Source organism: Bacillus massiliigorillae (assembly GCF_000380245.2).
Lineage (GTDB): Bacteria > Bacillota > Bacilli > Bacillales > DSM-1321 > Bacillus_AD > Bacillus_AD massiliigorillae.
Genome location: NZ_HG428741.1, coordinates 1,458,989 through 1,516,659, shown reverse-complemented (window position 1 = coordinate 1,516,659; position 57,671 = coordinate 1,458,989). Strand labels below are relative to the sequence as shown.

Annotated in this window: 52 protein-coding genes and 2 pseudogenes (1 of these 54 cut by a window edge); 9 read left to right on the top strand and 45 right to left on the bottom strand. The window is 33.3% G+C overall.

What is annotated here, in order from left to right:
• From TX86_RS07045 to TX86_RS06980, 14 genes are all read right to left on the bottom strand, one after another.
• Positions 1 to 394 carry the 5' portion of an enoyl-CoA hydratase-related protein gene (locus tag TX86_RS07045; RefSeq protein WP_042347518.1) on the bottom strand. 383 nt of this gene lie to the left of the window's left edge, so the window shows 394 of its 777 coding nt (coding positions 1-394); the start codon lies at positions 392 to 394; its stop codon lies beyond the left edge, outside the window.
• Positions 395 to 399: 5 nt separating this feature from the next.
• Complete coding sequence (locus tag TX86_RS07040; protein WP_042347515.1) at positions 400 to 1,605, bottom strand: acetyl-CoA C-acyltransferase; 1,206 nt, start codon at positions 1,603 to 1,605, stop codon at positions 400 to 402.
• On the bottom strand, positions 1,602 to 2,477 hold the full coding sequence (locus TX86_RS07035) for a 3-hydroxyacyl-CoA dehydrogenase (protein WP_042347513.1): 876 nt from the start codon (positions 2,475 to 2,477) through the stop codon (positions 1,602 to 1,604). Before TX86_RS07035 ends, TX86_RS07040 begins: the two co-directional genes overlap by 4 nt.
• A 166-nt stretch (positions 2,478 to 2,643) precedes the next feature.
• Positions 2,644 to 4,161: an aldehyde dehydrogenase family protein gene (locus tag TX86_RS07030; RefSeq protein WP_042347511.1), complete on the bottom strand. Its 1,518-nt coding sequence runs from the start codon at positions 4,159 to 4,161 to the stop codon at positions 2,644 to 2,646.
• 19 nt (positions 4,162 to 4,180) lie between these two features.
• Complete coding sequence (locus tag TX86_RS07025; RefSeq protein ID WP_042347509.1) at positions 4,181 to 4,954, bottom strand: enoyl-CoA hydratase-related protein; 774 nt, start codon at positions 4,952 to 4,954, stop codon at positions 4,181 to 4,183.
• Positions 4,955 to 4,966: 12 nt separating this feature from the next.
• Positions 4,967 to 5,737, bottom strand: coding sequence for an enoyl-CoA hydratase/isomerase family protein (locus tag TX86_RS07020; RefSeq protein WP_042347507.1), 771 nt, complete (start codon positions 5,735 to 5,737; stop codon positions 4,967 to 4,969).
• Complete coding sequence (locus tag TX86_RS07015; RefSeq protein ID WP_042347505.1) at positions 5,737 to 6,039, bottom strand: EthD family reductase; 303 nt, start codon at positions 6,037 to 6,039, stop codon at positions 5,737 to 5,739. Before TX86_RS07015 ends, TX86_RS07020 begins: the two co-directional genes overlap by 1 nt.
• A 15-nt stretch (positions 6,040 to 6,054) precedes the next feature.
• A complete protein-coding gene (gene paaD / locus TX86_RS07010) occupies positions 6,055 to 6,555 on the bottom strand; it encodes a 1,2-phenylacetyl-CoA epoxidase subunit PaaD (RefSeq protein ID WP_042347503.1) in 501 nt (166 codons plus the stop codon).
• Positions 6,556 to 6,578: 23 nt separating this feature from the next.
• Positions 6,579 to 7,388 (bottom strand): 1,2-phenylacetyl-CoA epoxidase subunit PaaC, encoded by an 810-nt coding sequence (paaC, locus tag TX86_RS07005; protein WP_195892870.1) that lies wholly within the window; start codon positions 7,386 to 7,388, stop codon positions 6,579 to 6,581.
• Positions 7,385 to 7,738 (bottom strand): 1,2-phenylacetyl-CoA epoxidase subunit PaaB, encoded by a 354-nt coding sequence (paaB, locus tag TX86_RS07000; protein ID WP_042347500.1) that lies wholly within the window; start codon positions 7,736 to 7,738, stop codon positions 7,385 to 7,387. Before paaB ends, paaC begins: the two co-directional genes overlap by 4 nt.
• A gap of 21 nt (positions 7,739 to 7,759) precedes the next feature.
• Positions 7,760 to 8,713 (bottom strand): 1,2-phenylacetyl-CoA epoxidase subunit PaaA, encoded by a 954-nt coding sequence (gene paaA, locus TX86_RS06995; RefSeq protein ID WP_042347498.1) that lies wholly within the window; start codon positions 8,711 to 8,713, stop codon positions 7,760 to 7,762.
• Positions 8,714 to 8,799: 86 nt separating this feature from the next.
• Positions 8,800 to 10,125 (bottom strand): phenylacetate--CoA ligase family protein, encoded by a 1,326-nt coding sequence (locus TX86_RS06990; RefSeq protein WP_042347497.1) that lies wholly within the window; start codon positions 10,123 to 10,125, stop codon positions 8,800 to 8,802.
• A 607-nt stretch (positions 10,126 to 10,732) separates the two neighbouring features.
• Positions 10,733 to 12,067 carry a D-arabinono-1,4-lactone oxidase gene (locus tag TX86_RS06985; protein WP_042347496.1) on the bottom strand — a complete coding sequence of 445 codons (1,335 nt, stop codon included), beginning with the start codon at positions 12,065 to 12,067 and terminating at the stop codon, positions 10,733 to 10,735.
• Positions 12,064 to 13,218 (bottom strand): amino acid deaminase/aldolase, encoded by a 1,155-nt coding sequence (locus TX86_RS06980; protein WP_042350267.1) that lies wholly within the window; start codon positions 13,216 to 13,218, stop codon positions 12,064 to 12,066. Before TX86_RS06980 ends, TX86_RS06985 begins: the two co-directional genes overlap by 4 nt.
• A gap of 302 nt (positions 13,219 to 13,520) precedes the next feature.
• On the opposite strand from TX86_RS06980, the gene TX86_RS26620 reads away from it, so the two are divergent.
• Entirely contained in the window at positions 13,521 to 13,688 is a 168-nt protein-coding gene (locus TX86_RS26620) for a hypothetical protein (RefSeq protein WP_154663067.1), read from the top strand.
• A 338-nt stretch (positions 13,689 to 14,026) separates the two neighbouring features.
• On the opposite strand, the gene TX86_RS06975 is transcribed toward TX86_RS26620, so the two are convergent.
• The 6 genes from TX86_RS06975 to TX86_RS06950 form a co-directional block, all read right to left on the bottom strand.
• On the bottom strand, positions 14,027 to 14,608 hold the full coding sequence (locus TX86_RS06975; protein ID WP_052343568.1) for a protoglobin domain-containing protein: 582 nt from the start codon (positions 14,606 to 14,608) through the stop codon (positions 14,027 to 14,029).
• A gap of 135 nt (positions 14,609 to 14,743) precedes the next feature.
• Positions 14,744 to 15,112, bottom strand: a complete 369-nt coding sequence (locus tag TX86_RS06970) for a hypothetical protein (protein WP_042347495.1) — start codon at positions 15,110 to 15,112, stop codon at positions 14,744 to 14,746.
• A gap of 178 nt (positions 15,113 to 15,290) precedes the next feature.
• Entirely contained in the window at positions 15,291 to 16,061 is a 771-nt protein-coding gene (locus TX86_RS06965) for an ABC transporter permease (protein ID WP_042347494.1), read from the bottom strand.
• On the bottom strand, positions 16,051 to 16,938 hold the full coding sequence (locus TX86_RS06960) for an ATP-binding cassette domain-containing protein (protein WP_042347493.1): 888 nt from the start codon (positions 16,936 to 16,938) through the stop codon (positions 16,051 to 16,053). Before TX86_RS06960 ends, TX86_RS06965 begins: the two co-directional genes overlap by 11 nt.
• Before the next feature lie 256 nt (positions 16,939 to 17,194).
• A complete protein-coding gene (locus tag TX86_RS06955; RefSeq protein ID WP_042347492.1) occupies positions 17,195 to 18,754 on the bottom strand; it encodes a HAMP domain-containing sensor histidine kinase in 1,560 nt (519 codons plus the stop codon).
• Between the two features lie 2 nt (positions 18,755 to 18,756).
• A complete protein-coding gene (locus TX86_RS06950; protein WP_042347491.1) occupies positions 18,757 to 19,419 on the bottom strand; it encodes a response regulator transcription factor in 663 nt (220 codons plus the stop codon).
• A gap of 297 nt (positions 19,420 to 19,716) precedes the next feature.
• Here TX86_RS06950 and bla point away from each other — a divergent pair, with 297 nt between their 5' ends.
• Together bla and TX86_RS06940 are read left to right on the top strand one after the other, a co-directional pair.
• On the top strand, positions 19,717 to 20,502 hold the full coding sequence (gene bla / locus TX86_RS06945) for a subclass B1 metallo-beta-lactamase (RefSeq protein ID WP_042347489.1): 786 nt from the start codon (positions 19,717 to 19,719) through the stop codon (positions 20,500 to 20,502).
• A gap of 546 nt (positions 20,503 to 21,048) precedes the next feature.
• Entirely contained in the window at positions 21,049 to 23,028 is a 1,980-nt protein-coding gene (locus tag TX86_RS06940) for an S-layer homology domain-containing protein (RefSeq protein ID WP_042347487.1), read from the top strand.
• A 722-nt stretch (positions 23,029 to 23,750) separates the two neighbouring features.
• Here the strand turns inward: TX86_RS06940 and TX86_RS27760 are convergent.
• From TX86_RS27760 to TX86_RS06880, 12 genes and pseudogenes are all read right to left on the bottom strand, one after another.
• Positions 23,751 to 24,344 (bottom strand): methyl-accepting chemotaxis protein, encoded by a 594-nt coding sequence (locus TX86_RS27760; protein ID WP_439096844.1) that lies wholly within the window; start codon positions 24,342 to 24,344, stop codon positions 23,751 to 23,753.
• 168 nt (positions 24,345 to 24,512) lie between these two features.
• Positions 24,513 to 25,037: pseudogene (locus TX86_RS27755) on the bottom strand (protoglobin domain-containing protein); the annotation flags it as partial.
• A 776-nt stretch (positions 25,038 to 25,813) separates the two neighbouring features.
• Entirely contained in the window at positions 25,814 to 26,584 is a 771-nt protein-coding gene (locus TX86_RS06930) for a glycoside hydrolase family 16 protein (protein WP_052343567.1), read from the bottom strand.
• Positions 26,585 to 27,366: 782 nt separating this feature from the next.
• Positions 27,367 to 27,633: pseudogene (locus tag TX86_RS06925) on the bottom strand (peptidylprolyl isomerase); the annotation flags it as partial.
• Between the two features lie 399 nt (positions 27,634 to 28,032).
• Entirely contained in the window at positions 28,033 to 28,530 is a 498-nt protein-coding gene (locus tag TX86_RS06915) for a hypothetical protein (RefSeq protein ID WP_042347482.1), read from the bottom strand.
• Between the two features lie 232 nt (positions 28,531 to 28,762).
• Entirely contained in the window at positions 28,763 to 29,206 is a 444-nt protein-coding gene (locus tag TX86_RS06910; RefSeq protein WP_042347480.1) for a peptidylprolyl isomerase, read from the bottom strand.
• 430 nt (positions 29,207 to 29,636) lie between these two features.
• Positions 29,637 to 30,584: an MBL fold metallo-hydrolase gene (locus TX86_RS06905; RefSeq protein WP_042347478.1), complete on the bottom strand. Its 948-nt coding sequence runs from the start codon at positions 30,582 to 30,584 to the stop codon at positions 29,637 to 29,639.
• A gap of 224 nt (positions 30,585 to 30,808) precedes the next feature.
• Complete coding sequence (locus TX86_RS06900) at positions 30,809 to 31,705, bottom strand: peptidylprolyl isomerase (protein WP_230203586.1); 897 nt, start codon at positions 31,703 to 31,705, stop codon at positions 30,809 to 30,811.
• A gap of 209 nt (positions 31,706 to 31,914) precedes the next feature.
• Positions 31,915 to 33,330, bottom strand: coding sequence for a sensor histidine kinase (locus tag TX86_RS06895; RefSeq protein ID WP_042347476.1), 1,416 nt, complete (start codon positions 33,328 to 33,330; stop codon positions 31,915 to 31,917).
• On the bottom strand, positions 33,320 to 34,030 hold the full coding sequence (locus tag TX86_RS06890; protein WP_042350259.1) for a response regulator transcription factor: 711 nt from the start codon (positions 34,028 to 34,030) through the stop codon (positions 33,320 to 33,322). The genes TX86_RS06895 and TX86_RS06890 overlap by 11 nt, the downstream gene beginning before the upstream one ends.
• Positions 34,031 to 34,190: 160 nt before the next feature.
• Positions 34,191 to 36,167: a peptidoglycan D,D-transpeptidase FtsI family protein gene (locus TX86_RS06885; protein WP_042347474.1), complete on the bottom strand. Its 1,977-nt coding sequence runs from the start codon at positions 36,165 to 36,167 to the stop codon at positions 34,191 to 34,193.
• A gap of 8 nt (positions 36,168 to 36,175) precedes the next feature.
• On the bottom strand, positions 36,176 to 37,573 hold the full coding sequence (locus TX86_RS06880; RefSeq protein WP_081707590.1) for a S1C family serine protease: 1,398 nt from the start codon (positions 37,571 to 37,573) through the stop codon (positions 36,176 to 36,178).
• A gap of 268 nt (positions 37,574 to 37,841) precedes the next feature.
• On the opposite strand from TX86_RS06880, the gene TX86_RS06875 reads away from it, so the two are divergent.
• Positions 37,842 to 38,411, top strand: a complete 570-nt coding sequence (locus tag TX86_RS06875) for a TetR/AcrR family transcriptional regulator (RefSeq protein ID WP_042347473.1) — start codon at positions 37,842 to 37,844, stop codon at positions 38,409 to 38,411.
• A 143-nt stretch (positions 38,412 to 38,554) separates the two neighbouring features.
• On the top strand, positions 38,555 to 39,940 hold the full coding sequence (locus tag TX86_RS06870; protein ID WP_042350257.1) for a DHA2 family efflux MFS transporter permease subunit: 1,386 nt from the start codon (positions 38,555 to 38,557) through the stop codon (positions 39,938 to 39,940).
• A gap of 258 nt (positions 39,941 to 40,198) precedes the next feature.
• Here TX86_RS06870 and TX86_RS06865 read toward each other — a convergent pair whose 3' ends face one another.
• A complete protein-coding gene (locus tag TX86_RS06865; RefSeq protein WP_042347471.1) occupies positions 40,199 to 40,738 on the bottom strand; it encodes a helix-turn-helix domain-containing protein in 540 nt (179 codons plus the stop codon).
• Positions 40,739 to 41,060: 322 nt separating this feature from the next.
• Here TX86_RS06865 and TX86_RS06860 point away from each other — a divergent pair, with 322 nt between their 5' ends.
• Both TX86_RS06860 and TX86_RS06855 read left to right on the top strand, forming a co-directional pair.
• Positions 41,061 to 41,840 carry a DODA-type extradiol aromatic ring-opening family dioxygenase gene (locus tag TX86_RS06860; RefSeq protein WP_042347469.1) on the top strand — a complete coding sequence of 260 codons (780 nt, stop codon included), beginning with the start codon at positions 41,061 to 41,063 and terminating at the stop codon, positions 41,838 to 41,840.
• Between the two features lie 39 nt (positions 41,841 to 41,879).
• Positions 41,880 to 42,305 (top strand): DoxX family protein, encoded by a 426-nt coding sequence (locus TX86_RS06855; protein ID WP_042347467.1) that lies wholly within the window; start codon positions 41,880 to 41,882, stop codon positions 42,303 to 42,305.
• Between the two features lie 123 nt (positions 42,306 to 42,428).
• On the opposite strand, the gene TX86_RS06850 is transcribed toward TX86_RS06855, so the two are convergent.
• The 4 genes from TX86_RS06850 to TX86_RS06835 all read right to left on the bottom strand — a co-directional run bounded on the left by TX86_RS06850 (position 42,429) and on the right by TX86_RS06835 (position 46,767).
• Positions 42,429 to 44,135, bottom strand: coding sequence for a DUF2339 domain-containing protein (locus TX86_RS06850; protein WP_042347465.1), 1,707 nt, complete (start codon positions 44,133 to 44,135; stop codon positions 42,429 to 42,431).
• Between the two features lie 199 nt (positions 44,136 to 44,334).
• Complete coding sequence (locus TX86_RS06845; RefSeq protein ID WP_042350255.1) at positions 44,335 to 45,561, bottom strand: cation:proton antiporter; 1,227 nt, start codon at positions 45,559 to 45,561, stop codon at positions 44,335 to 44,337.
• 2 nt (positions 45,562 to 45,563) lie between these two features.
• On the bottom strand, positions 45,564 to 46,061 hold the full coding sequence (locus TX86_RS06840) for a cation:proton antiporter regulatory subunit (RefSeq protein WP_042347463.1): 498 nt from the start codon (positions 46,059 to 46,061) through the stop codon (positions 45,564 to 45,566).
• Between the two features lie 139 nt (positions 46,062 to 46,200).
• The gene (locus tag TX86_RS06835; protein ID WP_042347461.1) at positions 46,201 to 46,767 is read right to left on the bottom strand and encodes a tyrosine-type recombinase/integrase; all 567 of its coding nucleotides are present in this window, start codon (positions 46,765 to 46,767) and stop codon (positions 46,201 to 46,203) included.
• Between the two features lie 170 nt (positions 46,768 to 46,937).
• On the opposite strand from TX86_RS06835, the gene TX86_RS06830 reads away from it, so the two are divergent.
• Entirely contained in the window at positions 46,938 to 47,879 is a 942-nt protein-coding gene (locus TX86_RS06830) for an ADP-ribosylglycohydrolase family protein (protein WP_052343566.1), read from the top strand.
• 129 nt (positions 47,880 to 48,008) lie between these two features.
• On the opposite strand, the gene rpoD is transcribed toward TX86_RS06830, so the two are convergent.
• The 8 genes from rpoD to TX86_RS06790 form a co-directional block, all read right to left on the bottom strand.
• Positions 48,009 to 49,121 carry an RNA polymerase sigma factor RpoD gene (gene rpoD, locus TX86_RS06825; RefSeq protein WP_042347459.1) on the bottom strand — a complete coding sequence of 371 codons (1,113 nt, stop codon included), beginning with the start codon at positions 49,119 to 49,121 and terminating at the stop codon, positions 48,009 to 48,011.
• 325 nt (positions 49,122 to 49,446) lie between these two features.
• A complete protein-coding gene (locus TX86_RS06820; RefSeq protein ID WP_230203585.1) occupies positions 49,447 to 50,064 on the bottom strand; it encodes a TetR/AcrR family transcriptional regulator in 618 nt (205 codons plus the stop codon).
• 177 nt (positions 50,065 to 50,241) lie between these two features.
• Positions 50,242 to 50,736 carry an acyl-CoA thioesterase gene (locus tag TX86_RS06815; RefSeq protein WP_081707589.1) on the bottom strand — a complete coding sequence of 165 codons (495 nt, stop codon included), beginning with the start codon at positions 50,734 to 50,736 and terminating at the stop codon, positions 50,242 to 50,244.
• A gap of 209 nt (positions 50,737 to 50,945) precedes the next feature.
• Entirely contained in the window at positions 50,946 to 51,431 is a 486-nt protein-coding gene (locus TX86_RS06810; protein ID WP_042347457.1) for an acyl-CoA thioesterase, read from the bottom strand.
• 340 nt (positions 51,432 to 51,771) lie between these two features.
• The gene (locus tag TX86_RS06805; protein ID WP_042347456.1) at positions 51,772 to 52,833 is read right to left on the bottom strand and encodes an ABC transporter substrate-binding protein; all 1,062 of its coding nucleotides are present in this window, start codon (positions 52,831 to 52,833) and stop codon (positions 51,772 to 51,774) included.
• Between the two features lie 21 nt (positions 52,834 to 52,854).
• The gene (locus TX86_RS06800) at positions 52,855 to 53,640 is read right to left on the bottom strand and encodes an ABC transporter permease (protein ID WP_042347455.1); all 786 of its coding nucleotides are present in this window, start codon (positions 53,638 to 53,640) and stop codon (positions 52,855 to 52,857) included.
• A 3-nt stretch (positions 53,641 to 53,643) separates the two neighbouring features.
• Positions 53,644 to 54,552: an ABC transporter permease gene (locus tag TX86_RS06795; protein WP_042347453.1), complete on the bottom strand. Its 909-nt coding sequence runs from the start codon at positions 54,550 to 54,552 to the stop codon at positions 53,644 to 53,646.
• Positions 54,552 to 55,679 carry an ABC transporter ATP-binding protein gene (locus tag TX86_RS06790; protein ID WP_230203584.1) on the bottom strand — a complete coding sequence of 376 codons (1,128 nt, stop codon included), beginning with the start codon at positions 55,677 to 55,679 and terminating at the stop codon, positions 54,552 to 54,554. The genes TX86_RS06795 and TX86_RS06790 overlap by 1 nt, the downstream gene beginning before the upstream one ends.
• Positions 55,680 to 55,985: 306 nt before the next feature.
• Between TX86_RS06790 and TX86_RS06785 the strand changes: the two genes are divergently transcribed.
• A complete protein-coding gene (locus TX86_RS06785) occupies positions 55,986 to 57,662 on the top strand; it encodes a PucR family transcriptional regulator (protein ID WP_042347452.1) in 1,677 nt (558 codons plus the stop codon).
• Positions 57,663 to 57,671: the final 9 nt, after the last annotated feature.

The window sequence follows — 57,671 nt, the reverse complement described above, 5'->3', positions numbered from 1 at the left end:
CGGTTAATCCCAGTTGTGTATCATCGATAGCAATTGCAAAGTCACAAGCGATCATTAATTCGAAACCACCACCAAATGCAAAGCCATTCACTGCAGCTATTGTAGGCTGTGGTAATGATGCAATTTGATTAAATACATCACGAATCGCCTTTACATTTCTTCTAACTTCTGTTTCATTTAAAGTTTTACGTTCTTTTAAATCAGCCCCTGCTGAAAATGCTTTTTCTCCAGCACCTGTAAATATAACTACACGTACTTCAGGGTCAAGTTCAATAGCAGTTACAACATCTTGCAACTTCTTCAACATATCATAATTAAAGCAATTCAACACATCTGGACGATTTAAAGTAACATATGCGATATAATTTTCTTTTGTATATTGAACAGTTGACATCAAACTCACTCCTTACAATTTTCAACTATAACTGATATTCCTTGACCTACTCCGATACACATCGTAGCTAATCCATATTGAGATTCACGCTTTTTCATTTCATAGATAAGGGTTGTTAAAATACGCGCTCCACTGGCGCCAAGTGGATGCCCTAAGCTAATAGCTCCCCCATTGACATTTACTTTACTTTCATCACATTCCAATTGACGAATACATTCTAAAGACTGTGAAGCAAACGCCTCATTTAATTCAATTAGATTAAGATCCTTAATCGACAGACCCGAACGTTCTAACGCTTTTCTAGTTGCATAAATTGGTCCTAGACCCATTACAGCTGGTTCTAGTCCAGCAGTTGCACCCACTACATATCTTACTAATGGCTTCAACCCTAATTCCTTTGCTTTATCAGCGCTCATCAATAATAGTGCAGATGCACCATCATTGACACCAGATGCATTACCAGCAGTCACTGTACCATCTTGGAAAATAGGTTTCAGCTTATTTAGTTTCTCCAAAGTTGTTTCAGGTCTTGGATGTTCGTCAAGATTTACTATTATCTCGTTTCCTTTACGATCACGATAAATCACTGGCACAATTTCATCAGCAAATCGATTTTCTTCCATCGCTTTTTTCGTTTTTTGTTGACTTTCATATGCAAATTTATCTTGATCTTCACGAGAAACATTACAACGCTGTGCAACATTTTCTGCTGTTTGAGGCATTGTATCAGCACCATACATTTCTTGCAGCTTCTTGTTCGTAAATCTCCAACCAATTGTTGTATCAATCATTTCCATATTTCCTCTGGGATAATCTTGATTCGGTTTTGCCATAACAAACGGTGCACGTGTCATACTCTCTGTTCCACCAGCAATATAAATATCTCCTTCTCCAACTGCAATGGCTCTAGCCGCATACATAACAGCATCTAATCCAGATCCACAAAGACGATTAACCGTTGTACCACCTACACTTACTGGAAGACCAGCTAATAAAGAAGACATTCTCGCAACATTTCGATTATCTTCACCTGCTTGATTAGCATTACCAAGCACAATTTCCTCAATTTCCGAAGCTGACACATTTGGATTTCTTTCGATTAATGCCTTAATAACAACAGCCCCCAAATCGTCAGGGCGAACATCTTTTAATGCTCCTTTATATCTACCAATTGGGGTACGAACAGCATCAACAATAACTACTTCTTTCATTGCTTTACACCTTCTTTATTGATAGTTGAATAATCATAAACACCTTTACCAGTTTTTCTTCCTAATCTACCAGCTTTCACGTATTGTTCTAGCAATGGTGCAGGTCGATACTTTTCACCGAGCTTCTCGTGTAAGTACTTTAAATTATTTAATCGAGCATCTAATCCTACTAAATCAACAAGTTCAAACGGTCCCATAGGATAATTTAGACCTAGCTTAATAGCTTTATCAATTTCTTCTGGGGTCCCAAGACCTTCCTGAAGCATATAGAAAGCTTCATTTCCGACAAGAGCACTAATACGACTTGTCACAAAACCTGGAAACTCATTGATTACAACTGTTTCTTTCCCCATTCGTTCTGCTACCTCTCGAATTATAGTAGCTGTTTCATCACTTGTTTCTAATCCTCTAATTATTTCAACTAAAGGCATTTTATGTACTGGATTAAAGAAATGCATAGCAATGGTTTGACTAGGACGTTTCGTAAACGAAGCGATTTCAGTCGGACTCATTGTTGACGTGTTGGTTGCAAATAAACATTTTTCGTTTGCGAATTCTTCAATCATTGTAAATACTTCTCTCTTAATATCTGTTTTTTCTGGAACAGCTTCAATAACTAAATCCGCTTTACCTAAAGCTTCTTTTGGTTCAGTTGAAAAATGTAAAGTTTCCTCAATAGTTTTCACAGTTTCACTAGTTATCTTTCTGAGCGATAACCCTTTATCCATTATTTGATTTATTTCATTTTTGGCATTATCTAACGCTTGCTCATTAATATCAACTAATGTGACATTATAACCTCCTAGCGCTCCTACATACGCTATACCTCTTCCCATAACTCCTGATCCAATTACGACAATATTAGAAATCATCCTATTCCCTCTCTTTTATCTAAAATGTAATAGACATGCTTTGAATACAAGACGAGCCTTGAAGGAAATCCCCTTGTAGATTTCTGTTTAAGGAACGACTTATGCTCCAAGCATGTCTATTACTCTTTTATTTCTTTTTTATGTTCTAGCTGAAGTTAATAAGCCATTACACCCCAAGTGGGTTTAATGGGCGACTGCCATAGTAAGACACAATACTCTTTGTTTCTGTATATAAATCTAACGTTTCGATACAAAGCTCTCGACCAAAACCAGATTGTTTATAACCACCAAATGGTGTTCCTGGGAATGCTGAGAATGGGCAGTTAACCATTACAATTCCAGCTTGAATTTGGTTCGCAACTCGAGTTGTACGTGCAGCATCTTTCGACCATAGTGCTGAACCTAATCCAAATTCTGAATCATTAGCTAACTTAACAGCTTCCTTTTCATCCTTGAACGGCATAATTACTACTACTGGTCCGAAGATTTCTTCCTGTACAACTTTCATCTCATGATTGACATTTGCAATTACCGTTGGTTCATACCAGAAACCATTTTCATAGCCTTCCACAACTGCAACTTTACCCCCAACCAGAATTTCAGCACCGTCAGCAATGGCTGATTTCACGTATGAATCAATGACATTTAATTGATTTTGATCAATTATTGCTCCTACATGAGTACCTTGATCAAAGGGATTTCCTAATTGAAGCTTCTTCGTTTTCTCAACAAACTTACCTACAAATTCCTCATAAACTTCCTCTTGCACATATAAACGAGAACGTGCTTCACATGATTGACCAGAATTATAGAAGATACCATATAATGATCCATCTACGGCAGCATCAATATCAGCGTCCGCAAACACAATATTAGGTGATTTACCACCAAGTTCTAAAGTCACGCGCTTCAATGTTTGTGAAGCTCTTTCCATTATGTTTTTTCCAATTGGAGTTGAGCCAGTAAACGCTACTTTATCAACTTGCTTATGTCCAACTAGATAATTTCCAACTTCAGCTCCAGGTCCTGGAACAATATTAACAACACCTTCTGGCACACCTGCTTCAAGACAAATTTCACCAAGAATAATTGCTGTTAGTGGTGTCAATGAAGCTGGTTTAACGACTACAGAACAACCCACTGCGATGGCAGGTGCTATCTTCCAAGCAGCCATCATTAACGGATAATTCCAAGGGATAATTTGTGCACATACACCTACTGGTTCCTTCTCAGTGTAATTATGGAATTGACCAGGAACATTGTTCACAACCCCACGATGACCTACGATTGCGCCTGCATAAAACTCAAAATCTTCAATTGCTTGCATGACTTGTCCTTGGGCAGTCGAAAGTGATTTTCCTGTATCCAAAATTTCTAATTCAACCAATTCGTTAAATCTAGCGCGCATAATGGACGCTATTTTATTTAGTACACGTGAGCGTTTATTAATCGGTGACTTCTTCCATTTACCATAATCAAAAGCGTGACGTGCAGCTTGTATTGCTTTTTCTGTGTCTTCTTTTGTCGCTTGAGCTACTTCTGCAATCAGCTCACCCGTAGCAGGATTAAATGTTTTGAAAGTCGCATTGTTGCTACTAGCTACTTGTTCACCGTTGATAATAAGATGGTATAGATTTCGCTTCATTGATTGCTGTTGAGTTTCTGAATCTTTAATTGTTGACATAAGTCACACTCCTATTACGTTATTTTCCTATGAATGTTGGTTTTCTTTTTTCTAAGAAAGCCTGTACGCCTTCACGATGATCTTTCGTTAGGCCTGCAATTCGTTGACCTTCAGCTTCTTTTTCTAAGTATGTGTCAAACGGAAGTTCTTCTGCAAAAAGCATGTATCGTTTAATTAATCCAATTGCTTTTGTTGGCATTTGAGCTATTTTAATAGAAAATTCAGTTATTTCTTTCTCCCACGAATCCATCGGGATAACACTTGTTACTAAACCTAATTGTAAAGCTTGTGCTGTGGATATTTTCTCACCCAAAATGGCTAGCTCTGCTGTTTTTGCTCGACCTAATAGTTTACTAAGGAAATATAAATTACCTGAGTCTGGTATTAGTCCTACATGGATAAAAGCATTCACAAAGCTTGCTTTTTCTGAAGCTAAGCGGAAATCACAGGCTAAAGCCAAACTAAACCCTGCACCTGCCGCCACTCCATTTACCGCAGCAATAATTGGTTTTTCGCATTGCGTTATTTGCTTTATCATCGGACTATAGTGTTGCTTAATCACTTGACCGTGATCCATACTTTCATCGACTTCTGATAAATCTTGACCAGAACAGAATGCTCTTCCTTCACCAGTAATAACAATACATCTTACTTCATCGTCAGAAGCAGCATTACGTACGGCTATTTTCACTTCATGATTCATTTGCGCTACAAAAGCATTTAATTTGTTTGGTCGATTTAATCGCAACCATGCAACACCATCTACAACTTGATAACTAATGGTTTCGAACACAACATTGCCTCCTTATTTCCCTTCAAATCGCGGCTTTCTCTTTTCAACAAATGCTTGCATACCTTCTTTTTGATCTTGAGAAGCAAATAATAAATAGAAATTCTTTCTTTCATATTGCATTCCTTCATATAAGGAATAATCTACTGCTTTGTTTACTGCATCCTTTATTAATCGTAGTGATAAAGGAGGTTGATTTGATAGCCTCTTAGCAAACTTCATCGCTTCTTCATCTAACAATTCTAATTCTACAATTGTATTAACTATTCCATGCTCTTTTGCTACACGAACAGGAATTCGTTCTCCAGTTAATAGCCATTCTAACGCTTTTGTACGACCAACGGTTTTTGTTAAACGTTGTGTGCCGCCTGCTCCTGGCATAACGCCAAGATTCACTTCAGGGAAAGAAAACTCGGTCCCATTAGCTGCAATTAATAAATCACAACAAAGTGCTAATTCGAATCCACCACCAAAAACAAACCCTTTCACTGCTCCAATAATAGGTTTCTTAATCAATGCTAATCGATCCCAATCCGCAAACTGATTTAACAACTCTAAATCAATAGCACCATCACTCGCCATCTCATCAATATCAGCACCTGCTGAGAACGCACGACCATTTCCAGAAATTAAGATGACAGAAACTTCATCGTTCCTATCAAACTCTTCCATTGTGTCTACAATTTCTTTCACCATTGTACGATTTAAGGCATTGAATTGCTTAGGACGATTTAACCTAATACACCCAACACTCTCACAAATAGAAGTTTCGATAAATAACGACATTATACTTCTTCACCAATCATTAGCGTTACCAGCTCACCTGCAAAGCCCATTAAATCTTTACCAGATGCTTTGCCTTCTACTGAACGTAATCCTTGTTTTAATGCTTCGTGATCATCATAATACATTTCACATAGCAAATAATAAGCACCTTCGCCACCCATTGGAGAACCAACAATTTTTGTTACTTCCATTTTTCTAAGTCCAGGAATTTTCGAAGTAATTGGACCATGAACATTGAAATAGTGCTCATCAAACTCTTCCTTATTTTCCGGATGTTTATATAAAGCTATTAATTTAACCATTTATATTTCCTCCCATTACATTAATATAGATACTGGTTTCATTGCTTCAAACGGATTTTTACAACTCTTACAATACAGAATGCTTCTACATGCAGTTGGGCCAAAAATATTCTCCAACGTAACATACGTTGAACCACAATATGGACAATCTACATGCCAAGAGCCATCCTCTTCTAATTGACTAGGCGGAGGGGAAATTCCAAATTCCTTTAATCCTTTTTTACCCTCATCTGTAATGCGATCAGATGTCCAAGGGGGAGAAGTAAGAAACTCAACTTCTACAACCTCATAATCTGTTACATCTTGTACAGCACGAATGATATTCTTTTTAATAAACTCTAAAGCCGGGCATCCCAGAAAAGTAGGTAATACTTTAATTAAGATTGAATTTTGCTGAATTGCAACCGAATCAACCATTCCCAAATCAATTATGCTAACAGTATCGATTTCAGGATCTTTTACATTTCGCAAAATATGAAATACTTCATTTTCTGTTATTTGAATATGGTCCTGCATTTCTCTCACCTCTTTAAAGAAAATTACCAAGCTGTAACAGGATCAGAGTTATATACTTCAGAAAGAGTTACAAGAGCATCGTCTATTTCACTAGTATGTAGTCCATTTCTCCCGTTATATTGTTGCACTTTAAGCTCTTTAGGAACTTCAATACCTACAGAGTTAAATACTGGCGTAATGGCAGCAATCCATTTTCCTTGTAAATCTGCACCATCTAACAATCCTTGCTGTTTAATAGCCGCGTCTTGATTCCCTAAAGAAAATACATCGCCAAAATCGTTCCACACTTGCTCAATAGCTTCTGACATACGCGTTTTCGCTTCTTCCGTTGAATTTAATAATTGAACAAACCATGTTCGCCAATGCATTAAATGAAAATAAATTTCCATATTCACTTTTACAGCCACTTCTGCAAGAGGTGCATAGCTACTTTGTTTTAAAGCATCCATTTTGATTTTTTTGGCTTGTGTATAAAAATAATTGCGAACAACTGCAAACGCCCAATCATATTGAGCATTTTCCATATAATAGCCAGGCCCGTTCAAACGTTCTACGATAATAGCATTCTTTCTTTCCGCAGCAGGGCGAGCATGTGCTAAATCATCTGCTTTTCCTGCACCTAATTCTTGCAATAATCCATAAAACATAGCTGCGTGGCCCATACTATCTTGCGTAATAGAAGAAGATGCCACATCTTCTTCTATATGCGGAGCTAACCCTAGCCATTCCGAATTTCGAAATGAATATAAGAAGTCATCATCCGCTAGTTGAAATAATAATTCAACTAAAGCCGTTTTATATTCAGAAGTCATAGTTACCGCGTCTTGACTCATTTTTGATCCCCTCCTGCCCAAGATAGAATTTCTTTCTCATCAAGCATCTTTTGTTCATAATGACGCCATCTTTCTCTTAAATAACCATAACCTTTCGTTGTTCGATAGTCTTTGTTATCTAAGCGCACAAGCATTTGTTTATCTTCTGGTGTTATGGCTCCGATGTCTTTACGATTTACTACCCAAATGTCTGCAACAGTATCGCGACGCATGAAGTTTTCTTGAGCCATTATTAGAGCCATTTCTTTATTTGGAGCAAGTAAGCTGAATTGATGTTGAAACGCGGAAGTTGGTGTTTTTTTACTGAATACTTCATACTCTTGGTAAAAGTTTTTTTTCTCATTAGTCATTGGCATTAACCTCCTTTTCAATTAATGGATTGTTTCTGCTAAAGCATCGCGAACCCATGCGTTGTTTTCATAAGATGTTCTTCGTAGTCTTAAACGGTCTTGTGAACGTGGTCCTTGATTACTAATAATTTTCTTAAATTCATTCCAGTCCGGTTGTTGATAAATCCATTGTTGCTGTTCTTCATCAAAATGAATAGTCGAATCAGGTATTATTAAACCTATAGACTGAATTCTTGGTACATACTTCGTAAAAAACTTTTGACGTAATTCTTCATTTGTCTTTACACGAATTTTATATTTTATTGTTATATCTTGCTTAGATGTGCCGGTTGTTTCACTACTCGCCGGCCCAAAAAACATAAGCAATGATTCCCACCAACGATTTAGCGCATCTTGGACTAATGCTTTCTGCTCTGCAGTACCCTCAACTAAAGCCATAATGATTGCTTCTCCATGTTGGGCGTGAAATACTTCTTCCGCACAAATTCGATGAAGAGCTCTAGCATAAGGTCCGTATGATGCATTTAGCATATTTGTTTGAGACATAATCGCTGCTCCATCAACAAGCCAACCGATTAGCCCAGCATCACCCCAAGATTTAGTAGCCATATGGAACACGTTATGAAACTTTAAATCTCCGTTGAAAAGATCTTGCATTAAATCTCCTCGATCTTTTCCGTAAGGTTTTAACAAATCTTCTGCTACTCGTAGCAACAATTGACCGTGCCCCATCTCATCTTGAACTTTCGCCATAATCCCTAATTTTCTTCGTAAAGAAGGTGCTTTGGGAACCCATTCTTTCTCGGGAAGCGCTCCCATAATTTCGCTAATACCATGCATTGATATTAACTTAATCAGTGCTGTTCGATAATCCTCAGGCATCCAATCGTCAGCTTCGATTTTTTCTCCATTATTTATCTTTTGTATAAACAATTCGAGTTTTTGGGAATCTGATGATTCTGTTACAATCGTCATTATGAAATCCTCCTTCATATAACACTTTTATAACCGTATTATAGATTTGAGTTATATAAAAAGTCAATAAATTCTGAAAACTATTTTTAAACTGGTAATCCTTTCTTACGATGATCGATAATACGAATCGCTTTTCCCTCTGATCTAGGTATACTACCAGGTGCTAACACATTCACTTTCATCGTTACTAAACAGTAATTTTTCATATCGTGTCGAACATTCTTAGCCACTGTTTTTATATAATCATTTTTTAAATCATCGTTACAATTCCGATATATTTGTTCATTTATTTCGACATGTAATTCAACATGATCCATTGCATCTTCATGATATAAATGTACTTGATAATGTGGAACTAAATCTTCATTTCGAAGTAAGCATTCTTCTATCTCCGAAGGAAACACATTTACTCCACGAATAATTAGCATATCATCAATGCGTCCTTTCACACGAGACATGCGAGCGGTTGTTCGTCCACAACTACATGTGCCCCTAGTAATAGAAGCGATATCTCCTGTTCGATAACGAATGACCGGAGAAGCTTCTTTCGTTAAACTCGTAAATACTAACTCTCCTTCTTCACCATCTGGAACTGGTTGTAGTGTATCTGGATTGATGACTTCTACAATGAAATGATCTTCTGCAATATGTAATCCATCTTGAGCTTCATGACATTCCATTGCAATACCAGGTCCCATCACTTCGCTTAAACCATAAATATCACAAGCCTTAATGCCTAGCTTAGATTCTAATACTTTTCTTAATTCTTCCGACCATGGCTCCGCACCAAAAATCCCGAATTTCAATGAAGATTCAAGAGGATCTTTACCCATACTTTCCATTTCTTCTGCAATTCTAAGAATATATGAAGGAGTACCAGCTATGACTGTCGGTTTACACTCTTCAATAATATTAATTTGTCGAGTAGTATTACCACCGGAAATAGGTATTGTAGCCATACCCAGTCTTTCTCCACCATAATGAAGCCCTAATCCACCAGTAAATAAGCCATAACCATATGCATTCTGGAAAACCCCATCCGCTTCTCCACCAGCAATCGCTATAGCACGAGCGACAATATCAGCCCAATTATTAATATCTCCTTCTGTATAGCCCACAATAGTTGGTGTGCCACTCGTTCCAGATGATGCATGAATACGCACTACTTCTTTCATGGAAGTTGCAAATAATTCAAATGGTTTACTATTTCGTAAATCCGCTTTCACTGTGAATGGTAATTTACTGATGTCTTCTACAGTTTTTATATCCTCTGGTTTTAAACCAAGTTCATCAAATTTACTATGATAGAATGGAACATTCCCATAGACTCTTTTTAATGTTTCTTGTAATCGAGTTAATTGAAGCGCTTTCATCTCATTTTCTGAATATGTTTCAACTTCATGAATAATCATTTAATATACCCCTTCCCATTCTATTTGCTAATTTATTCTGAAAGCTTGTAAGTTAAATCTTCAAGAGACCGGACTCTTTCATTAAAACGCAGGGGAATTAAAGGCGTTTTGAAATGAACATCAAGCTTCCATCATGAAATTTACGGATTTATTCCTTGCACCTTTTGCCTTATAAGTTAGCTTACAAATTGGAGGAGACGGACATTTATTAAGCAATAACAATATAAAAGTGCTTCTCATAACAAATCCAACTTACAAGCTTCCAAAACATAAATATTTTTCAAACATAACGAATATATTTCGAATGATATATTTTCGTTATATTTAAAATTAAGATAACATGAATATCCTTAATTGTAAATATTTTCTGAAAACTATTATAATCTATAAATTAACAGTTAAAGCAGCTAAAAATAATACCAAAATAGCAAATATCTAATACCAAAAATCTGATATTTATTAAATGACACAGTTTTTGCAATATGTACGCTTTATTGTTATATGTAAAGAACTTAAAAAAATAAGACGATATTCCAAAATATAATGGAATATCGTCTTTTTCTTTCACAATATTTTTACCACTTTATTTACAGGTTCTTAAGAACTTTTACAAGTTTAACACTTGGTTTTCCGTTGTATTAGAAAATAAATCCGCTAAATAATCATTCAGAAAAATCCCCTTAGGATCTAATTCATTTCTAATTATTTGGAAATCTGTAAACTTAGGATATAAATCTCGTAATTCTCTATTGCTTCTTTTATGCATTTTTCCCCAATGAGGACGCCCTTCATATTTTTTCATAATTTGTTCCATATCATAAAAATACTCTTCGTATGGCATTCCTTTATACATATGAAAAGCGATATAAAACGAGTCACGATTATATGCTGGACTAAGCCAAATTTCATCTCCTTTTACCGTCCGACACTCTATAGGGAAATGGACATTGTATCGTTTTGTTTCTATTTGCTTCCTGATTTCACGTAAAACACTCTTCATATGCTCCAAAGGAATAGAGTATTCAACTTCCCTAAACCGAACTAGGCGTGGTGTAGCAAATAGATTATAGCTATGCGATGTAATGTTTGCTTTTCCTATTGCTTTAGCAGACATTTTACTAAAAAAAGAGCTTGTTTTAGGGAAGATTCTACATGTTTCAGAAATGATATAAAATAAGTAGTTTTCAAGAATAAGATTTTTATAATAATGACCTTTTAAACTTTGAGGGCTTTTATCTGTAATATTCATCGTTTTAACTTGAACTAAGTCTGAAAAAGGAAATAAGTAAAACTCGAAATGGCGATTTGTATGAATTAATGCTTCTAAATGCTTTTCAAGATGTTCATACGAAATTTTATCACTAATATATTCATATACTGGACTTTTTATAATTCTCACAGTAACTTCTACAATTATGCCTAACATCCCAAGTGAAACAAGACTAGCTTTGAAATATTCTGGATTATTTTTTTCGGATAGAGACAACACTTCACCTGAAGCAGTAACTAATTTCAATGCTATCACTTGAGTGGAAACATTTCCAAAAGCTAAGCCAGTACCATGCGTTCCAGTAGATAGTGCTCCAGCAATACTTTGAACATTCACGTCTCCTAGATTTTCCTGAGAATAACCTTTTTTACCAAGAGCTTCTCCAATAGCATACAATCTTGTTCCAGCAAGAATAGTGGCTGTATCTTCTTCTTCATTTAGTTCTTGTATTCCACTTAATAAATCCAATGATAATAGCCAATCATTTGTTTGAACAATTTTAGTAAACGAATGCCCTGCGCCAACTACTCGAATTTTCTTATTATGTAAAGCCGCATCCTTTACAATTGTACATACTTCTTCAATAGAACTTGGGTATATGATTTTTTCTGGAGTGCTTACACTAGTATGTGCCCAGTTTTTCCATGTTTGTTTTTCAACTATTTTAGTCATAAAAAACATCCCCCTTCTCCACGATACGTTTCGTATCGTTCAATTATTTGACCATTTGATATACAAACGATTTCCTGAAAACGCTCACAAATTTCTCCAGCTTTTGCAGCTCTAAAAATGATTGGATCTCCTATTTGCAATTGGGCTTCATCAAAGTAGACGGGTGTTTGCACCTCCCCTGCTCCTTCTAACGGAAGAAGCCTACCACCTTTTGGATAGACAGGCTGTGGAACTTTATCTTTACCTGCAGGTCCTGATGAAATATATCCACCTCCAAGACAAGTATATATATGAGGAGAAGGTATTCTTACGATTGGTAATGCAAAGAATAAGGCCGGTTTATATTGAAATGAAGAATAATAGTCGAATAATAACGGGGAATAAATACCTGAACCAACCGTTATTTCTGTGACAACTTCTTCTTTTGAAGTGGTATCCATGCTTCCTGTTCCGCCACCATTTACTAGTGTAAGTATAAATCCTTCCTGTTTTAGAGCATCAACCATTCTTTTTCGTCGTTGAGCGATTTCTTGAATCGATTTTCTTTTCATATATGCCACAACTTTATTCTTCAATTGCTGCGAAGGCATTTGTTCTCCAACACCTGCAATTTGTGCCTCATACCCCATTAAACCAATCAGTTCTAAATGTTCACAGTTCTTTATTTTCCTCGCAACTTGTAGGACATCTATTTCATTAGTAAGTGGTGATCTCCTAACACCGAAGTGAAGAGAGCCAAATTTTGTACTCATGTCAACATCAATACAAATATTTAGTTTACCATTCACTTGTTGACCAATACGTTCTAAAAAGTCGATATGCTCCTCCGAATCTACCATGCATATTATTCTTCTACCATTTTTATTATGCTTCGCAATTTCACCGATAGCTTCTTCATCCCAGCATGGATAACCTAGCAATAGATCATCAAAACCTTTTTCTATTAAAAATACAGCTTCACGTGGACTAAAGCACATTAACCCTTTAAATACGCTATCCGATTCTAGTATTCGTTGTAAAACTTTAGCAGAGCGAATCGATTTTGTTGCAATTCGAATAGTCTTTCCATTTGCTTTAGCTGCAATGCTTTTACAATTACTTTCAAACGCAGCTTCATCTAACAGTAATGCTGGTAAAGGTATTTGTTTCATTAATTCTCTTGAAAGCACGTAAAACACCACATTTCTGAATTATTTAATACTCGAATTCTTTATATTATAAACGAAAACGAATCATTCATGAATGTTTTTTCTGAAAATTCAGAATTAAAATTCCCAACGTTCTTTATTTACCGCTTTACAACATTCAAATATTTTTTTCACCAATCAATCCCTATCAATGATTCACAGCAAATTCATAGACAACAAGTCACTTATGACTAAAAATTAAGTAAATTACAATATATCAAAATAATGCTATAATAAAAAAAAGTCCATTTTAGGAGATGTTTTATTTGTTAGACAGCAGCTTTGAAACGTCAGCTATCATTTTAGCAATCATGATCTTTGTTATATTTTGCTTTTTTATAGTCTTTGTTGCTATTAATACGAAAAAAGCAAAAGCAGACTCTACAACAAATACTAGTGATTCAAATGATTCTCAAAAAAAGAAGGTAGATTAAGTAGTCTTAAATCATAAAAGTATGTGAAATTAACATTATGCGTGTATCTTTGTTAATCGTTCGCATACTTTTTTATTATTTCATCAGCATTTACAGTTAATTTTCGAACTTCTTTTGCAACGACGTTAACCCCCTTACCACGTTCTCCTGCAATGATTGTGACGCTAACAAATTATCTTTAGCGTATGAAATGAATTTTTTTTGATTAACGATTGTAGAAATGTTTGTCGTTTTAAAACAAAAAATAATCCCCTTCACTCATTGAGTTGGAGATTATTTTTTCTCATAACTTTATACAATTTTCTTTCAAAAAGATACACTTCCCATATATAGTAGTTTTACATTTTCACTATTACATCATCTTGCATCTTGATTTTGGCAGCTACTCTCTCATATGCATCTAAAACAATTTGTTGTTCAAGATTTACTAACTTTGATATTGATTCAATTGATCGTACACATAATCCTTTATCCTTGATTGATTCATTCATTATTTGAATTAGTGATAAAAAAATACTCTGGAAGGCACTCATATACCACTTAGGCTTTAATCCAATTTGCACATGAACCTCGGCAATTATTTTCCTCTTATTTATAAATTGCTCATCAATATGTCCATCAAACAATTCAATAATATGTTGTCGAAGTGTTCGCTTCAATCGATCGATACTACTATGATTTTGTATGATTTCAATTAAGGATGATTCAACAGCAATAATTTTGTAAAATTCATTTACTAAATCATCGATATGTTGGACAACCGTATCTCTAATACAATGAACAATTTGTAAATCTTCATATCTTAAATCAATCATTTGGATTTGTTTTTGTAAATCAATATTATCTCCAACACTTATATGAACTCCCGATTCATTAAATGTATCAATCTCATCTATTATTTTTTCCTCTGTTAAAAGCATTACCCTTCCCCCAAGTTTACAATGTATGAAAAACATGTAAATTATATCAAAGAAACTCATACTATAATGGGTATAAACGCTAATAATTATTACATTTTTGTGTTATTTTAGAAAAACTTCCCTTATTACACAATATTAGTTTGCTTTATTAAAAAAATAATCCCCATCTTCAAAAAGAGCATATTCTTCTTTACTAACACCATCTTTTGTTAAATACTCTAATATAATTTTTAAAGGTTCTTTTGTATCCGCTTTTTGGGTGCCTTTAATTTTAATAATAGGAAGTTCTTTATCATCTCTCGAATAATCAATCGTAAAATAGAAAACCTCTCCGTCTTGTGAATCATTTACCAAGTTTATTTGAAATCCATGAAACTCTACATCCTTTTCATTTTCAACAATCATCATTGCCATCGTTTGGAATTCAGGAAAATAATATACAGCGTAAGATTCATTCATTTCTTTCATATTATTAGTTTTAAAAATAGATTTATAGTTATTCATAATACCATCCCCATGTTAATTTACTGTTCACTTTACTATATCAATAATATCATTTTCTTTGTTGAAAAAAACCTCCACTCAAATGAGAGGAGACTTTTAAATAAGTTGATATCACTAAATAAACCAGCACGCTTTATTGCTGTTCCATGGAGATTTGTATCATTAAATCTTTTCTCTTCTACTTTACAACCCGTCTATCCCTATAAATAGATACCGCTAACACAATACCTGAAACTGCTCCAAAGAATAAAAATGCTTGAATAAGTGGAACGAAATTGTAGCTACCTTTCTGCCAGAAATCGATAAAGTCCCTGCTAATATAACTCATCGGAAGGGTCTTGGCTACTGCCTGTAATGCCTCTGGCAAGTTCTCCATTGTAACCCCCATCATGCCACATAAAATCATAATCCCAAAATAGAGCACCATTGCTACACAATAAGTCGGGCCAAATTTTTTAAAAATATTAGAAAGTCCATGTGCCAAAACAAAAAAGAAGATTCCTAGTAAATATAAACAGACAAGCAAGATAAGTGCTGAACTAAGTTTCGGTGTTTGTAGATCAAGGAAGAGGAAATCAGCTACAACATAAATAATAAGAGCAAATGTCATCACTAGTAGCTGGGCAATAATCTTGGCTGTTATAACAGTTCTTTCTCGAAATCCAAACAATCTCATCCGAATTGGTATTTCCTTCTCTAACTCTTGAGAATACGTTGCGGCATAGCCGAGCAAGATAATCGCCATTGGAATGATTAAGCTCATTGTAATAAATACACTTGTATTTACTTCTGGTACCATCGCTTTCGGCACTTCACTTGCAACAGCCTTCGTTATAAGAAAAGACATTAAAATAGGAAACACAATCCCGAAAAAGGAAACGAATGGATTCCCTATAATATTACGCATTTCATACACAATTAAACTCCCGCTAAAATTCTTACCCTTCATGACGCACTTCTCCTTTCTCGTAAAATGATTCCTTTGCATTAATAGACATAATTTCAATATCATTATTACTTCTCTTAAAGTTTATATCGTTTTGAATTAACAATGATGTAATTTCTCCTTCAATCTCTCTATCTTTACAAGATAAAGCAATTAAATGATTGGGTGCCTTTAATTTTGGAAACACAGCTGTTAATTGTTCATTTTTAACATTGTTATCAACAGTAATAATGGCATTTCCGCAATACGTATGAAATAGCTCTTCTTTTCCCCCAAAAGCTACGACCTTTCCTTTCTCTAAAATTAAGATTTTATCTACTAATTGTTCTAATTCCTCATAATAATGAGAGACAACGCAAAGTGTCGTTTTTTTATTTTCATACCATTGCACTAACTTTTCCATCAATTTCTGTCTTGTTTCAAAATCAAGACCCGAAGTTACCTCATCAAAAAAGGTAAGCGGCGCATCCTGAATCATTACCATAATTATTGTCAGTCTTTGCTTTTGCCCTCCTGAAAGTGCGGAAAATTTTTTCTTTAAGCATCCCTCAAAATCGAAAAATGAAATCAAATCCTGTAACTGTTTATTTTTCTTAATCTTTGTGCATAAGAGAGTTTCCATAATATGTTTTACACTCATCGTGCTCACATAATTATTTTGCTGCATATGAACAGCCATTTCTTCTGGCTGAAGTTGCGTATTAATACTTCCTTTATAATCAGTCAATCCAAGAATTGATTTTACAAACGTTGTCTTTCCAGCACCATTAGAGCCAATAATCCCTATTCGTTCTCCTTGTTCGAATTCAATTGGTTTTTCAATGTTAAGTGCTACTTGTTTACCATATTGAACGTGTAAATGCTTAATTGTCACTAACATCCCTGTCACTTCCTCCCATCTGTATAGATCATCTATTCATTTGTTATCCTTACAATTACATTAACAAATGCGTATGAATTTCAGATGAAGACTATATGCATTTGTTTTAATACTTCTTCTTCATAAAGAGTTTCTTTATGAACGTTTTCATTCATCTCCCCTTGAGTACATGACGAGTTCTTAGCAGCTGTTATCACCACTTATTTTGACTGGATGTCACAAAATGTTGAAAGGGATTCCTAATGACAAATATACCTTATGAAAATAGAAGCTTCGCTTGAACGCCTCCATCAATATTAGTAATCTTTATTTCACAACCTAACAATTTTGCATAATAGGAAATAACATAAAGCCCTAATCCATGCCCTTTGTTCTTTGTATTACTACTAACAAATGGTTCATAAATATGCGGCAGTAATTCTTCCTCAATGAATGTTCCATAATTTTTAATAGAGATCTGTTTGTCTGCAAAAATAATTTCAATTTTTTCTCCTAAGGGTGTATATTGAACAGCATTAGAAAGTAAATTATCGATTATTTTCTTCATTATTTCTCTATCTGTTTGTACCAATGCCATTGATCCCTCTTGACTAACAGTCAAACCTTTATCTGCCATTTGAATTTCATAAGCATATAATTGCTCTTGTACAACTTCTTCGATAGAAACAGATTCCATTTGTAATTCATCAACACAATGGTTTAAATATAAAATATTTTCTACAATCATTCTCATTGATTGGAGCTGTCCTTTTACCTGTGGCAAATACTCTTTTATATTTTTATATTTTCCTATCTCATTTACCATACTGTCTATTAATAATAATGCCGCTGTAATAGGTGTCTTTAACTGATGAGAGGACGCTCTTAAAAACACTTCCTGTCTTTTATTCTCTTCCGCTAGTGAAATATTCTTTTGCTCTAATTGTATGTAATTCTCCCGTAGCTGTTCATAAAGCTCATTTAGCGTTCTACCTAGCTCACCTATTTCATCATTTCCTGTAATTTTTAATGGCTCGATTTCTAAATTTTTTGCGCGTTTTACAGAATCAGCATATTTAGCCATACGAATAATTGGATTGATGATTTTCTTCGCGAACACTTGTGAAAGAATGAGCACTATAAAAAACACAACTGCTACTATCATTGGTAAGCTTCCAAAAATAATTGGCTTTATCTCTGCCATTTGTGGCGTCATAACAGAAAGAAGAGTAATAATCATAGATTTATCACTTTTTCCCATTGCTATATAAGACGTATACTGATTAGTCTCATCTGCTGAATTAGCTTCATACACGAATAACGCGTCAGATACTCGATGAAGCTTTGTTGTTTCTTCATGAAATTCATTTTGGGCATCTTTTATATCAAATTTGAATTTTAAAGGAAAATCCTTCTTCAATACATCCTCAGAAAATAATTTTTTCTTGATTAGCGAAAAATCAAATGTATCTTTGTCTATTTCCTTTAATTTATCTGAATCATCTGCATAACCCCTAAATTTTTCAATCATACTTTGTAATTGTTTATCTTCTATATTCACAGTCGCCTTAAAAAACTTATTAGTAACATAAAACTCACTCCCCTTATGAGGTATCTCTATCGTCACTAAACTAGTAGGGTTTTTAACCGTTAATTTATCATAACTTCTGTCCTTCATATATCCTTTTTGAATAGCTACGATTGTATTATAATTGCTGTTTTTCATATGATCTACATATAGTGATGGCAACATAAACGCAAAGTATCCTATAACAAAAGCCACCATTATAGCTGAAACGATCATACTATACAAAAATGTTTTTCTTGTTAGACCCATCACTATTCCTCCCGATTAAACTGATAGCCAACACCGATGATTGTTTTTATGTATTTTTTAGGTAGCTTCTTCCGTAAATTTTTTACGTGAGCATCAATAATACGATCGTTTCCAATATAATCTTCATTGAATATTTTCATAATCAATTGTTCCCTTGTAAATACTCGATTTGGTTCTTTTTTTAAAGATTGCAGCAATAGAAATTCACTTAAAGTTAAATTTAAATCTTTTCCGTTATAAAAAACTTGAAAAGATTCATCATAAATACATAATCCTTGTTCTGAAGCCTCTTGTTCTCCATGTCTTTTTGTTCTTCTTAATATTGCTTCCATCCGTTTCAATAAAATAATCGGTGATACTGGTTTGACAACATAATCATCTGCATATAAATTAAACGCTTTTATTTGTGTTTGTTCATCTTCTAGAGCCGTTAGCATAATCGTTGCTAACTGCGGTTTGTTCTCTCTAATATATTGAAGCACTTCCAAGCCACTTTTTTGGGGAACCATAATGTCTAGAACCGCTAAATCAAACTGTGATGATTCTAATAACTGTATTGCTTCTTCTCCATCAGCAACAGGGCTAACCTTATAGTTTTGCATCTTCATATATTCAGTTAAAACCTCTTGAATCGTCGGTTCATCTTCTAAAAATAATATTCGCATCCTATAGCTCCTCTTTTTTCCTAATTATAACAAACACATATGAATCTCAGATGAAGATTAACTGCACATTATTTGGCATAAAAAAATTAACTAATCTTTTGAGAGATAGAAAAATATAATTTTTATCCTTTGCCATATTGTCTGTCTACAATGAACATATTCAATCTTAGTCTCTTTAATATTTAAATATCTTAGACAACCATCTTATTAACCTCATTTAGAAAATTATAGTTAATAAGTTGAAAACTAACATATCCTTCTATATAATGGCTAAGATGTAGAAAGGTGGTTACTTTTATGAAGAGTATTCAAAAATATTTTATCGTTATCTTTACTAGTTTGATTGTTGTGCTGATGAGTATCAGTGCACCTGTATCTGCTCAAGAACAAAAATTCAAACAAAATGTCATAACAAACAAAGATGAATCAGTAATACTAACGAAAATCAATAAAAAAGTGTGGGTTCACACTTCATATACCGAAATTGATGGTTTTCGAATCGCAGCGAACGGCTTAGTTCTTAACACTTCTAAAGGAATTGTTTTAGTAGATGCAACTTGGGACAATCAATTGGCATCTCAATTATTAGAAATGATCCAAAATGAATTCCATAAGCCTATAAAGCTAGCTATTATTACTCATCATAAATATGACAGAATAGGTGGTATTCAAGCATTACTTGATAAAAATATTAAAACAATCAGCACCCCAGAAGTAGTAAAGTTAGCTAAAGAATTCAATTATCCAACACCAGAACCTATTTTGAATTCAGATATTTCAAAATTAAAAATAGGTGATTTAAAAATTGAAACCTATTTCCCTGGTGAGGCACATACAACCGATAATATTACAGTATGGCTACCTCAGTACAAGCTGCTATTTGGAGATATGATCTTTGCTCTCGAACAGCAGAACACTGGAATTATCGATGAGGCAAACATGTTAGCTTGGCCTAATACAATGAGAAATCTATTAACAACTTATAGCAACGCTAAAATTGTTATACCAGGGCATAAAACTTGGGGAGACTTTAGCTTACTTCCACATACTTTAGATGTTATTGAACAATACAATAATAATTAATACTTGAGGGCGACCCAAAAAGTGATAATTAATTACTTTCTGGTCGTCTTTTTTCGTCTCAACGAATTCGTTTTCAATCCTTTTTCATATAATCAATCTATTACACTAAAGTTTACTAATATCTCACCTTTTTCATTCATTACAATTGCATTTAACGTTCACCAAATACACAACCACCGTCAATCTTTATGTAAAACCATATATACTCATATAGAATTCAGGTAGACAAATGCAAAGATAAGAAGATTTGTTTCTCTTAATCTATAGATCTAAACGAAATGTTCCACCCGTTGCTACCTTTATTACATCTTCTCATGAACCCAAACATAATTCTTAAAATGAACTGTTAATATAACTAAACAGAGATTAATTATTATAATTTTCTGATTTTTATTACATGTAAATCATATTCAATTCATTGTTTTTAAAAGAATCTCAAGTTATCATATAGTTAATTGACACAATATTTAAAATTTTAACTAGATACTAGAATAATAGCTTAAAAACTTAAGGTATAGTGTATTTAACATTGAAAGGAGTATAGTTATGAAGAAAATCGCATTATTTCTTATGAGTACTTTGCTAATTGTTTTACTTTTACCAAGCAACCAAACCTCTGCAGCTGGACTTGATCAAGAATGGAAAAAAATGATTAATCAGGGTGTTGTCATTAAAAATGAAAAAGGAGTCTATCCTACTGATACTGGAATTATAACCAGAGAAGAATTCGCAACATATATTAGTAATGCATTAAAACTACCAAGTGGCCCAAATCAATTCAATGATGTAAATTCAAAGTCTATTTATGCACCTGGTATTAATGCTGCAGCTAAAGCGGGTATTGTTAATGGAACAACGTCCAAGACTTTTTTACCTAAACAAAATATTACAAGAGAACAAATGTCGTTAATGATGAATCGAGCAATGAACTATCTGAAAATTGAACAAAAAACTATCTCACTTACTTTTAAAGATAGTAATCTGCTTTCATCATCAGATTCAAGAAAAGCGGTAGCCAATATGGTAGCTTATAAAATCATACTTGGATATCCAACAAATGAATTTAAACCAAAAGAGAATGCACAAAGAAATCAAGCGGCTGCATTCATTAACCGTATGTTAGGTGTGGCTGAGAATAATACGACGCCAACTCCTGAACCAGAAAAAGATGTATATACTATTGGGGCAATTGACTCTAGCGAAATAGTAAAGCCTACTAACAAGGTATATAAAAATTTTGAAGAGGCTGATAAAAATTTCGGTACTGCTTCGAATCAAGTAATTTCATATAATGGTATGATTGTAAAAATGAATAAAGGAATCGTTGTTGCGAAAGCTAACAGCGGTAAAGAGACTAATGTTTATACCACTGCACAATTTCAAAAAGTCAAGTTAGGTATGTCTTATGGTTCAGAAATGGAATACGTTTCATCTAATGCAACGAGTATTCGAGTTAATATTGCGGGGCAAGATGGCTATGTAAAGTATTCTGAAGCATATTTACTACCTGAAGTAGTAGATGCAAATAGAACGTACTATTCAGTGGATGATAAAAGAAATCTCTTTTTGAATATTTACAATCCAATCTCTAAAACAAAAAGTCCACAAGTGTTTTATGGAAAGGCTCCTGCTTCTTTCACAATAGGAGGTAAATATTACAGTAGAGACGGTGTGAATTTCACAGATAAAAATGGAACAAGCGTCGCGAGTGTTTACCAATACTTTAACGTCTTACCATTTAGAACAACTACAAATTATAATGCGACTGAATTAGAACAAATTATCAAAAATAGACTAGCTTCCCGCGAAGCTCTTTATAAAAAAGATCCAAAAGGGTATCCTCAATATAAGGATGCTACTACGAAAAGTAAACTGCTTGGTTTAGGAAAATCCTTTAAGGAAGCTGAATCAAAATATAAGCTAAATGCATTAATGCTTTTGGCACAAGCGATTCATGAAAGTGATTATGGAATGAGTAACAAAGCTCAAAATAAGAAAAACCTATTTGGTATGGAAGTCTATGATAGTGTTGTAGATGCTGGCAAAACTTATGCTAATCCGCAAGATAGCATTGCAGATCTAGCAACATCAGTATTAAATAAAAATTATATTCCTGCTGATGGCGGTTATGCGAATGGAGCAAATTTAGGAAATAAATACAGAGGCGTAAATGTTCGATATACAACCGATCCATACTGGGGTCAAAAAATTGCAGGACATTTATATAGCTTGGACTTAGATATGGGTGGTAAGGATTTTATTAATAATACCAATCCTTATAAACTATATAATGTAGTTTCACCAAGCGCACAGCAATTAAATGTACGTTCAGAACCAAACAGTTCAGCAACAAAATTATATACGTATAAAGTAATGTATTCTGTTATTGCCTCTCTTTCCAGTGAAAAGAAATCTGATTATACATGGCATAAAATTCTATCAGATAGTAATGATGAGAAATATGGCTATGTAGCAGAAGGAGACCAATTTGAAAAGTTTATAGAGCCATTAAATATAGCTAAATAATAAAAACATCCCCTTCTCTATTGAGTTGGGGATTTAAAATATGTACATGATTGGATTAAGAAAATCCGATCATAGCACAAAAGGGTTACTTTAAAAGTAATATATCGGAATAGTTTTTTCAATCAAATAACATAACTTTTCATATTTTTTTCACAATTGCAATGTAAGTTAAGTACATTGATATAGATTTGCATTTGGTACAGTTTTGAAACTATTGATTTCCTTTATGTCTGTTACATTAATTAGCAGGAAACATTTTTCGTATAGAAACACATTATCACATTTGTGAAAACTTATAAAAGATTATATTAATACTATATTAATATATTAACAACATCTTGATAGTGTTAACCATATTGAGGTATACTGTATTAGTATTCATTAAGAGTTCTATCCTATAAGTTTTATGTCGAGAAGAAGGCTTCAGATTAAACTGAAGTCTTTTTCATTATATAAATAAGAAGATTCCTATTCCCTATTTTGACAACCGTATTTGTATTTTTTTTGATTAATTGCTTATATGATAGTGAAAAACATTAATAAAGACATTGAAGAAATTAAACAAGATACCAAAGAAAACAATAAATACCTAATCAGTGTTAATAATTCGAGCACACCTCTTTTAGTTTGTTTCATTAACTTTATCCTTCTCAGGTATTCGTAATTCTCAAATTACTACAAAAAAACCCTACCATATATGGTAGAGCAAAATTTATTCATCATCAATCCATTTCATTTGTAATTATCGATAGTTGATTTGCGGATTGTGCCACATCTTCAAAAGCTATGTTGGTATCAGTCATAAACGTTTTAAATACACTTGCTTCCTCTTCTATCTGATTGTTTTTAATTTTTATTTCATCTAATGTTTGTAAAATATCTGAGAAGTAATTTTTTATTTCTTTCATATATCCTTTTCCTGATTCAGTATCTTTTTGAACATGTTCTAAAGAATCATAAAGGTTATTCACAAGAATCATTGAATTAGAAATTAATGAAAAAACATTTTCTGAAGATTGCTTTGTACTATATGATAACTTTCTAACCTCTTCTGCTACCACTGCAAAACTATTTCCATACTTACCTGCTCTTGCGGCCTCTATTGACGCATTTAATGCTAGAAGATTAGTTTCATCCGCTATGCCTTTCACGATTTGTACAATACTTTGCATATCTTTAATTGTATCCAATAGCTTATTAACATCCTCATGAATTTTTTTCACAGCTATATTGGTATTACTTAAATTATCATATTGGAATTGAAGTTGTTTTTGACCATCTTGGCCTCTTTCTCTAACCTGGTTAGACAATTCCATTCTAGCATATGTAAGTTTTGATATTTCGCTAGCTTTGCTATCCACTAATTGATAATTTGAAAGTGTCTTTTCGCAAATTTCAGCTAGGTTAAGGGCTGAATTATTAACCTGCTCTCGTATATTTCTTTTTTCTAAATCACCAATTTTTTCAATTCTTTTCGATTCTCTGTCATATGCATCTAAAACAATTTGCTGCTCTAAGCTTAACAACTTAGTAATTACTTCAATTCCCTTTATGCATTTTGTTTTATCTAATATCTCTTCTTGAACAATTTTTATTAAAGTCAATAATATACTTTGAAAAGCACTTAAATACCATTTTGGCTCTAAGCCAATCCTGACATGCACTTCGGCAATCTTTATTCTTTGTTTAAAAAAATTAGCATCAATTTGTCCATCGAATAATTCAATAATATGGATTCTTAAAGTTTGCTTTAATTTTTCAATAGAACTGTGTCGTTCAATAATACTAATTAATTGTGGTTGAAATTCTATATTTTGATAAAATTTATCCACTATCTGAGATATATGTCTTTCTATAATTGGCTTCAAAGATTTTACTATCTCTAAGTCTTTTATAGATAGTTCAATCATATTTATTTGCTTTTCTAGATCCGCTTCATTATTTATATCTAATTTTACAAGGAAATCATCCCTTCGTGTAATATCCTCATCTACTTCTTTTCTCTTCATAAAAAACATAACAATACCCCCCAATTTTTAACAATCAGTATAAGCATATCAAATTTATGCAAGGATATATAATACTATTTTTTAAAATTTTAATATAATTTCGGTAACTTACTCTCAGAAATTATACTTCTCAATAAAAAACATTGGGGAAATCAGTTAGAAGATACCTTATTTATAAATAAAAAAAGAGACAGAAAATAAATCCTATCTCAAACTTTTGAGGTTCCATCATAATGGAGGTTCATGGTTATAATATGTGCATTTTATAAAAATCCATACAAAAAAAGAAGTAGAATCATGTTCTACTTCTTTTCCAATAAAAATTACTCTTCCCCAACTTTAACTTCTTCTTTCATTAATAACATCTTGTTTGATGTCATGAACTGTATCGATATCTACTGCGTTTACTTAACCGAATACAATATGAACGCCAACTAAATTAAATAACCAGTATAATTTCAAAATATTAACTATATTTCCATCTTCATTTACTAAACCTTAAGCTAGTAATCCTGTCAATCATAGTGAAAAAACATAATTAAAACAATAATTCCATTAATAAAGTGAGCAACAAATAATATTACATTTTAACCTAAAATCAGAAGTGCTTTATTGGAGATAGCTCTAAAAAAATAGAATCAAACATAAAGCAAAAAAGACGCCTCTTTTACATGTTTAATACATGTGAAAACTCATCAATTACGTTATAGACTTTTATTGTAACATTCCTAAACTTCAATACTTATAGAAGTTCCAATTAATAATAGATATATTTTTTAATTCCTTGATTTATATGGATCAAACGTAAATTTCGATATAATGACCTCTACTTCACTATTATTGGTTGGTGCATCTCCATTAAACAACCATAGATTCATATGTATTTTTGCCTTTCCTTCGTCTGGAACGAGCTTACTTTGATAATTCCATCTTTGCCAAATAAAGTTTTGATTTGGTGCTTGTGCATAATGACCTCCAAGTGATTCAAATTCCACTTTTTTTGGTTGCCAATTAAAACTATGTGTTGAATAGGTTCCTTGTGGCATAGAACTATTAAAAGCGTGAAATTGCCTTTTCGTTTCAGAGCTCCAAATAGTATATTGCGTATTCGGGTAATGCTCGTCTGCCCATTTTGCAAATTCAATATCAATTTCTCGATAGCCTTTTTTTTGTGCATCAGGGGATTCCGTATCATATGTAAATAAACCAAAAACCACATTTGGATCTAATTCATCCAATTTTGCATCTAAATAAAACGTATATTTCCCATATCCGAGAACTTCTCTATTAATCACTTCCGCACCATACCAGCTTCCATCCCGGTACGTAAGTTTCATATGCAACTTCCCTGAAGAATCAACCCACACATTTGATTGGCTGTCACTGAAATAATTTGGACCTGGGCCTTGTAATACATCATTATGCCGAACATCCCAATCATATCCACTAAATCGGATTTGCCTTTCGTAAGCATTTGCCTTCGTATCTGAAATACAAAAAAAAGCAACAGATAATCCAATTAGTATACCTATTGTTTTTAGTTTCATTTTTAATGACTCCCTTCTTTGTACTAGCTTAGGGTGTTTAGTTCGTATGAAAAGGATTTCAAGAATGATTATTTTTTCAGTTTAATCTCCTTTCTGTATATATTCGGAATTTTGTTTTACATAATTACTATATCAAAATATCATTTTCTAAAAAACATTTTATTGAGATTTTAGAAATTTAAAACAAATTAGGATTTAACCTCTTTTTACAATGTATTTAATAGAATGCACTAAACATATAACTCACTCACGCTTTCCAAAACTACATTTCCTTTATAAGCTCTATTAGCAACAAAATTAAGAAAAGTGATCGCTCTTTTAATAGATTCTTAATTTGATTCTCTGGTCACTATTGCTGTGAAAGTCAAAGAGACTATTTTTTGTATTTTACCTAATTTTAACCTTTGTGTATTACACTATAGAGAATCATTTATCTCTTTTAAGTAAGTTTGGATGAAAGCTAATTCTGTTTTGGAGTCTTCTTTATTAGAAGGCTCTTTTTTTTACACATTCATCCTCCCTCTAACTCCGGCTTGTAATTATCTATAACATTTAATAAACATATTAAAATTTTCCATAAGATTTAAATAAAATCTTTCAACATCATTTTTTTCAATTTTCACAGTATAGCTATCGACCCAAGACATTTAGAATGTAGCTACTAATGTTGAAGAACTTTATCAAACTACAAAAGATTTATATATATATATTAATAAGAGAGGTTATAAAACATAAAAAAGAGACAGCCCTCAAGCTGCCTCGAATGTATCATTTTTCCTTAATTACTCTTCCCAAACTTTAACTTCTTTCATTACATCAACTTGTTTGATGTAATGAACTGTATCGATATCTTCTGCATTCATTTGACCGAATACAGTATGAGCTCCATCTAAATGTGGTTGTGCTTCATGAACGATAAAGTATTGGCATCCACCAGTATCTTTACCAGCATGAGCCTTTGATAAAGCACCTGCAACGTGCTTATGTGGATTTCCAGCAGTTTCACATTTAATTGAATAGCCAGGGCCACCCATACTATTCGGAATGGGATGTCTTAAATACCCCTAATTCCTCAGTAACAGGGTTGTCCATTTTTACTTCATTGAAAAATTGGATTTTATCTAGAGATAGATTTATTTTGATTTTGCCGTTTTTTTATTTGTTTTTGATAATGTTCAGCCTCATCATATATTTCAATAAACTCCTCAATTTCCTTTTTTAATCTAGAGATTCTTTCCGTAGAAATTGAGTTACTATTCTCTTTTGAAATTAATTCAGCTTGTTTTAATTCAGGTGAATTATACCATTCGGTAATGTACTGTAAAGAATATTTACAATAAAATATGGATTTCATTAAGATATAGGGATAGAAAATCCCTTTATTTATAAGGTTTTTGAACACATAACAAAAATAATAACAATTAAAAAAAGCATCATAATCGATGCTTTTAAAAAGTAATTTCTAATATGTCTTTAATTTCTCCAAATAATTCAGGATATTTTTCTTTAGAAATAAGGGTAATTTGTTCTATCTCAGGATCTTGGAACTGGACAATTCCATCTTTGTAGATACTAATTGGATAAACCATATCATCCATTGTCTCACTATTAGATAATATAAAAGTATATCTGTCTTGACGATTAAGTGCTTTAATTTGTTCTGCTAATTCTTTATCGGATGGTTTGGTTACTTTCATACCATCTATTTTATTAATAAACTCTTTAATTTTTTTGTTATCATTAATAGTTGTACTCGTTGATTCAGAAAATGATGCATTTCCCTTTGCTCCTTGTACATATAAAAAAGAATACTCATTTACATGAGGTATATTAATTGTAGTTAATACATTTTTCTCCCGATTATTCTCATTTCCCCTATCACTCGCACACCCACTCAAAAAAACAGCTGAAATTATAACAATTAATACTAGCTTTAAACCTTTCAAAATTTCTCCCCCTATATTTCTTTAGCAATAAATTAAATACTATAAATTATATTAACATAAACAAAAAAGAGACATATGCAATACTGCCTCAAATGGTAAGCAAGTATTATTCATTTTTAGTTCTTACCTATTTAACTATTTTCGAATTAGCCATGCATAAGATTACAGTCACATTCCATAATTTTATAAACAAAAAAAGAAGCAGGATTTCATCCTACTTCTTCTCAACTAATTACTCTTCCCAAACTTTTACTTCTTTCATTACATCACCTTGTTTGATGTAAAGAACTGTATCGATATCTTCTGCATTCACTTGACCGAATACAGTATGAACTCCATCTAAATGTGGTTGTGCTTCATGAACGATAAAGAATTGGCTTCCACCAGTATCTTTACCAGCATGAGCCATTGATAAAGCACCTGCAACGTGCTTATGTGGGTTTCCAGCAGTTTCACATTTTATTGAATAGCCAGGGCCACCCATACCATTTCCGTGTGGGCATCCGCCTTGAGCTACGAATCCTGGAATAACACGGTGGAAATTTAACCCGTTATAGAATCCTTCGTCAGCTAATTTTTTAAAGTTAGCTACTGTTCCTGGTGCTTCATTTGGGAAGAATTCGATGTTGATAACTCCTCCGTTTTCCATTGTAATACGTCCTAAAGTTTTAGTCATGTTATGTCTTCCTTTCCTTTGTTTATGATAATATGTAACCTGTTCTAGCATTGACATGATTTGATTTCTTATTATCAAAAAATCTATTTTATTTTACCATTGATTTGCCCAAAGTTAAAATGTCTTCTCTCTATTTTTTAAAAAATATAAAGAATACGTTAGCATTCCCCATATCCATCCTATAACATTTACTTACTCACTACATTTTAAAAGGTTTATTAGGATATCATTACAACTAATATTTTCTTTGTTCATGTTGAATAGCTAGTGCTTCGACATGCATTTAACGAGCCTGATATAGGTAATTAATTATCACATATTAGTTGAAGAGATGTTTCAGGAAAAGCTTGAGCTTTATGTGGAGCTAATAGCGGATAATCTGATAACCATTGTGAAATACTTTTCTTCCTGCTATCATTTTCCCTTTCAACTATAATTCTGAGTAATGCCAAACTCCTTCTTTTTTCTCTTTCTTTATTTTATTACATAGCTCTAAATAGTCTATATGACCAATAATTTCAGACATAACTAAGCTAAATTCAGTCCTATACTTATCTTTATAAAAGCTTCGAGCAATTTCGCTTGCTGTTGTCATACCTTCCTTTATTAGGCTTAATATTTGCTCAGATTTTTGATGAATTCTCTCGATTCTATGATGAATTAGTTCTTTAGGATTTTTGATAATTCGTCCGTGCCCTGAGTATACCGTATTTATATCAAGTTCTAAGCATTTCTGAAGAGATTGCAAGTATTCATTTATTGTAAGAATTCTATTTCCTTGACGGTCTGGTTCTACGATTGCATTACTAGAAATATGCCCAACAAGATGGTCTCCCCCAAATAGATTTTGAGTTTCTGGTTGGAGTAAAACGACATGATCGGGTGAATGACCAGGTGTTTCAATAACTTGCAACCCTGATACTATATCACCTTCTACAATTGGATGAATGTCTCCTTGAATCTTAAATCTTTCTTTACTATTCATCGCTTTTCTTAATTTTCCAACATGCTCTCTTCCCTCTTCACCACATCCCATTTCACGATATAGTTGGTCAAAGAAATCAATTCTAAGAGAAAAATAATCCTTATCTCGTTTTAAACGAATAATCGATTCTTCATGGGCATAAATCGGTACATTTTTTATTGAGGTTATTCGATTTACCAATCCTGTATGATCTTCATGATTATGAGTGAGAATGATTCGAGTTATATCGTGAACACTTAATCCATTTTCATTTAAAGTTCTGTTGAAATATTCCCAACATTCGTCAATATTTATACCCGCATCAATCAATGTTAATTCATTTTCCTCCTGAACTAAATAAAAATTAAAACTTCTTAATGAGTATTTAGTAGGTACAATAATTGGATGAATCATTTACACTCACGTCCTTTTAATAGAATTTAATTGTATTATAAATATAACATTAATTACCTAATACTTTGGTAATTAACACCTTCAATACATGAAAAAACCGCTTGGATAATTTCCAAGCGGTTTAATTGGTTATTTACAGTATAAGAATCTATGTGAAATTGTTTGTAATTAGAAGCTTGTCCCACACCTGTATACTAGGTTAAAGAGTATGCAACATTTCTATATTATTCTTCATCTTTCGCTAATGAATTTTGAATATCATATTTCTTCTTTGTCTTTTCTAACCATGTTGGATATTCTGTATTTAACTTCTCATCAAACAATGCTTTTTTTACTTCTTCTTTATGATCTTCGTATTTTGCTTCTTTTGCTTCTTTTTTACCTGTTACTTTAATAATATGGTAGCCATAATCTGTTTTGACTGGCTCACTAATTTCGCCTACTTTAGTAGCAAAAGCAACTTTTTCGAAAGCTTCTACCATATCACCTTTCCCAAAGTAACCTAATTCTCCACCTTTTTCAGCATTACTAGTATCTGTAGAGTATTCCTTCGCTAATTTAGCAAAGTCTTCTCCAGCATCTAATTTTTTCTTTACTTCTTTCGCTTTCGCTTCATCTTCTACAAGAATATGACTAGCTTCAACTTGCTCTTTTTGAGCAAAAGAATCTTTATTTTCTTCAAAGTACTCTTTCATTTCTTTATCAGTGATTTTAATAGAAGGTTTTAAGATTTTTTCTACTTTTAAGAAGTTTTCAATATCTGTTTTGAAGTATTCAAGCGTAATTCCACTTTGTTTAAGTGCTGAATTAAACGCATCTTCACCACCATATGATTCAATAAATGACTTAAGCTCTTTATCAATTTCTTTATCAGAAACTTTGATATCCTTCTTTTTCGCTTCAAGTTCAATTACTTTGTTATTGATTAATGTATCAACGACGGTTGTTCCACCTTGCTTAACAAGAATGTTATATACCTCTTCTTTAGTTATATCTTCACCATTAACACTTGCCACAGCATCTTTCTTTGAAAAAGCTGAACCAACGACTACTGCTAGCACTATTACAACAACCGCACCAATAGCAAGCATGAATTTCTTATTTTTCATCTTTTCTACCATTCGTTTCCCTCCACAAATCGTTCCTTCAATAAGGTATATATTTATATTAACGTGAAAATGTTAACAAAGTGTTACCAAATGTTAAAAAAACTACGTACATCTTATTTCCAAACAATTAAAAAAAAGGCTATCCGAAAAGTGATATTCCCTCGCTTCTCGAACGCCCTTTTACGCTTTTTTTATCATTCAAAATTGGTTTCAATTTAATTTCATTCTTCTTTACTTTTATATGGAAAATGAATTGTAAACTTTGTACCTTGTCCTTCTCGACTGGTTACTTCAATATGTCCTTCATGCATACTAACTAATTGTTGTACAATCGATAACCCTAATCCAAATTCTCCATATGGATTTGTTGTACGTGAAATATCAGCTTTATAGAAACGTCGCCAAATATTTTGAATTTGAGCAGGGTCCATACCGATACCAGTATCTTCAATTTCGATTACAATTTCATTTGGTTCAGCTCGACCACGCAGCCAAATCGTTCCATTTTCAGTGAATTGTATACTGTTCTTCGTTATATTAATGATAATTTGTGTTAAACGATCATAATCAGCATATATAAATACATCATCATTGACCTCTACAATAATTGTATTATTTTTATCCTCTGCAAGAATATCTAATTGATCTTTAATAACATCAAGCACTTCAAATAATTGAATATTTTCTTTAAATAGCTTTACTTGATTAGAACGGATTTTTTCATAATCTAAGTTTTCATTTACAAGACGTATTAATCGTTTTGTTTCTTTACTTACTAAGTTAATACCCTTCTCCTTCTCTACTTCTGGAATCATATCATTTCGAATTCCTTCAATAACACCACTGATTGTCGTTAAAGGCGTTCTTAATTCGTGCGAAACATCTGCCATAAACTGTCGGCGACGATTTTCTAATGATTCAATTTCATCATTAGACGTATTTAATTTTTCTACCATTTTATTAAAATCCTCTGCAAGCTCACCAATTTCATCAAAGTTTGACGAAGGAATCTGTACAGAATAATCGCCAGCAGCAACTAAAGATGTCGCTTCTTGAATTCTCTTAATACGATTTACATGAAATTTAGAAAGGAACCAACTTAATAAAATAGAAACAACAAGTGCAATTAAGACAGTGTAAAATAAATATCTATTTATTTCTGAAATCATTTCCCTTGAACCGCTAATTGGCGATGTTAATAATATCCCACCAATAAACTTATCATTTTGGAAATACGGAAGCAGAACGAAAGTAACCCCTTGATCAAAACGTCTATATTCTTGGTTTTTTATTACTGTAACACCCTTTTTAATATCATTCCATTCTTCATCTGTTAATTTAAGCGTTATAAGTCCACCCGAAGAAAAAGTGATTTCGCTACTTTTATTAAAAATGTGATATTGAATTTGTCTACCCGCTAATACATGACGATATTCGTTTAACTCATCCGTACCGTAACCATACGAACGACTAACATCATTTAATATATTTTCCCCATAAGAAATTAACTCTTCTGCTTTATTTTTATACACTAAACTTTCCATATATTGTCCGAACATTAAACTAAGCACTGCGAAGGCTACTACGATAATACTTATATGGCTTATTAATTGTTGGTAAATATATTTAATTTTCATGTGACTCAACCGGTGTTTCATCGAACTTATACCCTACACCCCAAACGGTATGAAAGAACGGCTGCTGACTTGTTCCAATTTTATTTCGTAATCTTTTAATATGTACATCGACTGTTCGTTCATCACCATAGTATTGATAGCTCCAAACTCTCTCTAATAATTGATCACGTGAGAACACTTGCTTTGGATGTTGTACAAAAAAATAAAGCAAATCAAATTCCTTTGGTGTTAAGTTTGTAACAGGTTCTCCGTTAATAACAACTTCTCTCGTATTTTTATTCACTTTGAAAGATTCTGTTTTAATAACACCTTTTTCAACATTTTCTTTTGGTGCTGTTGTTTGGTAACGACGAGTGACCGCTTTAATACGAGCCATTAAAGCGAGTGGACTGAAAGGCTTTGTCACATAGTCGTCTGCACCCATTTCTAATCCAAGCACTTGATCTGATTCACTATCTTTTGCAGTTAGCATAATAATAGGCACAGTGCTTTTTTCTTCTCTAATCTTTCGACAAATGGTCACACCATCCATATCAGGCAACATCCAATCTATTATTAAAACATCCCAGTTCCCTTGTTGATACTTCTTATATCCTTCTAACCCATTTGCTTCGAAGACACCTTCTATTCCTTCTTTCGCAAAAAACATTTCAAGCATGGAAGAGACGCTTTCATTATCTTCTATTACTAATATTTTCATCATTATCGCTCTCCTATTCAAAAGAAGTATTTTATTTAAAAAATGATATGTAATAATTATTCATTATAACATTTCAACAAATACTTCAACATAGCCTTACCTTATTCTGATTTAGTACAAAAAGAGGTTGAGAAAAAAACATTTTTGCTCAACCTCTTTACTATTCATTTGTTGATTGTGAACGACCGAAGTACTCATCCATTATTTTTCTACCGATGTTTTTATTAATCGAACTGCTATCATGATCAACTGTTGGAACAACGACAGAAATAGCGATTTCTGGATTTTCATACGGTGCATATGCGACTAATGTTAAGTTATAATCATAGCCACCTTTTCCATCATATACTTGTGCTGTTCCTGTTTTTCCGGCAGGCTTATATGGTGCGTTCCCAAAATAATTCGTTGCCGTCCCTTGACTACCACTCATTACTTGACGAAATCCTTCTTGCACCCGTTCTATTTCTTTTTGATCCATATCAATTTTATTTAACAATTTAGGTGTGAATGTATCAAGCAATTCACTATCTGCAAAAGAAGTTTCATTCGCTTTACGAACCTCTTTCAGAAAATGCGGCTGCATTCGTTTCCCATCATTTGCAATTGTTGAAACATATTGAGCTAACTGCAATGGAGTATACGTATCAAATTGACCGATAGCAAGGTCCATTAAATTCCCTAGTTTTTGCACACCACCATTATAACCTGTTGCTTCCTTTGGTAAATCAATGCCTGTTGCCGCTCCAAGACCAAATTGAGCAAAATATTTTCTCATCTTTGAATAAGCAAGTTCAGGATTTTTAAAACCTGATTTCGTATCATAATCATATTGACCAATTGCCATCGCAATATGAAACATATACACATTAGAGGATCGTTCAAGTGCTTTTAAATCATTAATGATACCCATATTCGTATATGACTTCTTCGTTGGAGTTCCCTTTAATTTAATAGGTGCATCCAAGAAAGTTGAACCAGGCTTTATTACACCTGCCTCATAACCCGTTAATACGGTAGCTCCTTTTACTGCTGATCCCATAGCATATGCATTATAAACAGCACCATACGTTTCATCCTTAATGGTAGCTCCTTCACGCGTCTTCCCAGCCATTGATAGTATTTCACCAGTATTTGGATTCATCATGACAACATATGCACCATCAGCAGTTGGCTCTTTCTTAAGCTCATCTTCTATGATTTTTTCAACCTTTTGTTGCAAATCCATATCAATCGTTAAAACAATGTTTTTACCTGGCTCACCTGATTTAACTTTTGATTGACTCGTATATACTCCTTGACGATTCTTCTCATACACTTGCTCTTCCTTTTGACCACGCAGGAGCTGTTCGTATTGTAGCTCTAGAAAACTTTTACCTACCGTATCATCTAAATCATAACCATTAGCACGATATACCTCTGATTTCTCCGCTGGTATTTGAGCTATATTCCCAAATATTTGTCTAAAGGTATCTCCATATGGATATTTTCGTTTTGAATCTAGTTTTACTTCAATTCCTGGCAAGCTATCCAAATTTTCATTAACTTTTGCTATTTCTTCTGTTGTTAAACCTTCTTTAATCCGACTTGCAGAAGCAACATCTTGACTCATTTTGCTTTTAATTGTATATATTTGCATCTCTTGATTCGTTATTGAATTCAACTCATCATCAGTAATTCGTTTCAACAATAATCGATATTCTTCATCATCGTCTAGTTTCTCACGCTCAGCATTGGTCACTTTCGCTCTCGCTTCTTCTTCATGCAATTGAATCCAATAATCTTTCTTATCTCGATCTTTCACTTCGGATGTATCAATTGTAATCAAATTAGCTAATTTTTTAGCTGTTTTAAGAAGCGATGAATTTGAATCATCTTCAGGTTTGGCGTAAGTCAATGTATATACAGGTTCATTCTCTACTACAACCCGCCCCTCGCGATCATACATTTTACCACGAGGAGCATTCCATTTATACGTTGTTGTTGTAGTTGCTTTCGTTTCTTCACTGTACTCTTCGCCTTTGACAATTTGAACGAATCCAAGCCGAAGAATCAAGCTAGCAAACATAAGAAATATAACGAAAAATAATAGGTTCAATCGAAATTTAGAAGCAATTTGACGCTTTTCTTTCTTCTTCATAGTTACTTTTAGCTTGTTGGACCACTATTGCTTGTTAATGTTAAAGACACTGTTTTCAAGCTACCTTGACGATAAATTTTCAAAGTTGCTTTATCTCCCACTTTTAAGTTTGTATATAAATACTTTCTGAATTCCGTTGAACTTTTTACATCTTGACCGTTAATCGACACAATAACGTCTTGAACTTGTAAACCAGCTTTACCAGCAGCTGAATTTTGATCAACACTCGTTACCATTACTCCGCCCTCAACATTTTGAGGCAAGTTTTGTAAATAGTAACTTGGTATTTCATCTAGACTCGCTAAGCCAATACCTACGTATGGACGATCGACTTTACCATTTTTTATAATTTCATTAATGATAGGAACTACATCATTACTTGGAATCGCAAAACCAAGACCTTCTACACCGTTTTGAGAGATTTTTAGGCTATTAATACCAATTACTTGACCAGCAGTATTTAGTAGTGCTCCACCACTATTACCTGCATTAATTGCTGCATCTGTTTGTAATACGTTCATTGCCCATTCACCAGCTGAAGTAGAAACTGATACAGAACGATCTAGGGCACTAATAATTCCTTGCGTTACAGATCTAGAGAAATCTAGACCTAAAGGATTTCCGATTGCTGCCACTTGTTCACCAACACGTAATGCTGATGAATCTCCAAAGCTTAAGGTTGATTTAGCATATTTAGCATCGATAGTTAGTACTGCTAAGTCACTTAATGCATCTGTTCCAATTAATTGTGCCTTTGTTTTTTCTCCACTTTCTAGTGAAATTTCAATTTCTGTAGCATTTTCAATAACGTGATTATTCGTTACGATATAGGCATATTTATTATCTTTCTTAAAGATTACACCTGAGCCAGATCCTGTTTCCACACCCTCATCAGAACTATTACCTTGCTGACCTCGTTGTCCTTGCTGACCTTCTTGAGGTAAAAAGAAATTGTTTTGTTGAGCTTGTTGAATGTTTACAACTCCGACAATAGCAGGCAATGCTTTCTCAACCATATCGGCAAGATTGGAAGTCGCTGTTGATGTTTGTTGAACCTTAACTGGTCCAGTATCTTTTGCGCTACTGATTGCTTGTTCTGTCTGATTGGTAGGTTGATTAATCCACTCAGGATAATCTGTAAATGGCAAGATCGATAATGTTAAAACCGAACCAATAACCCCCGCACTTATCGTTTTCATCCAACCTTTTGATTTACCTGATTTAGGCTTTCGTTGTTGAGGTGGTGTAGTAGACTCTTTTTTAACTTCTTCATTAATAACGATTTTTTCTGGCTCATTATTCATTTCTTCTTTTATTGTAGACTCCTCTTGTACCGTCTCCATTTCATTTGTGTTTTTATCATTGTTAAATTCTTGTTCAGAATGTTCTTTATTAAAATCTTTCATTGTAAGTACCTCCTATGTAATTCGAATTATCTTTAACTTTTTCTTAATTACATCATAGTCCTTAGTTGTGAATAAATTATTAACAAACTTTTAATATAGTAAAAAGAATTATGTAAAAAATAAAAAACCGAAACAGGTGCTTTATGATTGATGCATTTACTTTTTGTAAGTTAACAATCTTGACATATAATCACGCTTCCTTTAGACTTAATCAGTCTAAGAATTTATCTAGACCAGTCGTTATAATTCAATTCAAGGAGTAATGTGCATGAGTAACAAACGAGACTCTCGTGAAAGTATACTTGAAGCAGCTTCTCGCCTTTTTAACTTACAAGGCTACCATGCTACAGGCTTAAATCAAATATTAAAAGAAAGTGGCGCACCCAAAGGTTCTTTATATTATCATTTTCCAAATGGTAAAGAGCAGCTTGCTATAGAAGCCGTACAGTCTATGAGCCAAATCATTAAAACTGATACAAAAGAGAAACTAGCATTATACTCTGATCCAGTAGAAGCATTTCAGCATTTAATTCAAGAACTTTCCGCTCTTTTTGATCGAATTGATGAACTTGAAGGTGTTCCGATCGGTTTACTTGCTGCAGAAACCTCATTAAAAAGTGAGCCTTTACGAAAAGCCTGTCAAAGTGCATTCGAGGGAATTGAAGCGATTTATGCTCAGAAGTTAATTAAAAATGGATATACTGAAGAACGAGCAAACGACATTAGTATTGTAATTAGCTCCATGATTGAAGGTAGTATTACCCGTTCACTTACAAATAAAAATGGGCAACCCCTTCTCCTTATGTCTGAAAGTATCCCTTTATTATTGAAGAGATAGCTTAAAAAAGCTATTTCTTTTCATTACAAACAAATTATATAGACTGGTCTAATTAATACGATGAATATGAGAGGAGAAATTTTTTGAGCACTAACAATCAAGCTACAACTCTAGAGAAGAAACAAATAAAAACAGGCCCCATCATGATTGCCTTAATGATGAGTGGATTCATTGGCTTATTTAGTGAAACAGCACTAAATATGGCCTTTACTAATATTATGACTGAATTTGGAATTGAACCGTCAGCCGTGCAATGGTTAACAACTGGCTATCTACTCGTTCTAGGAATTTTAGTACCAGTATCAGGTCTTCTACTTCAATGGTTTACAACGAGACAGTTATTTATAGCATCCCTTGTGTTCTCTATTCTTGGAACATTGGTAGCAGCTTTTTCTTTCAACTTTGAATTATTATTATCTGCTCGTGTTATACAAGCAATTGGAACAGGTCTACTTTTACCACTTATGACAAATGTTATTTTGGTGATATTCCCACCTCATAAACGTGGTTCGGCTATGGGTACAATGGGACTTGTCATTATGTTTGCCCCAGCGCTTGGGCCGACCATTTCTGGATTAATCGTTGATAGCTTAGGATGGCAATGGATTTTCTGGATTTGTCTACCTCTACTTATATTTGCTTTAGGCTTTGGAATTGTATTTATGCAAAACGTTTCAACGATTACAAAACCAAAAATCGATATTCTTTCTATCATTCTTTCAACTATTGGATTTGGAGGAATTGTCTACGGCTTTAGTTCTGCAGGAGAAGGAACGGGTGGGTGGACACATTCTACCGTCATTATTTCTATTACAGTAGGTGTTGTAGGTCTAATTCTATTCTCATTACGTCAAATGAAAATGGAACAACCAATGATTAACTTACGAGTATTCAAATATCCATTATTCTCACTTGCTGTAGTAATGGTATTTGTTGCAATGATGATTATTTTAGCTTCATCTATTCTTTTACCAATGTATTTAAAAGGTGGGCTAGCTCTTACTGCTTTTGCAGCAGGTCTTGTATTATTGCCTGGTGGTATAGTGAATGGAATTATGTCTCCGATTTGCGGAAAGTTATTTGATAAGTATGGTCCGAAATGGCTTGTTATTCCTGGGTTTATCTTAACAACAATTATGAGCTTTTTCTTATCAAGAATCACTACTTCTACAGAAGCCATAATCATCATTCTGTTCCACACTGTATTATTTATTGGAATTGCCTTAATTATGATGCCAGCACAAACAAATGGTTTGAATCAATTGCCAAGGAAATATTATCCTGACGGTTCTGCTGTTATGAACACATTAAACCAAATTGCTGGTGCAATTGGAACAGCTATTGCTATTAGCATCATGTCATCAGGTCAACAAAACTATATAGCAGATGCAACTGATCCTGCTAATCCACTAGTATTAGCAGAATCTCTCGTAGCAGGTATTCAAAATGCCTTCTTATTTGCTTTTGTTGCTTCAGTTATTGGTTTAATTATTGCTTTCTTTATTAAAAGAGCAGATGTACTTGAATAGCTGAAATTAAGAAAAACCGTCACCGGTCTTTTTTGATTGATGTTTATGCTTCTTGGGCTACTCCAAATCAAAAAAGAGCTATGCGGCAGAAATAAGGCGAACTGTTCTTGAAAACCCTCTTTTGGTTTTCGAAACAGATTGGCTTATTTTCGAGCATAGCAGGTGTAAGGTTAGACGACGCTAAAATAATATACTTTCTTATCTTTTAAAAAAGGTGGAGAAAAACAACTCGTTTTCCTCCACCTTTTTCGTTTACTTTTACAATATGTCACTAAGCTCCGCATCTGAATAGACAGAAATTAACACAACTGCTTTTGTATCACCAATATTTTTGACGTAATGTGGTACACTTGCATTCCAACTGAAAGAATCCCCTTCTTCAACAACTACCGAATCTTCTCCCTGTTCTGCTAATATTTTGCCTTCTAAAACTAAATGACATTCTTCTCCTTGATGTGCATTTGGCTCCCCTATAGAAGTACCCGGAGGTAATTCCACAATCATCATTTTTAAGCCTGCTCTTGAAGTTAAATGTTCAACCTTTAAACCATTAAATGAAGAATTTGTTCTTGAATCTTTTCTTACAACCCTCATATGTTGTTCCTTTTCTAACAACAAATAAGATAAAGGAACCTTCAAAAAGCTAGCAATTGTTTGCAACGTATTTATGGATGGAGAAGTGTTGTTATTCTCAACATTGCTGACAAACCCTTTTGAAAGCCCTGTTGATTCACACATTTGTGCAATAGTAATTTTCTTTCGTTTTCGTATAGTACGAATTTTTGAGCCAATATCCAACTTAACCACCTCAAATGTTTCCTAATAGAGAATATATTTCTATAATAGCAAAAAAAGTATTGACAATCTAACTATATTTTTGTTATCTTTTAAAAAACAAATATTCACATAAGAAAACAAATTACCTAAGTTTCAGGTTTTTATTTTTCTTTATAAGTTTCTTAATATGAATATTATATTCTTTTAAGAATACTTTCTGCATTTGAATTAGAAGAGGATGTGATTATTAATAGATTAATGTAGAAATTTTTAATCGAGGCAACAAGAAAACTGTAAATCATATACAAAAAATAATTGTTTTAAATACAAGGAGGTAATAATCTTGATACCATCTTATTTTATCGCTCATGGAGCACCACTATTAGCAATAGAAACTAACGAATACACACAATTTTTAAAAGATTTAGGTCGCTCTATACCGAGACCTCAAGCCATAGTTCTTTTTTCAGCTCATTGGGAATCAACAATTCAACATGTAAGTGATGTTGATCAATATAGTACCATTTATGATTTTGGAGGTTTTCCAGAGGCTTTATATACTATTCAATATCCGGCCATTGGGAAAAGTTCAATTACTAAAGAAATTGAAGAATTATTCCATACTCAAGGTGTACCGTTTAAAAAAGAAACAAATCGAGGTTTAGATCATGGAGCATGGGTTGTTCTTAGAGAACTATATCCGAATGCTGATATTCCTGTAATTGCAATGTCTGTAAATCCTACTCTATCACCAAAAGAACAATTTAAAATTGGGCAATCCTTATCGTCTCTTCGAGAAAAAGATGTACTTATTATTGGAAGTGGAGGAACCGTACATAACCTTCGCGCATTAAAATGGGAAGACAATGGAGAAGTTGAAACATGGGCACTTGCTTTTGATGAATGGTTAGAGAAACATTTAACAAATTGGGATACTGAATCCCTATTTGACTATTATTCTTTAGCACCAACAGCCGATATGGCTGTTCCTGCTTATGCTAAGGAACACTTTGTTCCAATCTTTTATGCTATGGGTGCAGCTAATAACGAACCAAAAGCAACTTTATTACATCGCAGCTATCGCTATGGCACTTTAAGTCATAGTGTATGGCAATTTGGATGATAACTAAATAAAATGAACTAATGGGGAGAAATATAATAAATGATTAATAAATTTGAAGTAAGCACATTAATTTTACGGTTAATATTAGGGATTACATTTTTTATTCATGGCTTAGCAAAATTCCAAGATGGAATTGAGAATATAGTTGGTTGGTTTGAGAGCATTGGTTTACCAGGATTTATGGCATATGGAGTTGGTCTAATTGAACTTGTTGGTGGAATTGCATTAGTGATTGGGTTAGGCAGTAGATTTGTGTCGGCACTATTTATTGTATTAATGGCAGGAGCAATATTGAAGGTAAAACTAGCAGCCGGTTTTTTAGGTAATGGACAAGGTGCAGGTTATGAATTAGATATCGCTTTATTAGCACTGGCCATTTTTATAATGATAAATGGAAGTCAGATGTTAGCATTAGATTCAATCATTTTTAAAAAGAAAAAAAGTGAAAGTAAAATAGTAGCTTAATATTTTTACATTTTGATAACAAGACCCACTTTCGCCATCAGAATATCCATACTTATAGGCAGCCGAGAAAGTGAACTTCACTCACTTTTCGGCTGCCTAAATGATGGCTAGCACTATAAAATTCTATTTCTTTATAAAAAACAGTCTTGAAATCCCCACTCCAATACTACCAATAATTAAGAAAAGAATAGCTCGAATTGTCATGCTTACTGTTTGTAAATCAATAAAGAATAATTTCCCTACCGTAATAAACAGAACAGCTAAACCGATATAAATAATCTCATTTTTTGAGAAAAGATTATGAACCTTTGTAGTCCGTCCAAACCCTATTGTACATGATGCGTATACCATCCATATAAATGAAACGATAACCTGATTCACATCCCAGTCATTTGTAACAGCATAACCTATTTTCGTTAATGTAACGAAAACAATACACATAATACCATAAACAAATAGCTGAAATCTCATTTTCGACTTTGCTAATACTTTTTTTCCCATCTTATAAAAAATAACAAGTAAAGTAGCGTTTAAGATTATATGAGCGAGTACGATTGTCGATGCTAAATGTGTAATAGGTGTTTCAATTGTTGGTACAGCGCCAATTATATAAAGAACGCTCCCGATAATGACCTTATATTTATTCTTCAATATATAACCTAAATACATGGCAATGAAGCCTTGTATTAATAGTAGAAGAATCTGACTATCTCCATCGAATTCACGCGTAATAATACTAGCTACTGAGAGCATTACTAATGCAAATGCAACATTAGATACTAGCATTTTTTTATCTTTTCTCAAGCTTATAAACACCATTATTAGAAAAGCTATACTCGCCACTAAAAGACTTGTTGTTACATATTGGTCTAGTCCACGTATCAACATGATGAGGAATACTCCATTGATCGCAAAAATACCAAGTCTCTGATTAACAATATAAGAATCCTCTTTACTAAAATGCATATATAATCCTATTTGCCAAATGCTATAAACAACACTTAACTCTAGATTTAATGAAGCAAAAGGTGAAAAAATCAAGAATGTACCTATTACAACTTGAGCAACCGTATATGCTGTTACATATAAAATCTTATAAAGCTTATATTTAGCATAAAATAACAACGAAAACGTTAATAACATTTCATATCCTAAGAACACATACACATTTGGTTCAGTGCTATTAATTAAAAATGGAACGAAAAACGCCCCTACTGAAACAAATATTGCTAAATACTCTGATTTATGTCGGTTAGAAATATAAATTCCACCTATGATCCATAAAATATTCAAAATAAATGCAATTGAAGCTGGTATATATGCGTATAAATAATGGGCTGCAAATGTTGTAATAACAATGGCTGCAACACTTCCACCTAAAAGCACTAACCCTAGTCTATGGCGCTTCGCCTTAATTTGTCTTTCTCCAACAAAGAACAAGATTATTGTCAAAATAAAACCAAAGGCAATTCGCATTGGCGGTTGCAATAAACCAGTATCTATTCCTGCTTTAAATAACCAAACAACTCCGAGCATCATAATCCCCACAAATATTCTCGGCAACCACGTTTGACAGAATCGAAGTAAATCGAATGATTCTTTCTCCTCCTCCTTACGTTGGACAACCTGCGTTACTACATCTATGGACTGCTGAGGCATGGATTGTTCTTCATGAACTGGTTTAACAATCACTTCTTGTTGTTTCATCTTCGTTTCTTCAACCTGAACCGCTTCACACTTTTGCTCTTTTAACTGTACTAATACTTCATTTAAAGTTACAATGGTTTGCTCAATATTTTGAATTTTCCTTTCAAGTTCATCACTTTTCAATTATGCTCCCTCCTTTGCGTATCATTTACCCAATTCAATCTAACCGCAATCAATAGTTGGACTAAAGATACAACGAAAAATTGCACCCTATATAGTAAACGTATTACATACATCATTTGTTGCAACATTTTTCAGAAAATACAAAATCCTGCTTAAACAATGGATTCGCGTCTTAACCCTTTGTTTAAGCAGGATTGCTTTAACTTGTATGATTATGTTGTTTTGGAGTGTTTTTACTATGACTCCATTTGAACACCTTATTTAGCATGAGATATATTCGTTTCGATTCCTTCGTAAGAAAAGGTCCGAGAATAGCCAGTATAAGAACATATAAAGCTGCAAACGGCTTTATAATACTCATTAAACTACCGGCAATCGCCAAATTCGCCAATATGATCGAGAATTCTCCTCTCGAAACGATTGTTAATCCAATATTGGACGATGCTTTATGAGAAAGCCCCGCTCTCCTCCCTGCAACTAAACCAGCAATAAAATTACCAATTATGCTTAATACAACTGCACCTATCGTTAACCAGACAGCTTCTCCAAGTGAGAATGGATCAATGCTTAATCCAAAGCTAAAGAAGAAAATAGCTCCGAAGAAATCTCTGAATGGAACAACTAGACGTTCTATACGATCACTTTGTTCTGTTTCTGAAAAAACAAGACCTAATAATAATGCGCCAATTGCCTCGGCTACATGAATTGTTTCTGATATACCCGAAATAAAGAATAGAGCTGCAAAGATAACAATGATAAATATTTCATTAGATGTTATGCTTAACAGTTTATTTAATAGAGGTGTTGCCCTTCTAGCAATAACGAAGAATAACAAAATATAACCTAGTGAAATTCCTATGGACGTTAATGTCCCAATAAATGATGTAGAATTACCCAATACAAGGCCTGAAACAATTGAGAGATACACAGCTAAAATAATATCTTCAAACATGATAATCCCTAATATTAGCTCTGTTTCTTTGTTCCCTGTTCTTCGTAAGTCCACCAACACTTTTGCAACAATGGCACTCGAAGAAAAAGTAATTATTCCGGCAATTATGAGTATTTCTAAAAGAGGAAAACCAAAAACCCACCCGTAAATTAATCCTAAACTAAAATTTATAGCTATATAAATGGTTCCACCAATAACTATGTTTTTCCCAGATTTAACCAACTTCTTCACCGAGAACTCTAGCCCAAGATAAAAAAGTAAAAATAACACGCCTACTCTGCCTAGAAATTCAATAATTTCATAGCTTTCTATAAAGCGAAGATCAATTACTCCAATTTGTGGAGCATGTGGCCCAACAAGCATACCCATTACAATAAGAAAAGGTATGATGGAAAATTTTAATTTACCCGCTATAATTGCAGCAATTGCAATTAAGATAAGCGCCGTACCAACTTCAAGAACTAAATCATTCACCATTATGAATCACCTCTTTTTCCTAGTAATTCGTTAATGAATTTCTTTACTTCTGGCCTTTCACCTGAAATGACCAAAGTATCCCCTACCTCGATAACAGAGTCGGAACCTGGGGTAAATAATTTCTTCATATTGTTCTTTAAAACAGCAATGATATTAACATTGTAAGCATTACGAATACTAAGATCACCAATTGTTTTTTGTATAACTGGAGCATTCGGTTCAACCTTAAACCACTCAATCATAAGCCCATCAAATGCCATTTCAATGGTTTCTAACGCTTTTGGCTTATATACCATCCCACCTAATATTGAAGCAACTTTTCGCGCCTCACTATCACTTAATCGAATACTAGAGACACTCTCTTCATGTTCTGAATCAAAATGATAAAGCTCACGCCTACCATCATCATGTATGATGATTGCTAACTTTTCATTTTCTTCTGTAATCGCCTCAAATTTACATCCAATACCAGGTAATTCACTTTCTCGAATATTCATCTTTTCATCCTCCCTTATCGTTGTATGCAACATGACTTACCAGTACTAGCTAACTCTGTTTCAACAAACGGTAAAAAGATTCCGATTGAATAAATGAATAATTGATGGAGTTTCCCTGTCCAACAATTACAGCTTCACATTATAAGTTGACGTCAATTTCTGTTTTGATCACTTCATCCTTTGAAATCCCTAGATATTTAAGTGTTTCAGCACGCGTCGAGTGATGAAAATACTTTTGAAGTAATGATATTGCTACTCCCCTTTTATAAGCATGATAGCCAAATGTTTTTCTCATTGAATTCGTTCCAATTTTCCCTTGAATTCCAACCTCAATTGCTGCATCGTGAATAATTCGATAGGCTTGCTGCCGACTAATAGGCTGTTTTGTTTTAATTGATGCGAATAAATAATCGTCATTGTTGAGCATTAGTTCTTTGATGTAATGACGAAGAGCTATTTTTACTTGTTTATTTACATACACATCTTTACCTAATAAGCCCTCTTTTTGAGGTATTTCTATGAAATTCTTCACTTCATTTTGGCTATCCATCACATCTTTTACTTGAAGAGGTAGCATCTCGGTAATCTTAAGACCCGTGTTAATCCCGAAAACAAAGAGTACATAGTCTCTTTCAGAATGCTTTTTTAAATACCTTTTAATGTTCGAAATATCCTTCGTGTTTCGCAATGCGTCAACATATTCCATCGGTTTTTCTCCTTATATCATGTTACATAATACTATTATATACTAATATTATGTAACATGGAACATATTTATTTATTTTTCTAAAAAATATAAATTCAAATTCACTTACTAAAGTCATTCTAGAGGTAATTTTTAAAATATGAGAAAATATAATGGAAAGGGTGATTATCATGACAACTAATACACTTTATCAAATCAAATCTGCATTATTCGGACTTTGCGTTGGCGATGCACTTGGCGTTCCTGTAGAGTTTCTAAACAGAGGAACCTTTCCTAAAGTAACCAACATGAAGGGTTATGGCACACATAATAAACCACCAGGTACATGGTCTGATGATAGCTCGATGACCTTATGTACCATGGAAAGCCTTTGCAATGGATATAATATAGAAGATATGAAGCAAAAGTTTTGCCAATGGATGTATGAAGGCTATTGGACTCATGATGGAATCCATGCTTTTGACATTGGTATCACTACGTCTAACGTACTATCCCAAATTAGGAAAGGTGTTGCTCCAAAAGAATCCGGAGAAAGAGATGAGTATAGTAACGGAAATGGATCACTCATGCGCATATTACCATTAGCTTTCTATGTTAAGAATTTAACAAACAAAGAGAAGTTTACAGCGGTTGAGGAAGTTTCAGGCATCACGCATGCTCATATTCGTTCAAAAATTGCCTGCTCAATCTATATAGAGATAGCACTAAATATCATGAATGGGCAAAGCATTATACAAGCCTATAATAGTATGAAATCTGTTATTCTAAACCACTATTTCAATAGAGAAAACGAAAAAGAGTTACTGAATTTTACGCGTATTCTACAAGAGGATATTTCTAGACTTTCAATAAATGAAATAACAAGTACTGGATACGTAATCAGTACACTCGAAGCAGCTATATGGTGTTTATTAACAACAGGCACTTATGAAGATGCTGTAGTAAAGGCTGTTAATCTAGGTCAAGATACAGATACCGTTGGTGCTGTTACAGGTGGGCTGGCAGGACTCCATTACGGATTAACAAATATTCCATCTGAATGGCTTCAAGTTATTGCTCGAAAAAAGGATATTGAGGAATTATGTGAACAATTTAGTGAAAGTCTAACTTAACTTATTGTTTAGACACCATGGACAATTGTATTCATTCTCAAAAAAACAAAAAGGATAGATAAAGCTATAGTGATCAGCTCAAATCTATCCTTCTTTCATATAAACTTTAACTATAGATTTCTATCATTATTATAAAAAATCCTTCAATGTCTTACTTCTACTAGGGTGTCTTAACTTTCTAAGTGCTTTTGCTTCAATCTGTCTAATACGCTCACGAGTAACACCAAATACTTTTCCTACTTCTTCTAAAGTTCTAGTTCTTCCATCGTCTATACCAAAGCGTAAACGAAGTACATTTTCTTCTCGATCTGTTAATGTATCCAGCACATCTTCTAATTGTTCTTTTAATAATTCATATGTTGCATGTTCTGATGGAGATGTTGCATCCTGATCTTCTATAAAGTCCCCTAAATGAGAGTCGTCTTCATCACCAATGGGCGTCTCTAACGAAACAGGTTCTTGAGCTACTTTAAGCACTTCTCTCACCTTTTCAGGTGATAAATCCATTTCCTCACCAATTTCCTCAGGAGATGGTTCTCTACCTAGGTCTTGATGTAGTTGTCGTCGAATACGAATCAACTTATTAATCGTTTCAACCATATGAACTGGAATGCGGATTGTTCTCGCTTGATCTGCAATTGAGCGAGTAATAGCTTGTCGAATCCACCATGTAGCATATGTACTGAATTTAAATCCTTTTCGATAATCAAACTTCTCGGCAGCCTTAATCAAACCCATGTTTCCTTCTTGAATAAGGTCAAGGATTGTCATACCACGCCCCGCATACCGCTTAGCAATACTTACTACAAGACGAAGATTTGCTTCTACTAATTGACTCTTCGCTTCTTCATCCCCATTTTCAATTTTTTGAGCAAGTTCAATTTCTTCTTTTCCAGAAAGGAGCTCTACATTTCCAATCTCCTTATAATACATACGAACCAAGTCATTAGTGTTTACGCTAAAATCATGAAAATCACTTTCTTCTATTTTTTTTAGCTGATCTTCTCCTGGATCTTCCTCAGTGAGCTCTTCTTTAACAGCTACACCTTGACTTGTAATCGAATGAACAATTTCATCGATTTCATCTGAATCCAAATTAAATGGCAATAACTTCTCGTTTACTTCTTCAAAACTTAATTCGTTTTCTTTTTTACCCGATTCAATTAATTGTGTAATAACTTGATTAAGCTTAGTTTCTAATTCTTGGTGAACATTCTGTGATTGAGCTGTTTTATTAGCCATTTCTAATCCTTCCTTTCAAACCAGCTATATTTGTTATTCGACTTGAATACTATTCGTACCTCTCTTTGTGACTAAAATGACTAATTTATATGCAAATAAGAAAAGTGCAAGCGCCCGTTTTGCGACGTATAGATTGGAGCACTTCGACTGAGATAAAGTCAACACGAAGAGGCGGTAGCCTTTTTCGTGTTGACTTATCGTAAGAAGATGGGCGAAATCTACTAGTCGCTGGGCGCTGGAGCTAGACACAGCACAAATCTATATACTTTCTTATCTTTTAATAAACAGTAGTATATCTACTACCTTTCTTTACTTAAATAGATGACTATTTTAAAATACTTTTAAGATTCATAGTATATCCATGAGATAAAAACTCTTCTTTTGTCATCTGGAGATAAGTTAATATATAAGAACCTTTTGTAGTAATAAGCTTTAATAATGCATGAATATTTGATGACAAAATATATACAGTTGGAAGGGTCTCCAAAGATTCTTCCAATACACCTTCCTCTTTCCCTTCCTTAATCCATAAAGCCAGAATATCGTTAATATTTTCTCCTAATGTAAAAATCCGTTCAACCGATGGTGTTATATTTAAGTATGCTTTACTTTGAAATTGATCAACTGATTGAGCTGATATTGGATAATTCTCATAAAAATACAGCATGCATTCGCAATAATGTTCATACCTGCTGATAAAGGACTTACACGAACAGAAACCTTCTTCAATACTTTGAATCAAATATTCCAATCCTTCTATTATAAGGTAATATAAAATTTCCTCCTTGCTTTCGAAATATTTATAAATCGTTCTCCTACTGTAACCTGCCAATTTAGAAATATCATTAATAGATGTTGCAGTGAATCCCTTATTGATAAATAAACTAGCAGCCCCGTCCGCAATATTCTTTTGATGTAAAGCAATAATATTATCTTTCACCATATGTATACCCCTAATCTACAAAGTATACTCATAGTATACTTAAACATTTTATTATTATCCAACAAATATACTTATAATATTCAGTCCATAACTGCTGTGGCTACTATAGTTTCCTTCCTACACATTAAAAATTACTAATAAGCGGTGGAGATAAATCCCCACCGCTTAAAGCTACGTTTATTTCTTATTAGCTTTTTTTCTAGCATTATATCTTTCCATTGCAATCTGATAATGCTTTTTCTCTTCTTCTGTTTCAGCAATAATTGGAGGTACAGGAGATGGTCGACCGTCCTTATCAACAGCTAGCATAGTTAAATAGGCTTGAGATGTAAGTTTTTTTTCACCAGTTAGTAAATTTTCTGAGCAAACTCGAACGAGAACTTCCATAGACGTTCGATGAGCACAGATGACACTGGCTTCTACACAAATTGCTTCACCAGCTTTTATCGGAGCATGAAACTCAAAAGAATCACTATGTACTGTGACAACTGGTTGGCGACAATGGCGCATCGCAACAATAGCAGCCATTTTATCAGCATATGCCATTACCTTACCACCAAATATCGTCCCATGATTATTCGTATCTGGTGGCAAAACTAAATCGACTAATTCAGCTTTTGATTCACTTACTTTTTTCGGTAAAAATCCGTTAGATGTTTGTTCGTTCATCATGATTTATAACCCCTCTCACATGTACTTAATGAATTAAACACTTCTAATCTTATACCCTTATCGTATGCAGATAATTGTGACGAATGTAGTAATTCGCAATAACTTCACTATCCCCCTTCATCACCACCTAATGTTCTCCAAAACTAAAATTCAATAAAAAAATGAGTAAAGCTATACATAAAGTACAGCCTGACTCATTTTGATAGAAACTATTTATTTTTCCTAGCATTGTATCTTTTCATTGCTTGTTGGAAATGTTCAATTTCCTCATCTGTTTCAGGAATTACCGGTGGTACTGGTGATGGTTTACCATGATCATCAATAGCAATAAAGGTTAAAAATGCATTAGATGTTAAATTCTTCTCACCTGTTATCAAATTCTCTGATTGAATTTGCACAAGCACTTCCATAGATGTTCTATGAGCGCAAATGACACTTGCTTCAACACAAATTGCTTCACCAGCTTTTATTGGAGCATGAAATTCAAACGACTCACTACGAACTGTTACAACTGGTTGACGACAATGACGCATCGCAGCAATAGCTGCAATTTTATCGGCATATGCCATAACCTTTCCACCAAAAATTGTACCATAATGATTCGTATCGGATGGTAAAACTAAATCGATTAATTTCGCTTTCGATTCACTTACTTTCTTAGGTTGTAACATGATGTCTGTTTGTTTGTTAATCATGATGTATTATAATCTCCTCTTTAATATCGTTTCACTATCTTCTTTACAATTGGATTATTATAACGAAATTACTTCTTATTTATAGTTCATATCTTATATTAAATAACATTAACATTATTGTATCATCACTTATTGTATTTTTGTATTGTACAATAATTTTCACTATTCCTTCAACAATTACAACTTCAGAAATATCCAAGCAGCGATAATTTTGACTACTCCATTAGTGTGCAAATCATATTATTTTATTACGGATTTCAAATGGTTAAAAAAGCGTAAAAGGGCGTCCTAAAAGTGATTAAAATTCACTTTTGAGACAGCCCTAATCACTTTTTATATACTATTCAAGTAACCATTTTTGGAATCGATCATTTACTTCCTCGTAATTCTCAACCCACCATTGTTCGTTTACTAAATAGTCTGTTGAAATTTCACCATTTGGAATTCCTAAACGTTTCTTATCATCATCATTTAATAAATCCAGCGCTTTTAAATTTGCTGGTAAATAATCTGTCTGTCTTGACCATTCTGCTTGGATTTCTGCAGTTGCTACAAATGCAATAAACTTATTTGCTAACTCAGCATTTTTTGCACCCTTCGGAATAACCCATGACTCCCCTTGCATTAAGCCTTCTGTGTAATCTTGTGCTAATGGAGAACCATCTTTCTTAGCAAGAGCGATACGTCCATTCCACGCTACTGAGTATGCAACATTGCCATCAGCTAGCATTTGGGGTGGTTGAGCTCCTGCATTCCACCAAGTTTTGATTTGCGGCTTTAGCTTGTCCAGACTTTTAAATGCGCGATCAACGTCAATTGGATATAACTCCTTAACTGGTACACCATCAGCTAGCAATGCCATCTCTAAAGTAGCAGCTGGTGCTTTGAATAATGAACGTGCTCCAGGGAAATTCTTTGTATCCCAAAATTCTTTCCACGTTTTTGGCTTATTTTTATTATCCTCTCTATACGCCATTGTATTCGTAAACAATTCTACCCCCATTGTTGAACCTGTTACCATTGCAGGAATTGTTCCTTCTTTATCAATCACATTGAAATCAAGTGGCTCTAATAACCCTTTTTCCTCAGCTTGCATCGCAAAGAAAGACTCAATTTTTACTACATCCCATGTTACATTCCCACTCTCAACCATTGCTTTTAGCTTTCCATAATCAGTTGGAGTATCAAGAACAATCTCAACGTTATACTTCTTTTCAAATGGCTCAAACATAACTTTTTTACGTAAATCTGTAATAGCTCCGCCCCAGTCTACTACAACTAATTTCTGCTTCTTACCTTTGTCATCCGAGGACTCTGACCCTGATGATGAATCGCTACTACAAGCAGCCATACTTAGCAATAGCATAAGTACTAAAGCAATCATCCCAAATTTCTTTTTCATTTTCTTGCAACCCCCATTTTTTTAATTACTTGATTTATTTTTCAACTTAGATGCGCGTAATGATACAATCTCTTGAAGTAAAAATGCACAAATAGTTAAAATAATAATGACAGTTGAAGCTACAGCAATTGTTGGATCAATTTGTGTTCGCAAATTCTCCCACATAAATACAGGTAACGTTTTGGTAGAAGGACCTGTAATAAAAATAGAAATAACAGGTTCATCTAATGAAGTAATAAACGAAATTAGCATCCCTGATAAAATTGCTGGTTTAATTAATGGAACTGTTATTTTAAAAAACGCTTCAATTGGTGTTGACCCTAAGCCCATAGCAGCTAACTCTAGATTGCGGTCTACTCCTCTTAAGCTAGAAGTAACCGTAATAAATACCATTGGTATAGCTAATACAGAATGAGCTAATACAAGTCCTGGAATGGTATCTGTTAAATGGTTTTGCGAGAAGAAAAAGTATATTGAAATTCCAACGATAATAACCGGAATAATCATTGGTGCAATCATTAAAGCCATGAATATTGGCTTTGCTTTAAAATTAATTCTAGTTACAGCACAAGCTGCCATCGTTCCTAAAATAGTGGATAATATAGCAGTAAATAAAGCTATCTCTAAACTTCGAACAAAAGTTGTTATCCAATTACTATTCTCCATAAATGCTTGATACCATTTTAATGAATAATCTGGTGGTGGAAATTGAAAGAAAGAAACAGATGTAAATGAGATTGGAATAATTGTAAGAATTGGCGCCAACATGGCAACTACTATTATGAAAACGACTATTCGTAACCACATAATCTACAACACATCCTTTACTAAAGGATGTTTACGGAATAAAATAACAGGGATTAAAATCAACAACAGTGTTAGAAATAATAAAGCAAAAGAAATCGCTGATGCTAAATGCCAATTCAATGTTACATTAATATTATTTTCAATTAACATAGGTACCGTCATATTATTTGCACTCCCTAATAGAGCTGGAGTAACGTAAAATCCTAAACTTAATACAAATACAAGCAGTGAACCCGAAAGAATACCAGGTAAAGATAATGGAAGGAAGACATCTAAAAATGCTCTACTTGGTCTAGCACCTAAACCTTCAGCAGCAAGCAAAAGATTACGATCAATACCTCCCATTACAGCATATAAACTAAGAATCATATATGGTATTAGCACATGTGTCATACCAATAACAACACCTGTCGTATTATACATAAGTGCGAGTGGTTCATTTATAATCCCTATACTCATTAATGTTTTATTAATAACACCTTGATCTGAAAGTAGAATATTCCACGAAAAGGTTCTCACTAACAAACTAATCCAAAAAGGTATCAGTACAGCCGAAAACACAACCTTCTTCCATCTAGCAGATTCAATTTGTACTAATAAATACGAAACAGGATAAGCAAGAAACAAGGAAACGATTGTAACAATAATCGCTACCTTGAAGGTTAATAAAATAACTTGTAAATATACCGGGCTTGTAAATACAGTCGAAATATATTCCATTGTAAAGCCACTATCATCGAAAAAACTTAATTTAAAAAGGCGAATCATCGGAAAGAAAACCATCACAAACATATACAGCATTGGAATAATAACAAGCAACCAATTTAGTTTTGAAAACTTAGACAAAAACCGAAATAATGAAAAGCCTCTTTGCGGAACATGATTTAAGTTTGATTCTTTTAACTCAAGCATCAAACCAGCTCCTTTTCTTTCGAAAGGTCCCTATTAGATGAAGGTTGCTCATCGACAATTACTGTTGCATCTGATGCATCCCAACCAATGATAAATTCTTTCTCATTAATCGCTTGTTCTGCTTGTGATGATGGCAGAATGACAACAATTTTCTCACCTTGATCACTTTCCAAAATGAATTTAATTGAATCACCCATATACACCGTTTCAATTACTTTTGTTTTTATTGAATTTCGTAGTTGACCTGCCTCTTTCACAATTTGTATATTCTCAGGTCGTAAGGCAACATATACATTTTGAGATTGCAATGTATTGGAATAACCATCATTGGCTATTGAAATTACTTTGTTATTTTGTAGCTTAACCTGAACATACGTCTGATCAACTTCCACACATTGACCTTTAAGCAAATTAATTTCACCGATAAATTCAGCAACAAACTTGTTTTTTGGATGCTTATAAATATTTAAAGGAGTATCTATTTGTTCAATTCTACCTTCATTCATGATACAAATTCTATCTGACATTGTAAGCGCTTCCTTTTGGTCGTGTGTAACACTTATTGTTGTAATACCAAGACCCTCTTGAATATGTTTAATTTCAAGCTGCATATGTTCACGTAAATTCTTATCTAAGGCGCTTAATGGTTCATCAAGTAATAATAAAGGTGGATTAAATACGATTGCTCTCGCTAAAGCTATCCTTTGTTGCTGACCTCCACTTAATTGATTCGGGTATCGTGTTGCTAAATGTTCAAGCTGAACCATCTTCAATACTCTTTCTACTTCTTTATGAATAACATCTTTACCTAATTTTCTAATACGAAGTGAATAAGCAATATTATTATAAACCGTCATATTCGGGAATAAGGCATAGTTTTGAAATAACATTCCAATATTTCGTTCATATACTTTTTTATTCGTTATATCTTGATTATTTAATAAAATAGAGCCACTACTTAATGGTTCAAAACCGGCTATTAATTTTAGCAATGATGTTTTTCCAGAACCACTCGGACCTAGGATTGTGAGGAATTCTCCTTTACTGATTGACAAACTTACTTCTTTAATCGCATGAAATTTCTTGTAATACTTCGATGCATTCACAATCTCCATATAGTAACTCAATATGCCTCACTCCTTTTAATCAGTGTATTATAATTGAAATTTCAAATAACTTTTAGTCAGCTCTATTTACATGAAAAGCTAATGAATCCAACCATTTAATTATGAGAAATTTTTATCAATTTTTTTTTACTATCTTGCTAAACTTATATATTAAATAAATCTTACACTTATTGTTCTTTCATATCATCGTACATTTCGTACACAGTTTACCTTTCATAATGTTACAAATTATAACAATTATGTATAATTTACCTTATGGTTATGGTATTATATTACAAATATCTTAAATTAACTAAGGGTGATTTAATGAAAAATACGGAGAAATTAACAATTGAAGATGTACTAAGGCGACCATTGTTTAGCAGTGCACAAATTGTAGCAGGACATGAAGGCAAACATAATGAAGTTAGCTGGGTGCAAATTCTAGATATGTTTAGCGAAAATGTGCGTGCGAATAAAGATGATTTCATTTTAACTACTGGTTTAGCAATCCATGACAATGCTGAAGTCCGTTCATCTTATATGATTGACTTACTAACGAGAGACGTCGCTGGATTATGTATTTCACTTGGTCCATATTTTCAATCCATCCCTAGTGATCTAATAGAGTTTGCCAACATCCACAACCTACCAATTATTACAATAAACAATAGTATAAATTTAACTGACCTCATTAAAGACCTACAAACACAAATTATTAATCAACAATTCCAATTAAACAAAGATGCAACTGAATTTTCTCGCACACTTCAGGAGCTTACTCTACAATGGGCAGATATCCAAGATATTATCGATTTTCTACACATTCATACTTTTCACCCGATTTTCTATTATCCAATAGGTGGTAAAATCCATTCAATACCTATTGGATCCTCATTAGTTTCAAATAAAACAATAGAAATCTTTAAACAAGAAATTATAAAGCGACATAATATAACACAAAAGCCTTTCCAAATTAAGACTGATAACGAAATGATGATTATATGTCAACCAATTATATGCTTCGGGCAAACCATGTCTTATATAGGGATGCTACTACTGCCAAGTCAAAATAATGATTATCATAATATCCTTCTCGAGCATACAAATAAAGCAATTGCTCAAATCTTATTACGAAGCTTATATGTGAAAGAAAGTAATCTTAAACATCAAAACCACTTCCTATTAGATTTAATTAATCAAAAAATCAAAAATGAAGAACAGGCTATGACTAGAATGGGACTTGTACCATTGAAAAAAGGCCAATATCTTTTCATACCAGGTTTATGTGAAATTGAACATCATAATATATCAAACATTGATTCCGAAGATATTGAAACTAGAAATCAAAGCATCATTGTATTATTACGTTCTCTTCTCCAACAGCAAGACATCCATAGTTTATTTCTAAATAAGGATAATAAAATTTATATATTATGTGTTACCGAAACTACATCTTTTAGCTCCAATAAAATAATAAAAGATATTTTGAACAAAATCATATTACAGTTAAAAAACACTCTTTATGAATCAGCTAATAAATCTAAAATTTACATCGGATTTGGTGAATTTAAAAATAAAGTCACTCACCTATATGAAAGCTTTAAAGAAGCACTTCACGCATTAGATGTAAATCGTCTCCTACCTTCAAACGAAGCATTCTATGAAGATATAGGAATGTATCAATTAATCCGATGTATACACGATCAGCCATTATTATCAAACTTTATAAAAAAACATTTACAAACAATCATCGCCTATGACAATCGTCAAAAATCTGATTTATTAAAAACATTATCCACTTATTTGAAGTGTAACTGCTCAAAAGAAGAAACTGCAAAACAATTATATATACACAGACAAACACTCTACCGACGCTTAGAAAAATTAACTCACTTATTAGGAAATGACTTTCTTCTTCCCGAAAAGCGTCTATGTCTTGAGGTGGCTATTCATTTTTACGAGTCCATTCCAACCAATAATACATTAAGCCACAATAAATAAAAAAATACC

Coding starts and splice junctions, on each gene's coding strand:
- TX86_RS07040 (WP_042347515.1), bottom strand. CDS start 1,605: ATGAAAGAAGTAGTTATTGTTGATGCTGTTCGTACCCCAATTGGTAGA.
- TX86_RS07035 (WP_042347513.1), bottom strand. CDS start 2,477: ATGATTTCTAATATTGTCGTAATTGGATCAGGAGTTATGGGAAGAGGT.
- TX86_RS07030 (WP_042347511.1), bottom strand. CDS start 4,161: ATGTCAACAATTAAAGATTCAGAAACTCAACAGCAATCAATGAAGCGA.
- TX86_RS07020 (WP_042347507.1), bottom strand. CDS start 5,737: ATGTCGTTATTTATCGAAACTTCTATTTGTGAGAGTGTTGGGTGTATT.
- TX86_RS07015 (WP_042347505.1), bottom strand. CDS start 6,039: ATGGTTAAATTAATAGCTTTATATAAACATCCGGAAAATAAGGAAGAG.
- paaD (WP_042347503.1), bottom strand. CDS start 6,555: ATGCAGGACCATATTCAAATAACAGAAAATGAAGTATTTCATATTTTG.
- paaC (WP_195892870.1), bottom strand. CDS start 7,388: ATGAGTCAAGACGCGGTAACTATGACTTCTGAATATAAAACGGCTTTA.
- paaB (WP_042347500.1), bottom strand. CDS start 7,738: ATGACTAATGAGAAAAAAAACTTTTACCAAGAGTATGAAGTATTCAGT.
- paaA (WP_042347498.1), bottom strand. CDS start 8,713: ATGACGATTGTAACAGAATCATCAGATTCCCAAAAACTCGAATTGTTT.
- TX86_RS06990 (WP_042347497.1), bottom strand. CDS start 10,125: ATGATTATTCATGAAGTTGAAACATATTCAGAAAATGAGATGAAAGCG.
- TX86_RS06985 (WP_042347496.1), bottom strand. CDS start 12,067: ATGACTAAAATAGTTGAAAAACAAACATGGAAAAACTGGGCACATACT.
- TX86_RS06980 (WP_042350267.1), bottom strand. CDS start 13,218: ATGAAACAAATACCTTTACCAGCATTACTGTTAGATGAAGCTGCGTTT.
- TX86_RS06975 (WP_052343568.1), bottom strand. CDS start 14,608: ATGCTTTTAACAGAGGAAAAAATAATAGATGAGATTGATACATTTAAT.
- TX86_RS06970 (WP_042347495.1), bottom strand. CDS start 15,112: ATGAATAACTATAAATCTATTTTTAAAACTAATAATATGAAAGAAATG.
- TX86_RS06965 (WP_042347494.1), bottom strand. CDS start 16,061: ATGAAGGGTAAGAATTTTAGCGGGAGTTTAATTGTGTATGAAATGCGT.
- TX86_RS06960 (WP_042347493.1), bottom strand. CDS start 16,938: ATGTTAGTGACAATTAAGCATTTACACGTTCAATATGGTAAACAAGTA.
- TX86_RS06955 (WP_042347492.1), bottom strand. CDS start 18,754: ATGGGTCTAACAAGAAAAACATTTTTGTATAGTATGATCGTTTCAGCT.
- TX86_RS06950 (WP_042347491.1), bottom strand. CDS start 19,419: ATGCGAATATTATTTTTAGAAGATGAACCGACGATTCAAGAGGTTTTA.
- bla (WP_042347489.1), top strand. CDS start 19,717: ATGAAGAGTATTCAAAAATATTTTATCGTTATCTTTACTAGTTTGATT.
- TX86_RS06940 (WP_042347487.1), top strand. CDS start 21,049: ATGAAGAAAATCGCATTATTTCTTATGAGTACTTTGCTAATTGTTTTA.
- TX86_RS27760 (WP_439096844.1), bottom strand. CDS start 24,344: ATGGAATTGTCTAACCAGGTTAGAGAAAGAGGCCAAGATGGTCAAAAA.
- TX86_RS06930 (WP_052343567.1), bottom strand. CDS start 26,584: ATGAAACTAAAAACAATAGGTATACTAATTGGATTATCTGTTGCTTTT.
- TX86_RS06910 (WP_042347480.1), bottom strand. CDS start 29,206: ATGACTAAAACTTTAGGACGTATTACAATGGAAAACGGAGGAGTTATC.
- TX86_RS06905 (WP_042347478.1), bottom strand. CDS start 30,584: ATGATTCATCCAATTATTGTACCTACTAAATACTCATTAAGAAGTTTT.
- TX86_RS06900 (WP_230203586.1), bottom strand. CDS start 31,705: ATGGTAGAAAAGATGAAAAATAAGAAATTCATGCTTGCTATTGGTGCG.
- TX86_RS06895 (WP_042347476.1), bottom strand. CDS start 33,330: ATGAAAATTAAATATATTTACCAACAATTAATAAGCCATATAAGTATT.
- TX86_RS06890 (WP_042350259.1), bottom strand. CDS start 34,030: ATGAAAATATTAGTAATAGAAGATAATGAAAGCGTCTCTTCCATGCTT.
- TX86_RS06885 (WP_042347474.1), bottom strand. CDS start 36,167: ATGAAGAAGAAAGAAAAGCGTCAAATTGCTTCTAAATTTCGATTGAAC.
- TX86_RS06880 (WP_081707590.1), bottom strand. CDS start 37,573: ATGAAAGATTTTAATAAAGAACATTCTGAACAAGAATTTAACAATGAT.
- TX86_RS06875 (WP_042347473.1), top strand. CDS start 37,842: ATGAGTAACAAACGAGACTCTCGTGAAAGTATACTTGAAGCAGCTTCT.
- TX86_RS06870 (WP_042350257.1), top strand. CDS start 38,555: ATGATTGCCTTAATGATGAGTGGATTCATTGGCTTATTTAGTGAAACA.
- TX86_RS06855 (WP_042347467.1), top strand. CDS start 41,880: ATGATTAATAAATTTGAAGTAAGCACATTAATTTTACGGTTAATATTA.
- TX86_RS06840 (WP_042347463.1), bottom strand. CDS start 46,061: ATGAATATTCGAGAAAGTGAATTACCTGGTATTGGATGTAAATTTGAG.
- TX86_RS06835 (WP_042347461.1), bottom strand. CDS start 46,767: ATGGAATATGTTGACGCATTGCGAAACACGAAGGATATTTCGAACATT.
- TX86_RS06830 (WP_052343566.1), top strand. CDS start 46,938: ATGACAACTAATACACTTTATCAAATCAAATCTGCATTATTCGGACTT.
- rpoD (WP_042347459.1), bottom strand. CDS start 49,121: ATGGCTAATAAAACAGCTCAATCACAGAATGTTCACCAAGAATTAGAA.
- TX86_RS06820 (WP_230203585.1), bottom strand. CDS start 50,064: ATGGTGAAAGATAATATTATTGCTTTACATCAAAAGAATATTGCGGAC.
- TX86_RS06815 (WP_081707589.1), bottom strand. CDS start 50,736: ATGATGAACGAACAAACATCTAACGGATTTTTACCGAAAAAAGTAAGT.
- TX86_RS06810 (WP_042347457.1), bottom strand. CDS start 51,431: ATGATTAACAAACAAACAGACATCATGTTACAACCTAAGAAAGTAAGT.
- TX86_RS06805 (WP_042347456.1), bottom strand. CDS start 52,833: ATGAAAAAGAAATTTGGGATGATTGCTTTAGTACTTATGCTATTGCTA.
- TX86_RS06800 (WP_042347455.1), bottom strand. CDS start 53,640: ATGTGGTTACGAATAGTCGTTTTCATAATAGTAGTTGCCATGTTGGCG.
- TX86_RS06795 (WP_042347453.1), bottom strand. CDS start 54,552: ATGCTTGAGTTAAAAGAATCAAACTTAAATCATGTTCCGCAAAGAGGC.
- TX86_RS06785 (WP_042347452.1), top strand. CDS start 55,986: ATGAAAAATACGGAGAAATTAACAATTGAAGATGTACTAAGGCGACCA.